This is a genomic window from Actinomadura verrucosospora (genome assembly GCF_039540335.1).
Classification (GTDB): domain Bacteria; phylum Actinomycetota; class Actinomycetes; order Streptosporangiales; family Streptosporangiaceae; genus Spirillospora; species Spirillospora verrucosospora.
Genome location: NZ_BAABEV010000028.1, coordinates 1 through 57,329 on the forward strand (window position 1 = coordinate 1; position 57,329 = coordinate 57,329).

Sequence of the window (57,329 nt, forward strand, 5' to 3'; positions counted from 1 at the left end):
CGCGGTGCTGGCGGCGGGGGCCGCGATCGCCGCGGCCGCCGCCGTCCCGGCACCCGCGCGAGCCGAGCCGGCGCCGGCCGGCTGCGCCGACCGCGCGGCGACCCCGCGGGCACTGGAGCGGCTGACCGGAACGCACGGGCTCACGGGCGCCGCCGTGCGCGTCGACGATCCCGCGTGCGGGACGTGGAAGGCCGGCAGCGGGGTGGCCGACCGCCGCACGGGGAGGCCGATGAGCGCGGACCTGCGCGTACGGGTCGCCAGCATCACCAAGACGTTCACGGCCGTCACCGTGCTCCAGCTGGCGCGGGAGGGCCGGATCTCGCTGGACGCCCCGGTCGAGCGCTACCTGCCCGGTCTGCTCGACCGGGGCGGCTACGACGGCCGGAAGATCACCGTGCGGAGCCTGCTGCGGCACACCAGCGGCCTGCCCGACCACATGGACACCTTCCCGGACTCGGACGGGTACCGCTTCCGGCACTTCGAGCCCGGAGAACTGGTCGACCGGGCGCTGACGCTCCCGCCGCCGGGGTCCGGCTGGCACTACTCGACCACCAACTACGTCATCGCGGGCCTCATCGCGGAGAAGGCGAGCGGGCACAGCCTGGAGGACGAGGTCCGCCGCCGGATCATCCGGCCGCTGCGGCTCCGCGACACCTACTGGCCGGGCGACCAGACCCGGATCAGGGGGGCGCACGCGCGCGGCTACCTGCGCGAGGAGCGCGACGGGACCGTCCGGTGGAGCGACTACACCGAGATGAACACGACGGTGGCCTGGGCCGGGGGCGCGCTGATCTCCAGCCCCCGCGACCTGAACGCCTTCTTCGGCGCGCTGATGGGCGGCCGCCTGCTGCCCTCCGAGATGCTCGCCCAGATGCGGCAGACGGTCCCCGCCGACCCCGACCGCGTCTGGGACGGCGCGGCCTACGGTCTCGGCCTGATCGGGACACCGCTGCGCTGCGGCGGCGCCTGGTGGGGGCACGCCGGCGGCCTCGAAAGCTACGTCACCGTCTCGGGCGTCGCGCCGTCCGGGCGCCGCGTGACGGTCGCCCTCAACGAGAACCCGTCCACCCAGGAGGCGTTCGACGACCAGATGCGGCTCGTCGAGACGGCCTTCTGCGACGGGGCAGCCGCACCGGCCGCCGCACCGACCGGTGCGCCGGTCGCCGCTCCAGCAGCGGCCACGACCGGGAAGGGCGGTCTCGCCCGCTTCTACGACCAGCGGCTGGACTGGAAGAAGTGCACCCTCGACGCTGGTGACGAGGTCGGCAAGGAGCTCGACAAGGCGGGCGCCCGGTGCGCGGACGTCACCGTCCCGCTCGACTACCGCCGTCCCGAGGGCCGCACCATCACCGTGGCGATCTCCCGCCTGAAGGCGTCCGACCGCGCCCACCGCATCGGCACGATGATCCTCAACGGGGGAGGCCCGGGGCCCGCCCTCGACATGCCGCCCTACATGCGCTCCCTCATGGGGAAGGCCGGTCCTCGGTACGACCTGGTGGGGATGGACCCGCGCTCGCTCGGCCGCAGCGCCGCGGTGGACTGCCACTGGCCCGCCGGGACGTGGATCCGGTCGGCGGGGGAGAGCCGCCGCTCCTTCGACCGGTCCGCGGCGTTCGCCAAGGACCTCGCCGACCGCTGCGCGCGGACCGACGCCGGCGTCCTGCCGCACACCAGCACGCGCAACATCGCCCGCGACATGGACATCGTCCGGGGGGCGCTCGGCGAGCGGAAGGTCTCCTACAACGGCGCGTCCTACGGCACCTACCTCGGGTCGGTGTACGCGACGATGTTCCCCGGCCGCCTCGACCGCGTCGTCCTCGACAGCTCGGTCGACCCGGCCGGCTTCGGCCCGCGCCTGCTGGCCGGCACCGAGGGCGCCAACGACCACGCGCTCGCCGCGTGGGCCGCATGGGCGGCGAAGCGCGACGCGGCCTACGGCCTCGGCGGCACCCGCGACGAAGTCCTCGGCACCGTGCGCGGGCTCGTCAGGGCGGCCGGCGGGAAGCCCCTCGCCGTCGGCCCGTACCGCGTGGACGACACCGTGCTGCCGGCCGTGCTGTTCAACGACCTCGGCACCGACGAGGACCAGGCCAGGGCCACGCTGGCGGAGTCGCTGCGCGTCTTCGTCAAGGCCGCGGCGGGGGAGAGCGTCCAGCCGACCAAGGAACTGGACGAGGAACTCAAGTTCCTGCTCACCGGTGCCGAATCGGTGTACGGGAGCGGGCAGACCGCCATCATCTGCGGGGACGCGACGGCGTCGCGCGATCCGGAGTCCTACCGGCGCGACATCGAGCGGAACCGGGCGGCCAGCCCGCTGTTCGCGCCCCTGACCCGCGACGTCAACCCGTGCGCGTTCTGGCCCGCGCGGCCCGCGGAGCGGCCGACCGAGGTCGGCGGGCGGCTGCCCGCGCTGATGGTGGCCGCGACCGGCGACACCCGCACGATCTACGCGAGCAACCAGGCTCTGCACGGGCTGCTGCGCGGATCGCGGATGGTCACGCTGGACGCCGACGTCCACGCGCCCTACCAGCGCGGCTACCCGAACGCCTGCGTCATGGACACGGTCAACGGCTACCTGCTGACCGGCCGCCTTCCCGCGCGGGACTTCACCTGCGACTGAGGCGCGGCGCCCCTCCCGGAGGCGCCGGGCCGGGCCGCCCGACATCGGGCGGCCCGGCCCGGCGCCTCACCGCCCGGTCAGCCGGGCTTGGCCACGGTGAGCAGCACCGCGGCGTCCTCCAGCGCCTCCAGGCTGTGCCGCGCGTCCGGGATGATCAGCAGGTCCCCGGCGATGCCGTCCCAGGAGTCCTGGCCGGCCACCAGCCGCACGCGGCCCTGCATGACCAGGACCGTCGCCTCGCCGGGGCTCTCGTGCTCCGCCAGCGCCGTGCCCGCCGTCATGGCGATCAGCGTCTGGCGCAGGACGTGCTCGTGCCCGCCGTACACGGTCTCGGCGCCGCGCCCGGTCGAGGCCGCGGCGGCGCGCTTCATCAGGCCCCGGACCTGTGCGTCCAACGAGAGCTTCTGCATGGCACCAAGTGTGCCAGTGGGGTCGCGGACGGCACCGGTGGCCTCAGGCGAGGGGCGTGCCCATGACCGGCTCGCCCACCGCGCTGCCCTTCAGCCATGCGTCCCAGGACTTCGCCCACGGCGTCGGCCCGTTCCCGAACTGGAGCTGCCGCGACGTGCCGGTCACCTTCACCACGTCGCCCCGGTTGGTGAAGTCGTAGAACCACTTGGCGTCGCCCGGGGAGGCGTTCACGCACCCGTGGCTGACGTTGTCGTTGCCCTGCGCGTCGGTCGACCACGGCGCCGAGTGGACGAACGTCCCGCTGTAGGTGAGCCGGACGTTCCACTTCGTCGGGATCCGGTACTCGCCGGGGTCGCCGGTGGTGGCCGAGTCCATGACGATGTGCGCCGCCTTCTCCTGCGCGATCATGGTGCCGCTGTAGCTGTCGTGGCCCGGCTTGCCGAGGCTCACCTTCATCGTCCGCACCGTCCTGCCGCCGTCGGTGACCGTCGCCCGGTGCTTCTTGGCGTCGACGGTGGTGATGTGACGCGGCCCGACGGTGAAGCCGACGGTGCGGTCCTTCATCCCGTACATGCCCCCGCCGGCGTTCAGCCCCGCCAGGTGCGCGACGACCTCCACCTTCTGCCCGGACGGCCAGTAGTCGCGGGGCCGGAAGTCGACCTCCTTGTCGCCGATCCAGGACCAGGCGCCCTCGACCGGCTTGGACATGCGGACCTCGAGGGCCTTCTCCACCGCCGCCTTGCCGGCCTTGGTGCTCACCGGCTTGGACAGCAGCAGCTGGACGGGCATGCCGACGCCGACGGTCTCGCCGTCCAGCGGCGACATGCCGCTCTCCAGCTTCCTGCGCGGCGTCAGCGTCGTGAACGTCGACGTCGTCGTGGCCTGCTTGCCGCCGTCCCCGGTGGCCTTGGCCGTGACCGTGTACGTCGTGGACGGCCGCAGCGTCCACGACGACGTCCACGACTTCCTGTCGGCGGCGAGCTTCCCCGCGGCCTTCGCGCCCTTCTTGCCGTAGGTGACGGTCACGCTCGTGAGCGTGCCGTTGTCCGCCGTGACGGTGACCGGTTTGTCCGGGGCCGCCTGCCGCGTCCCGGTGGCGGGCGTGACGGCGAGCTTCACCGCGTCCCCGGCCTCGCCGCCGTCACCGCCCCCTCCTCCACCGCCACCGGACGAGCAGCCCGCGGCGGCGATCACCGCCGCCCCGGCGACCGCCGCTCCCACCGTCCCGGTCCGACCCTTGAGCACCTGAGAACTCCTCACGCTCGACGCGGGTTTTCCCTTGGTGAAGGTATGCACGCTTTCGGCCGAGGCATGCGGGAGCACCGCTACTGTTCAGTCTTCTCCCAGGTGTACGGGCCTTACTTCACGCGGGGTTCAAGGGGCGATGACGCGCCCCGTACCCGGCGGAAGCTCGGACGCGGCGGCCCGGTCGAGCAGGAACAGGGTCCGGCTCCGCCCGCGGGCCCCCGCGCACGGGACGTGGAAGGGGTCCGCGTCCGGCGCCAGCCCGAGCCCGATGGCCTTCGCCTTGGACTCGCCCGCCGCCAGCAGCCACACCTCGTCCGCGGCGCGCAGGGAGGGGAACGTCAGCGAGATCCGGGTCGGGGGCGGCTTCGGGGCGCCCCGCACCGCCGCCACCGCTCCCTCGTCGCGCAGCGCCGGCAGCTCCGGGAACAGCGACGCCACGTGCGCGTCGGGGCCGACGCCCAGCATCACCACGTCGAAGGCCGGGACCGGTCCGCCCCCCGTTCCGGCGGCGGACCGCAGCTCGGCGGCGTACCGCTCGGCCGCGGCGTCCGGGTCGTCGCCGTCCGGGCCGTCGGCCGCCGGCATCGCGTGGACCCGCGCCGGGTCCAGCGGGACGTGGTCGAGCAGCGCCGCCCGCGCCCCGGTCTCGTTGCGCTCGGGGTCTCCGGCGGGCAGGAAGCGCTCGTCGCCCCACCACAGGTCGAGCCGGCCCCAGTCGACCGCGTCGCGGGCGCCGGAGGCGGCCAGCGCGGCGAGCACCGCCGTGCCGACGCCGCCGCCGGTGAGCACCACCGACGCCGTGCCCCGCGCCGCCTGGGCGTCGGCGATCCGCGTCACGAACCGGGCGGCGGCCGCCTCGGCGAGCAGGGCCTGGTCGCGGTGGACCAGGACGGTCGGGGCGGTCACGCGTCCCCCGTCCTGCCGCGGCCCTTGCGCGCCGGCTGCTTCGAGTCCGCCTGCTTCGAGTCCGCCTGCCCGGCTCCCGCCCGCTTGGCCGTCGCCTGCTTCCTGGGCGGCGCGGCCGCGTCGGACGTCGCCGACACCGGCTCGCTCGCCACGCCCGGCTTCTGCGTCCCGCCCGCCAGGTCCTTGGCGAACCGGGCGGCGGCGTCGCGGTAGACCTCGTCGGGGTCGAGGCGCCGCAGCTCCTCGGCCAGCAGCTCCGCCATCGGCCGCCGCATCAGCGACACCTGCCGGTCGGGCTGGCCGGGGCGGCACAGCGTCGCGACCCGCCCGTCCGGGCGGTCGATGACCAGGTCGCCGCCCGTCGTCACCAGCCGGACGCCGGTGATGCCGGGGCCCTCGGAGACCGTCCGGTCCACCGGGACGCCGAGCCGGACCGACAGCCACGCCGCCAGCAGCTCCGCGCTCGGGGAGTCCGGTTCGGCCATCACCTCGCCCGAGGTGATCTCGTCGTGCTCCTGGTCGAGCGCGGCCGCCAGCAGCGACCGCCAGGAGGTCAGCCGCGTCCAGGTGAAGTCGGTGTCGCCCGGCCGGTAGCCCTCGGCGAGCTGGGCCAGGGTGCCGAGCCGGTCGCGGGCCGCGTAGGCGTCGGTCACCCGGCGCTGCGCCAGCCGGCCCAGCGGGTCCTTGGCGGGCACCTTCGGCACCTTGCCGCCGGGCCACCACGTCACCACCGGGGTGTCGGGCATCAGCAGCGGCACGACGACGGAGTCGGCGTGCTCGGCGAGCGGCCCGTACATGCGCAGCAGCACCGTCTCGCCGGGGCCGGTCTCGCCCATCCGGATCTCCGCGTCGAGCCGCGAGGAGTTGCCCCGCGGGTCGCGGGAGATGACGGTCAGCACCCGGCAGGGGTGCTCGCGCGCCGCCTCGGTCGCGGCGCGCACCGCGTCGTACTGCGCCGACTCGTCCGTCACGATGATCAGTGTGAGCACCATGCCGACGGCCGGGCCGCCCATCAGATGCCGGGACTGCGTCAGCGCGTCCTGGATCTTGCGGGTCGTCGTGCCGGTCAGATCGATGTTCATCTAGAGCCGCCTCCAGGTTCGGCCGTCCCGCGCCATCAGCTCGTCGGCGCTGTCGGGCCCGTAGCCGCCGGCCTTGTACTGGTCGAGGCCGCCCCGGCTGGCCCAGTACTCCTCGATGGGGTCGAGGATCTTCCAGGACAGCTCGACCTCCTCCTGCCGGGGGAACAGCGGCGGGTCGCCGATCAGCACGTCGAGCAGCAGCCGCTCGTAGGCCTCGGGCGAGGCCTCGGTGAAGGACTCGCCGTAGGCGAAGTCCATGTTGACGTCGCGGATCTCCATCGAGGTGCCGGGCACCTTCGAGCCGAACCGGACCGTGATGCCCTCGTCCGGCTGCACCCGCATCACCAGGGCGTTCTGCCCGAGCTCCTCGGTGTCGGTGTGCGAGAACGGCAGGTGCGGAGCCTGCTGGAACACCATCGCCACCTCCGTGACCCGGCGGCTCAGCCGCTTGCCGGTGCGCAGGTAGAACGGGACGCCCGCCCAGCGGCGGTTGTCGATCTCCAGCTTGACCGCCGCGTAGGTTTCGGTGCGCGAGTCGGCGGGGATGCCCTCCTCCTCCAGGTACCCCCGGACGCTCACACCGCCCTGCCAGCCCGCCGCGTACTGCCCGCGCGCCGTCGACTGGGCCAGGTCGCCCCGCACCCGCACCGCGGAAAGGATCTTGGCCTTCTCGGCGCGGACGGCGTCGGCGCTGAACGAGGTCGGCTCCTCCATCGCGGTGAGCGCCAGCAGCTGGAGCAGGTGGTTCTGGATGACGTCGCGGGCGGCGCCGATGCCGTCGTAGTACCCGGCCCGGCCGCCGATCCCGATGTCCTCGGCCATCGTGATCTGCACGTGGTCGACGAAGGAGCGGTTCCAGATCGGCTCGAACATCGTGTTGGCGAACCGCAGGGCCAGGATGTTCTGCACCGTCTCCTTGCCGAGGTAGTGGTCGATCCGGAAGATCGCCTCCTCGGGGAACACGCGGTGCACGGTGTCGTTCAGCTCCACCGCGGTCTTCAGGTCGCGGCCGAAGGGCTTCTCGATGACGACCCGGCGCCAGGAGCCCTCCTTGCGGTCGGCGAGGCCGCTGCGCTGCAGCTGCTCGACGACCTGCGGGAAGAACTTCGGGGGGATCGACAGGTAGAACGCGTAGTTGCCCCCGGTGCCGCGGCTCTCGTCCAGCTCCTTGACCGCCATCGCCAGCGCGTCGAATGCGCCCGGGTCGCTGAACTCACCGGGGACGAAGTGCATGCCCTCCATCAGGTGCGTCCACACGTCCTCGCGGAACGGGGTCCGCGCGTGGGCCTTGACGGACTCGTAGGCGATCTGGCGGAAGTCCTCGTTCTCCCAGTCGCGCCGAGCGAATCCCACCAGGGAGAAGCCCGGCGGCAGCAGCCCCCGGTTCGCCAGATCGTAGATCGCCGGGAGGAGCTTCTTGCGCGACAGGTCCCCGGTGACACCGAACAGCACGAGCACGCACGGCCCGGCCACCCGCGGCAGGCGCTTGTCCCGCGGGTCGCGGAGCGGATTGGCTGTGTTGGTCACGTGGCCCCCTCTGATCGCACTGCGCCTTCTTCGACTACTGCTTCAAGCATCCTGCCCCAACTCGTATCGCGGGCCCCAACTCGGTATCGCCCCCTGTCCGGCCACGGTCTTCGCCGGTTCCCGGTGTGCGCGCTCATATGTCTCCTCTGGCGGCGTCGAGCAGCCGGGCCAGCCCCGCCCAGCGGTTCTGCAGGTGGAGCCGGACCACCGGGCGGCCCGCCGCGCACGCGTCGCGGGCGTCCCCCAGCGCCCGCGCGAGCTGCAGCATGCCGAGCGTGTGGTGCCGGCCGGGGACCGGCACGTCGCGGACGACGTTCCCGGTCACCAGAAGGTAAACGCATCCGTCCGGGTGATCATTTCCGGTCGCGGGCGGCCGCGTGCCCCAGTCCACCCGCACCGGCCGCCCGCAGCGCGCGGCGAGCAGCGCGGCGAGCCGGCGCACCTGCGCGCCCTGGCCGCGCGCCTCGTCCGGGTCGAGGTGGGCGACCAGCACGAGGTGCTCGCCCCGTCCGACGCGACCGGCCAGCGCGTCCAGCAGCCCGGTGAGCCCGGACGCGCCGGCCAGCGCGGGGACGGCCGTGCGGGCCTCGACCGCCTGGCCGGGGTCGCCGTCGGCGAACAGCGGCTCGCCGGTCCCGTCGTCCAGCGTCATCGGGGCGGGCCGTTCCGCCGCCGCCAGCGGGTCGGCCTCCAGCAGGTAGGACGCCACCGCGGCGGCGTACTCCCATACGACGAGTTGCGCGGCGAGCGGCCCGGCGACCGTGGCGTCGTCCTGGTGCGGGCGGCCGTCGAACGTCAGCAGGAAAAGGTCGTCGTCGGGCTGCAACGGCAGGCCCCCGTCCTGGACGACCGGCACCAGCCGACCGCGCGCCGCCTCCCGCAGCAGCAGCGCCGCCCACCCGGCGATGCCCGGCAGCGCCGCCGGGTAGCCGCCGAGCACGGCCGTCCGCCGCCCGGCCCGGGCCGCTCCGCCGAGGATGGCGCCGAGCACGAGCCCCGGATTGTGCTCCGGCCGCGTGAGCGACGGCAGGACGGCGGTGGCCTCCTCCAGCAGCGCCCCGACGTCGGCGCCCGCGAGCGCCGCGGGCACCAGCGCGTAGGGGGACAGCGCGCCGAACGCGGTGGGCGCCGGAGCCTCCACCAGCGCGTGCCCCGCCTCCGCCGCGTGCCCGGCCGCCGCCGCGCGCGGCTCGGCGACCGTCACGAACCGCCGCGCGATCCCGGCGGGGGACAGGCCCTCCTCCCGCAGCGCCTCCGCGAACACCTCGCGCAGCGCCTCGGTGGCCGGGTCACCGCCGGTCACCACGAACGCCGTCCGGTTCAGCCGCTCCGGGTCCTCCCTGAGGCGCAGCGGCGGCCCGGGGTCGGGGCCGTCCAGCACCGTCAGCGAGCCGCGGCCGTCCGGCGCGGGTGCTCCGCCGGCGCGGACGATCAGCTCTGCGGCGCGGGCCGGGGCGCCGCCGCCGAGCAGCACCACGTCGGTCAGCCCGTCCTCGCGGGCCCGCGCGCGCAGCTGTTCGGCACGTTCCAACACCGCGCGGCCGGGACCGGGCTGCCCCGGCCAGCACAGCGGGCGGCCCTCCACGCCGGCGGTGGCCGCCGACGGCCACAGCGACGCGTCCTCCGAGGCGAGCCGGACCGGCACCTGGTCGATCCACAACCTTCCCAGGACCCGCTCGGCGGCCTCCTTCAGCGGACCGCGAGCGGTGATGGCCGTCTCCCCCGAGACGACGGCGGTGAAGCTCACGGTCTGCGCGCCCCCGCCACCGCGCGGACCGCCTCGATCAGCCGTCCCGCGCCGTCCACCGGGTTGCGCAGGTGCAGCCGGATGACCGGCAGCCGCCGCGCGCGCAGCGCCCGCAGCTCCCCGAGGGCGCGCGCGATCTGCAGCTGCGCCAGGCTGTAGGGGCGCCCGGGGACGGGGTGCGCGGCCAGCGCGTCGCCCGGCGCGGGATCGCCGGTGATGATCAGGAACGCGCCGTTGCCCGGACCGTCCTTGTGCACCGGACCCGTGGCGTGCGGGTAGCCGGGTCCCGGCCCGTAGGCGACGGGGCGCCCGGACGCGCGGGCCAGCGACGGCGCGAGGTAGCGCCCGGAGAAGTCGCCCGACAGGTACGTCATGACCGCGAGGTAGCCGTCGGACGGCACCGAGGCGACCAGGCCGCCGAGGACGGTCTGCAGCTCGGCGCCGGGCGGCCACGGGAAGTCGGCGTGCACCTCGATGTCGTCCTCGACGTACACCGGCCGCTCCGCCGTGAGCGACCCGGTCGCGACCGTGCGCAGCAGCGTGGCGGCGTCGTCCTCGGCTTCCTGGACGACCGCGCTGCCCGCCTCGAACGGGTTCACGCCGAGCAGCCACCCGGCGACCGCCGTCGCGTACTCCCACAGCAGGAACTGCGCGCCGAGCGGCGCCCACACCGAGGTGTCGGACTCGTCCTGCGCCGCCGACCGCGGATTGACCGACACGCCGTGCACGTCGGGGAAGTCGCCCCGGCCGCCGGGCGGCTCGAAGGCCAGCACGCCGCGCCCCCGCTTGCCGGTGCCGACCGCGAGCAGCTGGGCGATCCACGCGCTCAGCGCGCCCGGCCCGCCCGGTTCGCGCAGCAGCACCTTGTCGCGGGCGAGGCCGCCCGGCCCCTGCTGCGCGCAGCCGCCGATGACGGCGCCGAGCAGCAGGCCCGGGTTGTCCTCGTTCCTGGACAGCGACGGCACGAGCGACGCCGCCTCCTCCAGGAGCCGGTCGGCGTCCGCGCCCGCCAGCACGGCGGGGACGAGCCCGTAGGCGGACAGGGCGCCGTAGTGCCCGGGCAGGTAGGGGTCGGTCAGCCCGATCCGGTAGCCGCACTGGCGGGCGAAGTCGTGCAGCGGGCTGCCGTGGTCGGTGATGACGAGGAACCGGCTCGCGATCTCCCGCTCCGACAGGCCCCGCTCCCGGAACGCGGCCGCGAAGATCCGGCGGTAGGCGTCGCCCTCCAGGGACACGCCCGCCTTGCTGGCCAGCACGACCAGCGTGCGGTCGAGCCGCTCCATCGCGAACGCGAGCGCGGCGGTGTCGCCGCCGTCCAGCACGGTCAGCTCGCCGGACGGCCGCTCGGCCGCGCCGCCGGCGCCCGCCATCGCGGGCGCCTGCGCCTCCACGACGGCCTGCGCGGCGAGGCTCTCCGCGCCGACGCCGATCAGCACCACATGGTCGAGGCCCGAGTACCGCGCCTCCGCCACCAGCCCGCCGACCTGGTTCAGCAGCCCGCGGGAGGCGAACGGCAGGTCGAGCCAGCCCAGCCGGCTGTGGTCGACCGCCCGCCGCCCCCACAGCTGGGGGTCCTTGGCGGCCAGCGCACCGGGGACGCCGCAGCTCACGAGGTAGTCCCGCGCCTGCAGCGCCGAGTCCAGCACGTCACCGCGCGTGAGTACGTCGAATCCTGACACCGTTCCCTCCCGGCCCCCATCGTTTCAGGAGAGAAAGGGCATTCGCGACCATCTCCATCGATCTTCTTGGTCGCGTCCCGGATCCGGCCGGTCGCGGTGAGTCGACGCGGCCGGACCCGGTCGGTCAGCCCAGCGCGGCCGCGAGCCGGTCGAGTCCCTCGGCGCGGTCGCGCAGGTGGATCCGGAAGGCGGGACGGCCGAGCGACCGCAGCACCCGCAGGTCGCCGAACGCCTCGGCGAGCTGCAGCTCGCCGAGGCTGTAGGGCCTGCCCGGCACGGGGACGTCGCCGGAGACGGCACCGGTGACCATCAGGAACGCGCCGTTCGCCGGGCCGCCCTTGTGGTACTGCCCGGCCGTGTGCAGGCAGCGGGGCCCCCAGCCGAAGGTGACGGGGGCGGGATTGCGGCGGACCTTGGCGGCCCGCGCCGCCAGCAGCGGCCGCAGCTCCGCCGCCGCGGCGTCCGCGGTCCGGTCGAGGTAGGCCAGGAGGGCGAGGTAGCCGCCGTCCTCGATGTCCTCCAGCAGGACGTCCAGCGCCTCGGTGAGGGTCCGCGCGCCGCGCAGCGCGTCCTCGGGGGCGTGCACCTCGACGGCGCCCTCGACCAGCTCGGGGGGCCGGTGTACCACCGTCGGCGCGGCGCCCTCCTCCGAGCGCAGCAGCGCCGCCGTGCTCTCCCGCGACTCGCCGACGTCGGGCTCGGTGAACGGGTCGACCCCGATCACCCGGCACGCCACCGCGACCGCGTACTCCCACAGCAGGAACTGCCCGCCGAGCGGCCCGGCGACGCTCACCCCCGCCTCGCGCCCGGGGCCCGGCTCGTCCGGGCGGCGGCCCAGGATGACGCGCCGCAGGTCGCCGGTCAGCTCGAAGCCGGGCGCGTCGACGCCCTCCACCACGACCGGGAGCAGACCCTTGCCGTCCTTGCCCATCGCCCCGGCGACCAGCTGCTCCGCCCACGCGGCGAAGCCCTCCAGGCCGGACCCGAGGTCGGCGATCACCAGCTTGTCGCGGGAGCCGAGCGCCGAGGAGGCCAGCGCCGCGCCGAGCGCCAGCGCCGGGTTGTCGTAGGACTGCCGCAGCACCGCCGCGAGCCGGGACGCCTCGTCCAGCAGGGACCCGACGTCCACTCCCGCGAGCGCCGCCGGGACCAGCGCCCGCGCGCCGAGCGCGCCGAACCGGCCGTCGACGTCCTCCTCGGCCGGGACGAAGTGGTGCCCGACGTCGCGGGCCGCCTGCTGGAGGGCGGAGCCCTCTTCGGCGACCACGACGAACCGGCGGGCCAGCTCGGCGCCCTTCAGCCCGGCCTCGGAGAAGGCGCGCCCGAAGACGCGCCGCAGCGATTCGGCCTCGACGCCCTCGTCCGCCACGACGACGAGCGTCCGGTCCAGGCCGGCGGCCAGGACGGCGGACACCTCGTGCGGGTCGGTGGTGTCGAGGACGGTCAGGTCCGCGCCCGCCGTCCGGCAGATCGCCTCCGCCGCCAGCGCCGGACCCCCGGACGCCGCCAGCACGATCCGGTCGAGCCCGGCGGAGCGGACCTCGCCCACCAGCTCCGACAGCCGGTCGCACAGGTAACGCGAGGTCTCCGGCAGGCCCAGCCAGCCGAGCCGGCGGGCGGCGAGCGGGGCCGCGTCCGGACCCCACAGCTTGGCGTTGCGGGACGCGAGCGAGCCGGGCACGCCGTCGGAGACGAGACGGTCCAGGACCGTCTCGCTCTCGTCGACGACGGTGCCGCGGATGGTGACCGAGATCCCCCCGGCGGTCACCACCGACGTCACGCGCCGGCCTTCTTGGACTCCAGCTCGCCGGTGATGGTGTCGAGGAGCTCCGTCCAGGACGCCTCGAACTTCTCGACGCCCTCCTCCTCCAGCACCCGCACGACGTCGTCGTAGTCGACGCCGACGTCCTTCAGCGCCGCCATGTGCGCGCGGGCGTCGTCATAGGCGCCCCGGACGGTGTCGCCGCGGACCTGGCCGTGGTCGGCCTCGGCCACCAGCGTCGCCTCCGGCATCGTGTTGACCGTGCCCGGCGCGACCAGCTCGTCCACGTACAGGGTGTCGCTGAGGTCGGGGTCCTTCACGCCGGTCGAGGCCCACAGCGGCCGCTGCGGGCGCGCCCCGGCGTCCTTGAGCGCCTTCCACCGGTCGGTGGCGGACTTCTCCTCGTACAGCGCGTAGGCGAGCCGGGCGTTGGCGAGGCCCGCCTTGGAGCGCAGCGCCTTGGCCTCGTCCGAGCCGATCTTGTCGAGCCGCTTGTCGATCTCGGTGTCCACCCGGCTGACGAAGAACGAGGCCACCGAGGCGATCTTCGACAGGTCGTGGCCGTTCTCCCGGGCCTTCTCCAGCCCGGCGAAGAACGCGTCGATGACCTTGCCGTAGCGCTCCAGCGAGAAGATCAGCGTCACGTTCACGCTGATGCCCTCGGCCAGCACCGCCGTGATCGCCGGCAGGCCCTCCTCCGTCGCCGGGATCTTGATGAGCAGGTTGGGCCGGTCCACCATCCACCACAGCGCCCGCGCCTCGGCGATCGTGCGGCGGGTGTCGCGGGCCACCCGCGGGTCGACCTCGATCGACACGCGGCCGTCCAGGCCCTCGGTCCGGTCGTAGACCGGGCGCAGCACGTCGCAGCCCCACCGGATGTCGTAGGTGGTGATGGCGCGGGCCGCCTCCTCGACGTCCACGCCGCGCACCGCGAGGTCGCGGACCTGCTCGTCGTAGGCGTCGCCCTTGCTCAGCGCCTTCGCGAAGATCGTCGGGTTGGACGTGACGCCGACGACGTGCTTGTCCTTGACCAGCTCCGCCAGGTTGCCCGTGCGCAGCCGCTCCCGGCTGATGTCGTCCAGCCAGATCGAGACGCCCTCGCCCGAGAGCTTCTTCAGAATGTCGCTCATCGCTCTTCTCCTCGTCGTCGTCTTCATCGCCCCGCCGGGGCGGGCGGGCGGCGTGCGGGGGTGCGCGGACGCCGCCCGCCTCGCGGGCCGTGACTCAGTTGCCGGTCGTCTCGCCCTGCCCCGCGTGGCGCACGCCGGCCCGGATGAGGCTGGCCTTGGCCGCCGCCACCACGCGCTCGGGCGTGATGCCGAACTGCAGGAACAGGGTCTTGTAGTCGGCCGAGGCGCCGAAGTGCTCCAGGCTCACCGACTCGCCGGCGTCGCCGACGTAGCCGCGCCAGCCGAGCGCCACGCCGGCCTCGACCGACACCCGGGCGCGCACGCCCGGCGGCAGCACCTCCTGCCGGTAGGCGTCGCTCTGCTGCTCGAACCACTCCACGCACGGCATCGACACCACGCGGGTCGGGGTGCCCTCGGACTGCAGCGTCGTGCGCGCCTGCAGCGCCAGCTCCACCTCGCTGCCGGTCGCGATGAGGATCACCTCGGGCCGCCCGCCGTCGGCGTCGGCCAGCACGTAGCCGCCCTTGGCGGCGCCCTCGGCGGAGGCGATCTCGCCGCCGCGCTCCAGCGTCGCCAGCTTCTGCCGGGTCAGCGCCAGGCCGGCCGGGCGGTCGGTGTGCTGCAGGACCGTCCGCCACGCCACCGCGGTCTCGTTGGCGTCGGCCGGACGGACGACGTCCAGGCCCGGGATCGCCCGCAGCGCCCACAGGTGCTCGACGGGCTGGTGGGTCGGGCCGTCCTCGCCGAGCCCGATCGAGTCGTGCGTCCAGACGAAGGTGACCGGCAGCTTCATCAGCGCCGCCAGCCGGACCGCCGGGCGCATGTAGTCACTGAAGATCAGGAACGTGCCGCCGTAGGGGCGGGTGCCGCCGTGCAGCGCGATGCCGTTGCAGATCGCGGCCATCGCGTGCTCGCGGACGCCGAAGTGCAGCGTGCGGCCGTAGCGGTGGCCGGGGAACTCCTTGGTCTGGAACTCCTCCGGGATGAAGGACGGCTCGCCCTTCATCGTCGTGTTGTTGCTCTCCGCGAGGTCGGCCGAGCCGCCCCACAGTTCCGGCAGCACCGGCGCCAGCGACGCCAGCACCTCGCCGGACGCCGCGCGGGTCGCGATGGACTTGCCCGCCTCGAACTCCGGCAGCGCGCTCTCCCAGCCGGCCGGCAGCGTCCGCGAGGAGATCCGGTCGAACTCCGCGGCCCGCTCGGGGTTCGCGGAGCGCCACGCCTCGAACGCCTTGCTCCACTCGGCGTGGTCCGCGCGGCCCCGGTCGGACACGGCGCGGGCGTGGGCCAGCACGTCCTCGGGGACCTGGAAGCTCTCGGCCGGGTCCATGCCGAGGATCTGCTTGGTCGCGGCGACCTCGTCGGCGCCGAGCGCCGAACCGTGGATCTTGCCGGTGTTCTTCTTGTTCGGCGCCGGCCAGCCGATGATCGTGCGGAGCGCGATGAAGGACGGGCGGGACGTGTCGGCCTTGGCCGCGGCGAACGCCTTCGCCAGCGCGGCGACGTTCTCCTCGTAGTCGCCGTCCTGCGTCCAGTCGACGTGGTGGACGTCCCAGCCGTAGGCCGCGTAACGGGCGCGCACGTCCTCCGACAGCGCGATCGCGGTGTCGTCCTCGATCGAGATGTGGTTGTCGTCGTAGAGGAGGACCAGGTTGCCGAGGCGCTGGTGCGCCGCCAGCGCGCTCGCCTCGTGGCTGATGCCCTCCTCGATGTCGCCGTCGGACGCGAACGCCCAGACGGTGTGGTCGAAGGGGGACTCGCCCTCGGGCGCGTCCGGGTCGAACAGGCCGCGCTCGCGGCGGGCCGCCATCGCCATGCCCACGGCGTTGGCGATGCCCTGCCCGAGGGGGCCGGTGGTGGTCTCAACGCCCGCGGTGTGCCCGTGCTCGGGGTGGCCGGGCGTGAGGCTGCCCCACTTGCGGAGGGACTTCAGGTCGTCCAGCGTCATCGGGTAGCCCGACAGGTACAGCTGGATGTAGAGGGTCAGGCTGGAATGGCCGCAGGACAACACGAACCTGTCCCGCCCGGCCCAGTGCGGGTCCGTCGGGTCGTGCCGCAGGAACCGCTGGAAGAGAAGGTAGGCGGCCGGCGCGAGGCTCATCGCCGTGCCTGGGTGACCGGAGCCCGCCTCCTCGACCGCGTCCATGGCGAGGGCGCGGATCACGTCCACCGCGCGCCGGTCCTGGTCGGACCACTCAAACGTGCTGTTGTCCCTGCTCACGGAAACGCCAGGCTCCTCTCGAACCGATGTCAAAGAACCACTCTGTAATGTTGTGCGCCGGCGGCCCCGCAGACGACCCCCACACAGGACAACGCCCGGCGGTGCGGCGCCTCTTCCCCCGCCCCGCACGGCCGCACGGGCGCGGTCGCGAAGATCAAGCCCGCGCCCAGCCGCGAGCCTATCGCGCGGGAGGGCGGTCGCAGGCGGGGGCGGAGGACCGCTGCGCCGGGCCCGGGCCGCGACGCTTCATGCACCCTTGCCCGAACGCCCGGCGGCCTAACCCCCCGCGCGGGTGATCCGGCGGGTGATCCGAGGTCGCCCCGGCTCCGGGCGGTTGCGGCGGGCATCCCGCCCGCGGCGCGTCCGGCTCGCGCCCGCGGAGCGTCCGGGCATCGCTCGCGGGGCGTTCGGCCATCGCCCGCGGCGCGTCCGGCGACCCGGTGCGCGGCCCCCGCGGGGGGCGGACTACAGTGATTGCGCGGCTGACGCCAGCGGCCGCGGCAAGACGACCCAGCCGAAGTCGCACCCAGCCGAGGCCGGCCCGATCGCGGGGCACCGCCAGGGTGGTACCGATTTCTCATCCCTAGTCAGACGTGGACCCGATTGTGACGGTGCTCAGTAACAAGCGCGGGATCGACCTGGACGAGCAGGTGCCGGAGGCGCCCGCGTCCCCGCTCGCGCCGCCTCCCGCCGAGCGGACCGCTCGGCGCACGCCGGGCGCCAGCGTGCGCGCCTACGTGGCGCTGACCAAGCCGCGCGTGATCGAGCTGCTCCTGATCACGACCATCCCGGTGATGTTCCTGGCGGACCGGGGCGTGCCGCCGCTGTCCACCGTCCTGCTGACGCTGGCGTTCGGCACCATGTCCGCCGGCGCCGCCAACGCGATCAACTGCTACATCGACCGCGACATCGACGCCAAGATGCGCCGCACCCGGCGCCGCCCGCTGGCCCGCCACCAGGTCACCCCGGCCCGCGCCCTGGTCTTCGGGGTGACGCTCGCCGTGCTGTCCACGGCCGGGTTCCTGCTCGCGGTCAACCCGGTCGCCGCGGCCGGCTCGCTGTTCGCGATCCTGTTCTACGTCTTCGTCTACTCGCTGCTGCTCAAGCGGCGCACCTCGCAGAACGTCGTGTGGGGCGGCATCGCCGGGTGCATGCCCGTCCTCATCGGCTGGGCCGCCGTCACCGGCGGCGTCGCCTGGACGCCGCTCGTCCTGTTCGGCGTGGTGTTCCTGTGGACGCCCCCGCACACCTGGACGCTCGCGATGCGCTACCGCGAGGACTACGCCGTCGCCAAGGTCCCGATGCTGCCGGTCGTGGCGTCCGAGCGCCGCGTCGTGGTCGAGAGCCTCGTGTACACCTACGCGACCGTCGCCTGCTCGCTGCTGCTGTGGCCCGTCGCCGGGATGGGCCCGGTGTACGGCGCCGTCGCCGTGGTGCTCGGCCTGGTCTTCCTGGCGGAGGGGCACCGGCTGCTGAAGGCCGTGCGCGCCGGGGTCACCGGCGTCCACCTGCGCCCGATGCGCTTCTTCCACCTGTCGAACGTCTACCTGGCGCTGCTGTTCACCGCCGTGGCGGTCGACCCGCTCCTGTACTGACCCGGCGCTCTACCCCGGCACCGTACCGATAGGCGCGCTTTCGCGGATCGGTGCGACCTGCCGTTACGCTTCGCGGTATGGCGAGCATGGATCCCAAGGCGGTGCTCGAAGGCCGTGTCCCCGGGCGGCCTCCGGTCGGCCTGATCCTCGGCATGACCGTGTCGGGGCTGTGCGCCCTCGTCGCGCTCGGCACGGACGCCGCGCTCGGCGGGGCCGGGTTCTGGGTCGGGGTGATCCTCGCGATCCTGCCGATCCCGGTGCTGATCGCCCTGGCCCTCACCCTCGACCGGCTGGAGCCCGAGCCGCCGCGCGCCCTCGCCTTCTCGTTCATGTGGGGCGCGGGGGTCGCCGTGCTGGGCGCCCTCGTGCTCAACACCGCCGGGATGCTGTACGTGACCGTGCCCATCTTCGGCGAGACGGAGGGCCACTTCGTCAGCGCCGCCGTCGGCGCGCCGATCATCGAGGAGTCGCTGAAGGGCGCCGTCCTGTTCGGCATGCTGTGGTTCCGCCGCAACGAGATCGACGGGTTCGCCGACGGGATCATGTACGCGGCCATGGTCGGGCTCGGCTTCGCCATGATGGAGAACGTCACCTACTACACGCGGGCGTTCGAGGACGGCGGCGCGCAGCAGCTCCAGGCGGTGTTCGTCCTGCGCGGCCTGATCGCCCCGCTCAGCCACCCGCTGTTCACCTCGATGACCGGTCTCGGCGTCGCCTACGCCGCCACCCACCGGCGCGGTCAGATCGTCGCGCCGCTCGCCGGGCTGCTCGGCGCGATGGTGCTGCACGGGCTGTGGAACGGCGCAGCCGCGTTCGGGCTCGGCGGCCTCGGCATCGTCTACCTGCTGGACTTCTGCGTCCTGGTGGCGCTGATCGTCATCGTGTTCGTCGAGCGGCGCGGCACCGTGCGCCGCATCGAGACCTACCTGCCGATGTACGCGGGGACGGGCCTGGTGACGCCGCAGGACGTGCGGATGCTGCGCTCCATCCCCTCGCGCCGCGCCGCCCGCCGCTGGGCCCGCTCGGTCGGCGGCGCGCCCGCCGGACGCGCCATGGTCGACTACCAGCTCGCCGCGACGGAGCTGGCGCTGCTGCACAAGCGCGCCGACCGGGGCGTCGCCGACCAGCGCTGGTTCGTGGCCCGCCGCGACTCGCTGCTCGCACTGATGTCGCTGGCCAGGCAGGCGTTCCTGCGCACCCCGCCGCGGCCCGGGGCGGGCATCCAGGCCGGGCCGCCGTGGGCGCGGCAGGGCCCGTCGGGATTCCTGCCGCCGCAGCCGCCCGGCCCGTACGGCGCCTGACCCGCGGACGCTGCCGGAGCGGCGCGCGCGTGGGCGGGGGCCGGGTCACGGCCACGGAGACCCGGCCATACGATTGGTGCCGTGGCAGAGCGAGAGTCGTCCAACCTCCTGATCCGGACCTGGAACGCCGTGTGGCGCCCGACGCCCGGGTCCCTGCGGCTGCTCGCGCTGATCGGCGTCATCGGCAACGTGGTGATCGTCGTCAGCGGCGGCGCCGTCCGCGTCACCAAGTCCGGGCTCGGCTGCCCCGACTGGCCGCGCTGCTCCGGCGACAGCCTCGTGCCGACCCACAACCCCGAGCACCACGTGCTCAACATGTCGATCGAGTTCGGCAACCGGCTGATCACCTTCGTGGTGCTGGGCGTCGGCGTGCTGGTGTTCGTCGCCGCGCTGCGGCTGCGGCCGCGCCGCCGGAGCCTGGTGCTGTGGGCGCTGGCCCAGCCGATGAGCGTGGTCGCCCAGGCGGTCATCGGCGGCATCGTCGTGCTGACCAAGCTGCACCCGGCGGCCGTCTCGCTGCACTTCCTGGTCTCGCCGGCCCTGCTGGTGTTCTGCGTCGCGCTCTGGGTCCGCGCGGGGGAGGGCGACGCGCCGCCCCGGCCGCTCGCCGGTCCCTGGACGCGCCGCCTCGCCGCCGCGCTGCTGGTCTCGTGCGCCGCCGTGCTCGTCGCGGGCACGGTCGTCACCGGCACCGGCCCGCACGCGGGCGACGCCGAGTCGCGCCGCTACGGCTTCGACATCACCGACGTCGCCCGGATCCACGGCGAGCTGGCCTGGCTCACGATCGCGCTGACGGCGCTCGCCATCGTGGCCCTGCACCGCACGGGCGCGCCCGCCGCCGCCCGCCGCCGCGCCCACGAGCTGGCCGGGCTGATCGTGCTGCAGGGCGCCGTCGGCTACGTCCAGTACTTCCTCGGCGTCCCCGCCGGTCTGGTGCTGCTGCACATGCTCGGCGCGGTGCTGATGTGGATCGCGGCGTTCCGCCTGTTCTTCGCGCTGCGCGACCGGGGCCCCGTCCCCGCCGCCGAGGCTCCGGCCCCGGCGGCCCCGCGTCCCGCCGAGGCGCCCCAGCCCGCCTGACCCGCGCTCAGGTCTTGCGCAGGAACGCGCGCAGACGCTCCAGCGGCCAGGTGTTGATGACGTCGTCGGGGGTCAGCCAGCCACGCTGGGCGGTGCCGACGCCGTAGCGGATGTTGCGGTGGTGGCCGACCGAGTGGGCGTCGGTGTCGACGGCGAACTTCACGCCGAACCGCTTCGCGCGCCGGACCAGGTCGGCGGGCAGGTCGAGGCGGTCGGGGAAGGAGTCGATCTCCATCGCGGTGCCGGTGCGGGCGGCGGCGCGGAACACCTCGTCCCAGTCGGCGTTCACCGGCGCCCGGCGGCCGATGCTGCGGGCGGTGGGGTGCCCGATCACGTGGACGTGGGGGTTCTCGCACGCGCGGACGAGCCGCCGCGTCATGCTCGCCTCGTCCTGCGTGAAGTGGGAGTGGACGGAGGCGACGCAGACGTCGAAGCCGGACAGGAAGTCGGCGTCCCAGTCGACGCCGCCGTCGGGGTCGATGTTGAGCTCGGTGCCGTGCAGGAGCGTGAGGCCGGGGAACCGATCCCGCAGCTCGGCGATCCGCTCGCGCTGGGCGAGCATCTTCTCGTCGGTCATGCGCTGCATGACCAGGTTCGGCGCGTGGTCGGTGATCGCGTAGTACTCCAGGCCGCGGTCCCGCGCGGCGGCGGCCATGTCCTCCAGTGAGGCGACGCCGTCGGTCAGGTCGGTGTGGCTGTGCAGGTCGCCGCGCAGGTCCTCGACGGTCACCAGGCGGGGCAGCTCGTCCCTCAGCGCCGCCTCGATCTCGCCGGCGTCCTCGCGGAGGGCGGGGTGCACCCAGGGCAGGCCGAGGCGCTCGTAGACCTCCTCCTCGGTGGCGGACACGATCAGCTCGTCGGTGCGGGCGTCGAACAGCCCGTACTCCGAGAGCCTGAGCCCGGCCTTCACGGCGATCTCGCGGGTGCGGATGTTGTGGGCCTGGGAGCCGGTGAAGTACTGGAGCGCGGCGCCCCACGACTCGGGCGGGACGACGCGCAGATCGACCTGCAGGCCCCGGGCGGTGCGGATCGAGGTCTTCTTGTCGCCGCCCGCGATGACCTCCGCGACGAACGGGAGCGCGGTGAACGCCTCCATGACCGGACGCGGGTCGCGGGAGGCGGCCAGCACGTCGACGTCGCCGATCGTCTCGCGCATCCGGCGCAGCGAGCCGGCGTGGGCGCAGCGCTCCACCTGGGGCAGCGCGGACAGGGCGGCGACGATCTCGTCGGCGACGCCCGCCGCCGCGTCGACCAGGACGCGCTCGCCGGAGCCGCGCATCAGCTCGATGCCGTGGAGGATGTTCTCCTCGGTCTTGGCGCCGAAGCCCTTGAGCCCGCGGAGCCGTCCCTCCTCGACGGCGGCGGCCAGCTCGTCGACCGAGGAGACGCCGAGCGCCTCGTAGACGGCGAGGGCCTTCTTCGGGCCGAGCGTGGGGATGGCGGTCAGGGCGCGGACCCCGGCCGGGATCTGCGTGCGCAGCTCCTCGACCTGCCGGATCGTGCCGGTGGTGTTGTAGTCGAGGAGCTTCTTGGCGATCGCGTCGCCCACCCCCGGGATCCGCCGCAGCCCGGCCAGGTCGAGGCCGGCGATGTCGCCCGGGTGGCCCGCGACCGCCCGCGCCGCCTTCTCGTACGCCCTGATCTTGAAGGCGTCGCCGCCCGTGATGGCCAGCAGATCGGCCAGTTCCTGGATGAGGGCCGCAGCCTCGTCGTTCGCCCGTGCCATGGGCCGAGTCTAGAAGCCGGGTACGACGGTTTCGGGCGCTCAGCGCAGGGGCGCGACGGGCCCGCCGGGCCGCTCGGTCCGGCCGCGCACGACCTCGTCGGCGATCGCCGCCACCTGCTCGTCGGGCAGCCGCCGGTAGCCGTCGGCCGTGACGACCGCGATCGTCGGGTAGATGCGCCGGGTCGGGTCGGGGCCGCCGGTGGCGCTGTCGTCGTCGGCCGCGTCGTAGAGCGCCTGGACGCACACGGTGGCGGCGTCCTCCAGGGACAGGTCGTCGCGGTAGAGCTTCTTCAGCGCGCCGGCGGCGTAGGGGGAGCCGGAGCCGTCCGCGTGGAAGCCGCGGGCCTCCTGAGGGGCGCCCGTGATGTCGTAGGTGTAGATCCGCGCCTCGCCGGAGTCGGGGTCGAGGCCCGCGAACAGCGGGACGACCGCGAGCCCCTGCAGGGCCTGCGCGAGGTTGGCCTGGATCACGGCGCCGAGGCGGCGGGCCTTGCCCGGCAGCGACAGCGGGACGGTCTCCATCTTCTCGTAGTGCTCCAGCTCCACCTGGAACAGCCGGACCATCTCCAGCGCCAGCCCGACGGTTCCCGCGAAGGCGACGGCGGAGTACTCGTCGGCGCGCTGCACCTTGTCGAGCTCGCGGTAGGCGATGCGGTGCCCCTGGGTGGCGCGCCGGTCGCCGGCCATCATCACGCCGCCCGGGAACGTCAGCGCCAGGACCGTCGTCCCGTGCGGCAGCTCGGGCGCGTCCCCCTCGGGCACCCGGTTGACGGGCAGCAGCTCAGGGGAGTGCAGGCGCAGGAAGTCGACGAACGACGCCGACCCCGCCTCGAAGAACTCGGGCGGAATCCCCTGGTCCTCGCTCCGGCCGATCACGGCGGCTCCTCTCCTGCTCGATGATCGCGACGTCCCGATCCTTCCACGCTGCCACACGGGGCCGCCACCGCTCAGGCCTCCGGCGCCTCGGGCGGCTCCTTCTGGCTCCGGGTCGCGCCCGCGCACGCGACGATCACGCAGCAGATCGCCACCCACTGGCGCGCCGTGAGGATCTCGCCGAGCAGCGCCACCCCGACGAGCGCCGCCACGGCGGGCTCCAGGCTCATGAGGATCCCGAAGACGCGGGCGGGCATCCGCCGCAGCGCCTCCAGCTCGAGCGAGTACGGGATCACCGACGACAGCAGCCCCACGCCGAGGCCGATCAGCAGCAGGCGCGGGTCCAGCAGGGCGGTGCCCGCGGACGCCACGCCGAGCGGAAGGATCGCCACGGTCCCGACGACGCTGGCGAGCGCGAGGCCGGTGGAGCCGGGGAACCGCTGGCCGGTCGCGGCGGTGAGCACGATGTAGCCCGCCCAGCACGCCCCCGCCAGCAGCGCGAACGCGATGCCGACCGGGTCGAGGGCGCCGCTGCCGCCCCGGGCGAGCAGGACGACGCCGGCCCCCGCCAGCACCACCCACAGCGCGTCGCGGGGGCGCCGGGAGGCGATGATCGAGACCAGGAGCGGCCCGAGGAACTCGATCGTGACGGCGACGCCCAGCGGGATCCGCGAGAACGACTGGTAGATCGAGTAGTTCATCAGCGCCAGCGCCAGCCCGAAGCCCGCGGCGATCGCGAGGCTGGAGCGCGAGTGGTCGCGCAGGACGGTCCGCAGCGCCTTGCGGGTCAGGAACCCCAGCACGACCGCCGAGGTCAGCAGCCGCATCGTCACGATGGCGCTCGGCGGCAGCCGGTCGAACATGTGCTTGGCCAGGCCCGCGCCGACCTGGAGGGAGATGATGCCCATCAGGATCAGCGCGGGCGGCGGCACCGACCCGAGCGACAGCCTCCGCGCCGGCAGCGCCCGTGCCCAGGTGGGCCGGGCGGGCCGGGACGCGCCGCCGAACGAACCGGGAGCTTCGGAGAGGGCCATGGCTACTCCCACCTGAAGAAGCGGGCGGCCAGGACGAGGCCGGCGGCGGCCCACACGGCGAGGACCGCCAGCGGCTTGCCGGGGAAGGCGGCGCCGTGCTGGAGGACCTGGCGCAGCCCCTCGGAGAGCGCCGAGATCGGCAGCAGCTCCAGGGCGGACCGCACCCCACCGGGGAAGCGGTCGAGCGGGAAGACGACGCCGCCGAGGGCCAGCAGCAGGATGTAGACGAGGTTGGCGGCGGCGAGGGTGGCCTCGGCGCGCAGCGTCCCGGCCATGAGCAGCCCGAACCCGCTGAACGCGGCGGTGCCGAGCGCCAGCAGGACGACCACCGAGGCGGGGTCGCCGTGCGGGTGCCAGCCGAGCGCCAGCGCCACCGCGCAGACGACCGCCGCCTGCACGGCCTCGACCGCGACCACGCTGAGCGTCTTGGCGGCGATGAGCCCGCCGCGCGGCAGCGGGGTCGCGCCGAGCCGCTTGAGGACGCCGTAGCGCCGCTCGAAGCCGGTGCCGATGGCCTGGCCGGTGAACGCGGTGGACATCACCGCGAGGGCGAGGACGCCCGGGGCGAGGAAGTCGACGCGGCGGCCCGCGCCGAGATCGACGAGGTCGGTGGCGCTGAACAGCGCGAGCAGCACCACCGGGATGATCAGCGTGAGCAGCAGCTGCTCGCCGTTGCGCAGCACGGCGCGGAACTCGTAGCCCGCCTGGGAGAGGATCATCCGCGGCAGCGGCGCGGCGCCCGGCGCGGGGGCGAGGTCCAGTGGGGCGGTCACGAGCGCAGCTCCCGTCCGGTGAGTTCCAGGAAGACGTCCTCCAGCGTGCGCCGCTCGATCCGCAGGTCCTCGGTCATGACGCCGTGCGAGGCGCACCAGGCGGTGACCGTGGCCAGCAGCTCGGGCCGGACGTCGGCCTCGATCAGGTAGTGCCCGGCCGGTGACTCCTTGGCGGCGCTCCCGGCGGGCAGGGCCGCGAGCAGCTCCTCCAGGCCGAGGCCGGGACGGGCGCGGAAGCGCAGCTGGCGCTCGGCGCCGGTCAGCTCCTCGGGGGCGCCCTGCGCGACGACCCTGCCGCCGTCGACGATCACGACGTGGTCGGAGAGGCGCTCGGCCTCCTCCATGTTGTGCGTGGTGAGCACGACCGACACCCCGGCCGCGCGCAGCTCGCCGATGAGCTCCCAGGTGGCGTGCCTGGCCTGCGGGTCGAGCCCGGTGGTGGGCTCGTCGAGGAAGACCAGCTCGGGCCGCCCGACCACGGCGACGGCGAGGGAGAGCCGCTGCTGCTGCCCGCCCGACATGCGCCGGAACGGGGTGCGGGCGTGCGCGGTGAGGCCGAGCCGCTCCAGCAGGGCGGAGGCGTCGAGCGGCGCGGTGTGGAACGAGGCGACGAGCCGCAGGAACTCGCCGGCCCGGGCGGTGCCCGGCACGCCGCCGGACTGCGGCATCACCCCGACCCGCGGGCGCAGGGCGCGCCCGTCGGCGGCGGGGTCCAGCCCGAGAACGCGGACGGTGCCCGCGTCGGCCCGCCGGAACCCCTCGCAGATCTCGATGGTGGTGGTCTTGCCGGCGCCGTTCGGGCCGAGCAGCGCGGTGACCGCGCCCCGGGCGGCGCTGAGCGACAGGCCGTCCACGGCCGTCACCGCGCCGTAGCGCTTGGCGAGGGAGCGCAGTTCGACCGCGCCGTCTCCGGGGGGTGTCATGGTGATGAGTTTAGGTCCGGGGCGCGACAGCTCCGCGCCCGGTCCCGGCCCTCCCAGCGTGAACTCGCGGTAAAGCCGGCCGGTGGAAGTCGATCTAGTTTCGCCGCCGCGCCCCGGGGAATCCGCGATCTGGGGGAGTCGCGGCGCCGTGGCCGTGCTCCGGGGAGGTGGGGATGGCGTTCCGCGTCGATTCGGAGGTCGGGCGGCTCCGCGAGGTGCTGCTGCACCGGCCCGAGCTGTCGCTCAAGCGGCTCACCCCCTCCAACGCCGCCGGGCTGCTGTTCGACGACGTGCTGTGGGTCAGGCGGGCGGTGGAGGAGCACGAGGAGTTCGAGGACGTCCTGCGCGCCCAGGGCGTGCGCACGCACCTGCTGATCGACCTGCTGGGCGAGACCGTCACGATCCCCGAGGCGCGCCGGCACATCCTCGACCGGGTGGTCGACCCGCACTGGTTCGGCCCGCTGGCCACCGACGCCATCCGCAACTGCTTCGACGCCATGGACGTCGCGGAGCTGGCCGCGTTCCTGATCGGGGGCATCACCAAGCGGGAGATGCTGGAGCGGATGCCCGAGCCGGCGTCGATCGCGTTCCACTCGATCGGCATGGACGGGTTCGTCCTGCCGCCGCTGCCCAACCACCTGTTCACCCGCGACACGTCCTGCTGGATCTACGACGGCGTCTCGATCAACACGATGCGCATGAAGGCCCGGATGCGCGAGACGGTGAACATGGAGGCGATCTACCGCTGGCACCCGCTGTTCGCGGCCGGGTACGACCGGCCCGCCGAGGGCGGCTACCACGTGTGGAACCGCGGCACCGCGATGGCGCCGGCGACGCTGGAGGGCGGCGACGTGCTCGTCCTCGGCAACGGCGGTGTGCTGGTCGGGATGAGCGAGCGCACGCAGCCGCAGGCCGTGGAGATGCTGGCCCAGTCGCTGTTCGCCGCGGGGTCCTGCGACCGGATCGTCGCCCTGCGGATGCCGCGCAAGCGGGCGTTCATGCACCTGGACACGGTCATGACGATGGTCGACCACGGCGTGTTCACCAAGTACGGGGGGATGGGCATGCTGCCGTCCCACACCGTGGAGCCCGGCGACAACGAGAAGGAACTCAAGATCACGGATCATCCGGCGGAGGACATGCACCGGGCCGTCGCCGCCGCGCTCGGGCTGGACGACATCAAGGTGCTCTCCCCGACCCAGGACGTGTTCGCCGCCGAGCGCGAGCAGTGGGACGACGGCGCGAACGTCCTGGCCGTGGCGCCCGGCGTGGTGATCGCCTACGAGCGCAACGCCACGAGCAACAACCACCTCGCCCGCAACGGCGTCGAGGTCGTCACGATCCGGGGAAGCGAGCTCGGCCGGGGCCGCGGGGGGCCGCGCTGCATGAGCTGCCCGCTCGTCCGGGACGCCTGATGGCGCCCGATCTGCGCGGGCGCAGCCTGCTCAGGGAGCTCGACTTCACGCCGGAGGAGTTCGCGTACCTCATCGACCTGGCGGCCGACCTGAAGGCCGCCAAGCGCGGCGGGACGGAGACGCGGGCGCTGGCGGGCAGGAACATCGCGCTCGTCTTCGAGAAGCCCTCCACCCGCACCCGCTGCGCGTTCGAGGTCGCCGCGCACGACCAGGGCGCCCACGTCACCTACCTCGACCCCGGCGGGACGCAGATCGGCCACAAAGAATCGATCAAGGACACGGCGCGCGTCCTCGGGCGGATGTACGACGGCATCGAGTTCCGGGGCTCCGCCCAGCGGCGCGTCGAGGAACTGGCCGAGCACGCGGGCGTCCCGGTGTGGAACGGCCTGACCGACGAGTGGCACCCGACGCAGATGCTCGCCGACATGCTCACCATGCGCGAGCACAGCGGCAGGCCGCTGCACCAGGTCGCCTACGCGTACCTGGGCGACGCGCGCAACAACATGGGGCACTCCTACGTGGCGGCCGGGGCGCTGCTCGGCATGGACGTCCGCATCGTCGCCCCCCGCGCCCTCTGGCCCGACGAGGAGGCGGTCCTCGGGCCGTCCCGCGCGGTCGCGGCCGGGACGGGCGCGCGCATCACCCTCACCGAGGACGTCGCGGACGGCGTGCGCGGCGCCGACTTCGTCATCACCGACGTGTGGGTGTCGATGGGCGAGCCGGCGGAGGTGTGGGACGAGCGGATCGCGCTGCTCACGCCCTACCAGGTCAACGCCGAGGTCATGCGCGCCACCGGCAACCCCGCCGCCAGGTTCATGCACTGCCTGCCGGCCTTCCACGACCGGGGGACCGCCGTGGGCGAGGAGATCTACCGCAGGACCGGCCTGGACGCCCTCGAGGTCACCGACGAGGTGTTCGAGTCCGAGGCGTCCGTCGTCTTCGACGAGGCCGAGAACCGGATGCACACGATCAAGGCGGTCATGGTGGCGACGCTCGGCTGAGCCGGGACCGCCGGGGAGGGGGAGGACGCATGCGCGTGGTCGTCGCGCTCGGAGGGAACGCGCTGGTCAAGCGGGGGGAGACGCCCGACGCCGAGCTCCAGCGCGGCAACGTCGACCGGGCCGTGCGGTCGCTGGCGCCGCTGGCCGAGCGGCACGAGCTGATCATCACGCACGGGAACGGGCCGCAGGTGGGGGTGCTGGCGCTGGAGAGCGTCAACGACCCGAACCTGACCCGGCCCTACCCGCTGGACACGATCGGCGCCGAGACCCAGGGCATGATCGGCTACTGGATGCTCCAGTCGCTGCAGAACGCGCTGCCCGGCCGCCAGGTGATGGCGATGATCAACCAGACGCTGGTGTCGGCGGTGGACCCGGCGTTCGAGAACCCCACCAAGTTCGTCGGCCAGGTCTACGAGCGGGAGGAGGCCGAGAAGCTCGCCGCCGAGTACGGCTGGACCGTCCGGCCCGACGGGGACCGCTGGCGCCGCGTGGTGCCCTCCCCGCGGCCGCAGCGGGTGATCGAGACGCGGCTGATCAGGGAGCTGGTCCGGCTCGGCACGGTGGTGGTGTGCGCGGGCGGCGGCGGCATCCCGGTCTTCCGCAACGACGTGGGGCGCCTGGAGGGCGTCGAGGCGGTGGTCGACAAGGACCTCACCGCGGCCGTCCTCGCCGAGAGCATGGACGCCGACGCGCTGCTCATCCTCACCGACGTGCCCCGCGTGATGCGCGGCTTCGGCACGCCGGACGCGCAGGAGATCGCCCACACGACGCCGTACGAGCTGCGCGGCGAGGACTTCCCCGCCGGGTCGATGGGCCCGAAGGTCGAGGCGGCGGTGAGCTTCGTCGAGCGGACGGGCGACATGGCCGCGATCGGGACGCTCGACCAGTGCGAGCGCATCCTGGAGGGGACCGCGGGGACGATCGTCACCCCCAACGCCACGTGGCCGCTGGCGAGCACGCTGTGAGCGCCGGGACCGCGCCGCAGACCTTCGCGCGGAGCCTGCTGCGGACCAAGCCCGTCGACCTGATCGTCGCCGAGGGCGGGCACGGCGAGGGCGGCGAGCTGAGGCGCACGATGAGCCTGCTGCAGCTCACCCTGTTCAGCGTCGGCGCGACCCTCGGCACCGGCATCTTCGTCGTCCTCGGCGAGGCGGTCCCGCTGGCCGGGCCCGCGGTCGTGCTGTCGTTCGTCCTCGCCGCCGTCACCGCCCTGTTCTCGGCGCTGTCGTACGCCGAGCTGGCCGGGACGATCCCCGTCTCCGGCTCGTCCTACTCCTACGCGTACGCGACGCTGGGCGAGCTCGTCGCCTGGGTCTGCGGCTGGTGCCTGCTGCTGGAGTACGCCGTTTCGGTGTCGGCCGTGGCGGTCGGCTGGGGCTCCTACCTCAACGCCTTCCTCGACGGCGCCGCGGGCTTCACGATCCCGGCGCAGATCAGCAACCCGCCGGGGGAGGGCGGCCTCGTCAACGTCCCCGCGGTGATCGTGGTGCTGTTCGCCACGGCGCTGCTGCTGCGCGGCACCTCCGAGAGCGCCGCCGCGAACACGGTCATGGTCTTCCTCAAGATCGGCGTGCTGCTGTTCTTCTGCGCGATCGCCTTCACGGCGTTCCGGTCGGGCAACATGTCCCCGTTCGCGCCGATGGGATGGGCGGGCATCAGCGCGGCGGGCTCCAAGGTGTTCTTCTCCTACATCGGCTTCGACGCCGCCTCCACCGCCGGGGAGGAGGCCAGGAACCCGCGCCGCGACCTGCCCCTGGCGATCATCCTCTCGCTGGCCGTCGTGACGGCGCTCTACGTGCTGGTCGGGCTCGCGGCGGTCGGCGCCATGCACTGGACGCGGTTCTCGCTCAGCGGCTCGGAGGCCTCCCTGGCGCAGGTCCTGAACTCGGTGAGCGGGCGGACGTGGCCGTCGGTGGTCCTGTCCCTCGGCGCCGTGATCGCCATCGCGAGCGTCGTGCTCACCGTCATGTACGGGCAGACCCGCATCCTGTTCGCGATGTCGCGCGACGGGCTCGTCCCGCACGTCTTCCAGAAGGTGAGCCCGCGGCGGCGCGTCCCGGTCGCCAACACCGTCATCGTGGCGGGGTTCATCGCGGTCCTCGCCGCGGTGATCCCCCTCGGCCGGCTCGTCGACGCCACCAGCATCGGGACGCTGTTCGCGTTCGCCCTGGTCAGCGTCGGCGTGATCGTCCTGCGCCGGACCCGGCCGGAGCTGCCGCGCAGCTTCCGCGCGCCGCTGTACCCGGTGACGCCGCTGGCCGGCGTCGCCCTGTGCGTGTATCTGATGGTCGGCCTCGGCGGCGTCACCTGGACCGTCTTCGCGATCTGGACCGCCGTCGGCCTGGCCGGCTACTTCCTGTACGGCCGGCGCCACTCGCGCCTGGCCGCCGGGAACGGAGGGCCCATCGGAGGGAGCCCGCATGAGTGAACCGAAAGGCATGGAACCGGACGGCGTCGATTCCGGCGGAGGCGACCCGGACGGGCTGCGCGTGGTGGTCGGGTACTCGCCCGACGAGCGCGGCGACGACGCCCTCGTCCTGGCCGCGCTGATCCGGTCGGCGGACCGGTCGAGGCGGCTCGCGCCGCTGACGGTCGCCAACGTCCATCCGCCCGCCTGGCCCGCGCACGGCCCCGCCTCGGTGGACGCCGAATGGGTCGCCTACCTCAGGCACCAGTCGGAGGAGGCGCTGGGCCGGGCCGCCGCGCGGCTCGCCGAGCTCCAGGTGCCGCGGCCGGACCTCGACCTGCGGGTGCGCGCGCACCGGGGCAGCGGGCGAGGCCTCATCGAGGTCGCCCGGGAGGTGGGCGCCGACCTCGTCGTCATCGGCTCGGCGCCGGGCGGCCGCCGCGGCCGGATCGCCATCGGCAGCACCGCCGACCAGCTCCTGCACGACTCGCCCGTCCCGGTCCTGCTGGCGCCGCGCGGGTACGCCGACGAGTCGCTGCGCCACCACCGGGCGCTGGGGCCCGACCGCGCGGCGCGGCGGCTGGAGCGGATGACCGTGGCGTTCTGGCCGCGCCGCGACGTCGAGGGCCCGCTGCTGGCCGCCGCGGCGCTCGCGCGGAAGCTGGGGCTGCCGATGCGGCTGCTGACGCTGGTGCTGCGCCCGGCCGCCGTCGCGGCCAGGTTCGGCGGCGTCGGCGGCGCGCTGGACCGCCAGGTCGCCCAGGCCGACGAGGACCTGCGGGAGGCCGCGGGCCTGCTCGGGGCGCGCCTGGGGGACGGGATGCCGGTGGAGCGGCTCGCGGAGGTCGGGACCGGGGTCGCCGCCACGCTCGGCGCCGTCGATATGCTGCCGGGGGAGATCGTCGCCTGCCTGCCGGGCCGCCACGGACCGCTGCGCAAGGTGTTCCTCGGGGAGGGCTCCGGCAAGATCGTGCGGGCCGCGCCGTGCCCGGTGCTGGTGCTGCCGCGCGGGATCGGCGCTGGCGAGGGCGAGGCGTCCTCCGGCGAGGACGACCAGACTTAGGTAAGGCTTACCTGCGTGAGCTACGACATCGGCGTTCCGGTGTTTCGCGGGAAGTAATTACGGCACACTGATGTTGTGAAAAACGTGGGCGAGGATCAGACGAGCACCGGGGGCGCCGCCGTGCGCCCCGTCGGCGTGCCGTCCGGCCAGCCCGAGCGCGACACCCGCGCCCGGGTGGCCAGGCTGATCCTCGAACACGGCCCGGTCACCGCGTCCACGCTGGGGGAGCGCGTCGGCCTCACGCCGGCCGCGATCCGGCGGCACCTGGACGCGCTGCTGGCCGAGGGCATGATCGAGATCCGCCAGGCGCGGGTGCCGCAGTCCCGGCGCGGCCGGGGCCGTCCCGCCAAGTGGTTCGCCATCACCGACGCCGGGCGCAGCGCCTTCGTGCACGCCTACGACGACCTGGCCACCAGCGCCCTGCGGTTCCTCGCCGAGACGGCCGGCGACCACGCGGTCGCCGAGTTCGCCCGGCGGCAGATCGCCGACCTGGAGCGCCGGTACCGGCCCGTCGTGCAGGACGCGCCGCCCCACCAGCGGGTCCGCACGCTCGCCGAGGCCCTGTCGGGGGACGGCTACGCGGCCGCCGCCGCCAAGGCGCCCCAGCCGGGCGGCGGCGAGCAGTTGTGCCAGCACCACTGCCCGGTCGCGCACGTCGCCGCGGAGTTCCCGCAGCTGTGCGAGGCCGAGACCGAGGCGTTCAGCCGGCTGCTGGGCACTCCCGTGCAGCGGCTCGCCACGATCGCGCACGGCGACGGCATCTGCACCACCCACGTCAGTTCCCGCTCGCTCTGCGGGACCGGCGACACCGGCGAGGGCGGCGCCCGCGCCGCGCACGCCGCCCCTGGCGGGGACACGGCGGACGCGGAGGCGTCCGCCGGCACGCATCTGACCAGTGACGAGGAGTCCGGAGGGACCTCCCTATGACTACGGCAGCCCACCCGGAGCTCGAAGGGCTCGACAGGTACAAGTTCGGCTGGGCCGACTCGGACGCCGCCGGCGCCTCGGCGCGGCGCGGTCTGAACGAGGACGTCGTCCGCGACATCTCGGCCAAGAAGAACGAGCCTGAGTGGATGCTCGACCTGCGCCTCAAGGGGCTGCGGCTGTTCCGCAAGAAGCCGATGCCCACCTGGGGCTCGGACCTGACGGGCATCGACTTCGAGAACATCAAGTACTTCGTGCGCTCGACCGAGCAGCAGGCCACGTCCTGGGAGGAGCTTCCCGAGGACATCAAGAACACCTACGACAAGCTCGGCATCCCCGAGGCGGAGAAGCAGCGCCTCATCGCCGGCGTCGCCGCCCAGTACGAGTCGGAGGTCGTCTACCACAAGATCCGCGAGGACCTTGAGGAGAAGGGCGTCATCTTCGTCGACACCGACACCGGCCTGCGCGAGCACCCGGAGATCTTCCAGGAGTACTTCGGCTCGGTGATCCCGGTCGGCGACAACAAGTTCGCCGCGCTCAACACCGCCGTGTGGTCGGGCGGCTCGTTCATCTACGTCCCGCCGGGCGTGCACGTGGAGATCCCGCTCCAGGCCTACTTCCGGATCAACACCGAGAACATGGGCCAGTTCGAGCGGACGCTGATCATCGCGGACGAGGGCTCCTACGTGCACTACGTGGAGGGCTGCACCGCTCCGATCTACAAGTCCGACTCGCTGCACTCGGCCGTCGTGGAGATCGTCGTGAAGAAGGACGCCCGCGTCCGCTACACGACGATCCAGAACTGGTCCAACAACGTCTACAACCTGGTGACCAAGCGCGCCGTCGCCTACGAGGGCGCCACCATGGAGTGGGTCGACGGCAACATCGGCTCCAAGGTCACCATGAAGTACCCGGCGATCTACCTGCTCGGCGAGCACGCCAAGGGCGAGACCCTGTCGATCGCCTTCGCGGGCGAGGACCAGCACCAGGACGCCGGCGCGAAGATGGTGCACGCCGCGCCGAACACCTCCAGCAGCATCATCTCCAAGTCGGTGGCGCGCGGCGGAGGCCGCACGTCCTACCGCGGGCTGGTGCAGATCCAGGAGGGCGCCGAGCACAGCAAGTCCACGGTCAAGTGCGACGCGCTGCTGGTCGACCAGATCAGCCGGTCCGACACCTACCCCTACGTCGACGTCCGCGAGGACGACGTGGAGATGGGCCACGAGGCGACCGTCTCCAAGGTCTCCGAGCAGCAGCTGTTCTACCTGATGAGCCGCGGCCTCACCGAGGACGAGGCGATGGCGATGATCGTGCGCGGCTTCGTCGAGCCGATCGCGCGCGAGCTGCCGATGGAGTACGCCCTGGAGCTGAACCGGCTCATCGAGCTGCAGATGGAAGGAGCCGTCGGCTGATGGGGCTCGAGCAGAAGCCTCTCTCGACGCTGCACGAGAAGGCGTCCTACGACGTCGCCGACTTCGACGTGCCCACGGGGCGCGAGGAGGAGTGGCGGTTCACCCCGCTGCGCCGCCTGCGCGGCCTGCACAACGGCACGGCCGAGGAGGGCGGCAAGGTCCTGGTGGAGGTCGAGGCGGCGCCGGAGGTGACCGTCGAGACGGTCGGCCGCGACGACGAGCGCCTCGGCAGGGCCTACGTCCCCACCGACCGGGTCAGCGCCCAGGCGTGGACCTCCTTCGCCCAGGCCACGGTCGTGACCGTCCCGAAGGAGACCGCGGCCTCCGTGCCGACCGTGCTGCGGCTGCGCGGCGAGGACGCCTCGGCCGCCGCCTACGGGCACATCACGATCGTCCTGGAGCCGTTCGCCGAGGCCACCGTCGTGCTGGCGCACCGGGGGTCGGCGACCTACGCCGACAACATCGAGTTCGTCGTCGGCGACGGCGCCCGACTGTCGGTGATCAGCCTCCAGGACTGGGCCGACGACGGGGTCCACGTCTCCCACCAGCACGCCCGGCTCGGCCGCGACGCCCGGTTCCTCTCGCACAACGTCTCGCTCGGCGGCGACGTGGTGCGGATCTCCCCGTCCGTCGCCTACGAGGGGCCCGGCGGCGACGCGGAGCTGTACGGGGTGTACTTCGTCGACGGCGGCCAGCACCTGGAGCACCGCCTCCTGGTCGACCACGCCGTCCCGCACTGCCGCAGCCGCGTCGACTACCGCGGCGCCCTGCAGGACCGGGACGCGCACGCCGTCTGGATCGGCGACGTGATCATCCGCGCGGAGGCGGAGGGCACCGACACCTACGAACTGAACCGCAACCTCGTCCTCACCGACGGGACGCGGGTCGACTCCGTGCCGAACCTGGAGATCCTCACCGGCGAGGTCGCCGGCGCGGGACACGCCTCGGCTTCCGGCCGGCTGGACGACGAGCACCTGTTCTACCTCCAGGCGCGGGGCATCTCCTTCGACGATGCGCGCCGCATGGTGGTCCGGGGGTTCCTCGGCCAGCTCGTGGAGCGCATCGAGGTCGCCGAGGTGCGCGAGAAGGTGCGCGAGGCGATCGAGGCGGAACTGGACCGGGGAGCGGCCAGGTGACCTACGTGAAGGTGTGCGCGCTGGACGAGGTCCCCGCCGACGGCGCGCTCGGCGTCGAGGTCGACGGCACGCCCGTCGTCGTCGCGCGGAGCGGTGCCGACGTGTTCGCTCTGAACGACATCTGCTCGCACGCCGAGGTCTCGCTCTCCGAGGGCGAGGTCTACAACGGCACTATCGAGTGCTGGCTGCACGGATCCTGCTTCGACCTGCGCAGCGGCAAGCCCACCAACCCGCCGGCCACGCAGCCGGTCGCCACCTACAAGGTCAGGGTCGAGGACGGCGAGGTCTACGTCTCGCTCGCCGGCGACGACTGACCGCACGACGAAGGACTACACGCACTATGGCCACGCTTGAGATCCGCGACCTCCACGTCTCCGTCGGCGACGGCTCCGACGGCGCGAAGGAGATCCTGCGCGGGGTCGACCTGACCGTGAAGGCCGGCGAGACCCACGCCATCATGGGGCCGAACGGCTCCGGCAAGTCCACCCTGGCCTACGCGGTCGCCGGCCACCCGAAGTACGAGGTGACGTCCGGCTCCGTCACGCTCGACGGCGAGGACGTCCTGGCCATGTCGGTCGACGAGCGCGCCCGCGCCGGGCTGTTCCTGGCGATGCAGTACCCGGTCGAGGTGCCCGGCGTCTCGGTGTCCAACTTCCTGCGCTCGGCCGTCACCGCCGTGCGCGGCGAGGCCCCGAAGCTGCGCGAGTTCTCCAAGGAGATGAAGGCCGCGATGGACGCCCTGTCCATCGACCCGGCGTTCGCGCAGCGCAGCCTGAACGAGGGCTTCTCCGGCGGCGAGAAGAAGCGGCACGAGATCCTCCAGCTGGAGATGCTGAAGCCGAAGGTCGCCGTGCTGGACGAGACCGACTCCGGCCTCGACGTCGACGCGCTGAAGGTCGTCTCCGAGGGCGTCAACCGGTTCGCCTCCGGCGACACCGGCGTCCTGCTCATCACGCACTACACGCGCATCCTGCGCTACGTGAAGCCCGACTTCGTGCACGTGTTCGCCGCCGGCCGCGTCGTCGCCGAGGGCGGGCCCGAGCTGGCCGACGAGCTGGAGAACGAGGGCTACGAGAAGTACGTGAAGGCGGGCGCGTCCCTATGAGCGGAACAGGGAGCCTTCTGCCCGAGGAGCTGAAGAAGGACTTCCCGCTGCTGCAGCGCACGGTCCGCGGCGGGCGCCCGCTGGTGTACCTGGACTCGGGGGCGACGTCGCAGAAGCCCCTCCGGGTGCTGGACGCCGAGCGGGAGTTCTACGAGCGGCACAACGCGGCGCCGCACCGCGGGGCCCACCTGCTCGCCGAGGAGGCGACGGAGGCCTACGAGAACGCCCGCGCCTCGATCGCCAGGTTCGTCGGCGCCGCGCCCTCCGAGATCGTGTTCACGAAGAACGCCACCGAGGGCATCAACCTGGTCGCCTACGCGATGAGCAACGCGGCCACCGCCGGCCCGGAGGCCGAGCGGTTCGCCGTCGGCCCCGGCGACGAGATCGTGGTCTCGGAGATGGAGCACCACGCCAACCTCGTCCCGTGGCAGCAGCTCTGCCGGCGGACGGGCGCGACCCTGCGCTGGTTCGGCATCACCGACGAGGGCCGCCTCGACCTGGACGACCTCGACGGCATCGTCAACGAGCGCACGAAGATCGTCGCGCTGACGCACCAGTCGAACGTCCTCGGGACCGTTCCGCCGATCGAGCGGATCGTGGAGCGTGCCCACGCCGTCGGCGCGCTCGTCCTGCTGGACGCCGCGCAGTCGGTGCCGCACCAGCCCGTGGACGTGGCCCGGCTCGGCGCCGACTTCCTGGTGTTCTCCGGGCACAAGATGCTCGGCCCGACCGGCATCGGCGTGCTGTGGGGGCGCGGCGAGCTGCTCGCGGCCATGCCGCCGTTCATCACTGGCGGCTCCATGATCGAGGTCGTCCACATGGAGGAGACCACGTTCATGCCGCCGCCGCAGCGGTTCGAGGCGGGCGTGCCGATGACCGCGCAGGCGGTCGGGCTGGGCGTGGCCTGCGACTACCTCGCCGATCTCGGCATGGACCGCGTGCACGCCCACGAGGAGGCCCTGGTCGGCTACTCGCTGGAGCGTCTCGGCGAGATCTCCGGCGTCCGCGTCATCGGCCCCGGCACCACCGAGGCCCGCGGCGGCGCCGTCTCGTTCACCGTCGACGGCATCCACCCGCACGACGTCGGGCAGGTCCTGGACGAGCTGGGCGTCGAGGTCCGCGTCGGCCACCACTGCGCGTGGCCGATCTGCCGCCGCTTCGGCATCCCGGCGACCACCCGCGCGACGTTCTACCTCTACAACACCCTCGGCGACGTGGACGCGCTCGCCGACGGGGTAAGGCAGGCGCAGAAGTTCTTCGGCACCGCCTGAGGAACACGCCCTGCCGCACCCGGGTTGTAGCGAGAAAGGCTTGGAAAGGACGCCATGCAGCTGGAGGCGATGTACCAGGAGGTCATCCTGGACCACTACCGCAACCCCCTGCACAAGGGGCTGCGGGAGCCGTTCGAGGGGGAGGCGCACCACGTCAACCCCACGTGCGGCGACGAGGTGACGCTGCGCGTCCACCTGGAGGGCGAGGGCCAGGACGCCACGGTCGCCGACGTGTCCTACGACGCCATGGGCTGCTCGATCAGCCAGGCCAGCGCATCGGTGATGTCCGACCTGCTGATCGGCAAGTCCGTCAAGGAGGGGATGGCGGTCGGCGAGGAGTTCCTGGCGCTGATGCAGTCCCGCGGCCAGGACGTCGCGCCCGACGAGGACGTCCTGGAGGACGCCGTCGCCTTCGCCGGGGTCTCGAAGTACCCCGCCCGGATCAAATGCGCCCTGCTCGCCTGGATGGCGTGGAAGGACGCGACCGCCCGCGCACTCGGAGAGGCATCATGACCGACACGCCCGCGACCGACACGCCCGCCCAGGAGGCGCCCGACGCCGAGGCTCCCGCGACCGCCGCCTCCCCCCAGGAGGAGGAGATCCTGGAGGCCCTCAAGGACGTCGTCGACCCCGAGCTCGGCATCAACGTGGTCGACCTCGGCCTGGTGTACGGCGTCGACCTGACCGACGAGGTCGCGACCCTGGACATGACGCTCACCAGCGCCGCCTGCCCGCTCACCGACGTGATCGAGGACCAGGCCCACAGCGCGCTGGAGGGCCTGGCCAAGGACGTCAAGATCAACTGGGTCTGGCTCCCGCCGTGGGGCCCCGACAAGATCACCGACGAGGGCCGCGACCAGCTCCGCGCCCTCGGCTTCAACGTCTGACCCGCGCCGCGCCCTGAGGCCGCGTCCCACCCGGGACGCGGCCTCACGCGTCCCGGGCGGCGCCGTCCCGCGGCCTGGGCGGCCAGAGGGTGGTCGTGACGGGCCACAGGGCCCAGACCGCCAGGACGAACCCGAGGCGGCCCAGCCAGGCGTCCAGGGCCCGCGTGCGGTCGGCATCGCCGACCAGGGCGATCATCGCCAGGAGCAGGGCGCAGGCGATGGCCGTGGCGAGCGCGGCCTTGCCGAACTCGCGCCACTCGTGGCGGACCCGCGCCGCCCCGTACCTCGGACCGCGGGTGGGCGGCGGGCCGCCGGCGAAGCGGTGGGCGAAGCGCTCGTCCGCCCACCGGACCATGCTGTGGCCGAACGCGACCGAGTAGCCGAGGTAGGCGGCCGACAGCCCGTGGGCGCCGCCGGCGGTCGCGCCGCCGCGCAGGTCGGCCGCCGTGGCGGCCAGCAGGACCAGGTCGACCAGCGGGACGCTCAGCAGGAGCACCGCCCCGGTGCGGCGCAGGCGCAGCGCGTAGCGGGCGAGGAGGCCCGCGGCGAGGAGCACCCAGAAGCCGATCTCGCATCCGGCGATCACCGCTAGCAGCACGTGGAATCCCTTCTCGACGGCCGGGATTCTCATCGTCCGCCCGGGGGCGAGGGCGAATCGTCGTCTGCGATGAGGTTCCGCGGGTCGTCCGAAGGATGTACGCGCGCTCCTCACCCGGACGGACGAGACACCCCGGGCGGGATGCTGAGATGGACCCGTGCACAGGCTCCGACGTCTCACCACCCGCCAGGACGCGCTGCTGGCCGCCGCCGCGCTCGCGGGCGGCCTGGTGGTGCTGGCGGCGCACGGGCACACCGTGTGGTCCGCCGGCTGGGACCCCTCGTTCCGGCTGCGCCTCGTCCCGCTGGTCGGGCTCTGCGCGACGATGCTCCTGCGGCGGACGGCCCCGCTCACGGGCCTGCTCCTGGCGACGCCGTTCAACGTCGCCGACGTCGGGTTCGGGCCGAGCCTCGCCACCGCGATGATCTACGGGGACGCGCTGTACGCGGCGAGCCTGTACGGCCGGCGCCGGACGGCGGAGTGGCTGCTCGGGGCGACGCTCGCGGGGAGCGCGGCGGTGGCGGTCGCCGCGGCGGCGGCGGTGCGCGGCGTCGCGGTCGGCGTGCTCGGCGCGTCGGTCGCCGGGGTGGTGTGGGTGACGCCGGTGCTGACCGCGATGGCGGTGCGCGAGCACCGGTCCCGCGCCGAGGCCGAGCGGGCGCGGGCCGAGGCCGAGCGGGAGCGCGCCGAGCAGGTGGCGCGGCTGGCCGAGCTGGACCGGCGGGCCGCCGTGACCGCCGAGCGCGCCCGGATGGCCCGCGAGCTGCACGACGTGATCGCCAACCATCTGAGCGCGGTGGCGCTGCACTCCTCGGCCGTGCTGAAGGTGCGGGGCCTGGACCGGGAGGGGGTGGACCGGGCGATGGAGGTCATCCGGGAGAACAGCGTCCAGGGGCTCGCCGAGATGCGGCGGATGATCGGGCTGCTGCGCGAGGGCGACGGCGCGGATCCGGCGGCCCGGCCGCGGCTGGCGGAGCTGGACCGGCTCGTCCGGCACACCGCGCGGTCCGACCTGTCGGCGCGGCTGGAGGTCGCCGGGGAGCCGCCGGAGCTGCCGGCGGCGGTCGAGCTGGCCGCCTACCGGATCGTCCAGGAGTCGCTGACGAACGCGCTGAAGCACGCCGGGTCGGGGCGGGCCGACGTGCGGGTGGAGTACACGGGCGGCCACGTGGTGATCGACGTGCTGAGCCCGCTCGGCCGGGACGGCTCCCGGCTGCCCGGCACCGGCAGCGGGCTGGTCGGGATGCGCGAGCGCGCCGTGATGCTGGCCGGGAGGTTCGCCGCCGGGCCGGACGGCGGCCGCTGGCGGGTGCACGCCGAGCTGCCGCTCGACTCGCTGGGCGGGGCGGCGTGAGCGCCGGGCGGGACGGCGTGATCGACGTCCTGGTCGCCGACGACCAGGCGGCGGTGCGGGCGGGGCTGGTGCTGATCCTCGGCGCCGCGCCGGACGTGCGGGTGGTCGGCGAGGCCGCCGACGGGGCGCGGGCCGTGGAGCTGGCCGAAGAGCTGCGGCCCGACGTGGTGCTCATGGACGTCCGCATGCCCCGCCTGGACGGCGTCGCCGCCACCCGGCGGATCGCCGGGTTCACCGCCGTCCTGGTGCTGACGACGTTCGACGTGGACGAGTACGTGTTCGGGGCGCTGCGCGCGGGCGCCGCCGGGTTCCTGCTCAAGGACGTCGACGCCGACCGGCTGGTGGAGGCGGTGCGGACGGTCGCGGCGGGGGAGGGAGTCCTCGCGCCGGGCGTCACCCGGCGGCTGATCGGCGCGTTCGCGGCCCGGCCGGCCGCCCCGGCGGAGGTGCCGGGGCTGGCGGAGCTGACGCCGCGCGAGCGCGAGGTGTTCGCCTGCCTCGGGGAGGGGCTGTCCAACGGACAGATCGCGGCCCGGCTCGCCATGGCCGAGACGACCACCAAGACGCACGTGAGCCGGATCCTCGCCAAGCTCGGGCTCGGCAGCCGGGTCCAGGCGGCCATCCTCGCCCAGGAGACGGCCGTGACGGGATTCTCCGGCCTTGATCCACATAAGGGATCATCCGGGGCGGTCTAGGCCCCCAGCGGCGGTCTCAGCGCGACATGGCCCGGATCAGGTCGGCCACCCGGACGATGCCGAGGCAGCGGCCGACCTCGTCCACCACGACCAGGTCGTCGTAGACGCGCTCGTCCTCGGCGCCCGCGGCCCGCAGCGCGGCGATCGCCGGGACGGTGCGCGGGACCGGCCGCGGCGGGTCGGCGAGCCGCGCGGCGGGCCGGCGCGCGTGGAGGGCGTGCCCGTAAGCGCCCGACAGGCGGAGCAGGAAGCGCGTCCGGTCCACGGTGAAGCTCGGCCGCTGCCGCTCGTCCACCAGGACGACGCTGGTGGCGCCGGTCTCGGCGTTGAGCACGGTGAGCACCTCGCCGGCGGTCGCCGTCAGCGGCAGCGTCACCGCGGGGAGGGTGAACTCCGACACCCGCGGCCCGAGCCCGGCCCCGGGCCGGGCGGGCGGCTCGTGCCCGCCCGTGACCGGGATGCTCACCGGCATCCCCGGGCGCCAGTCCGGCGGCGCGAGGGCCGGGCCCTGGACGAGCCGGACGCCGGCCTCCCGCAGGTGCAGCACCTGGTCGGGCGTCGTCATGCCGGGCGCGAGCACGTGCGTCTCCAGCCGGTGCGCCAGCTCGACGAGGCTAGCCACGAGCGCCGCGCGGCGCGGGTCGGCGGCCGCCGTCCGGGCCAGCCCGGGATCGAGCTTGAGCAGGTAGGAGGCGCCGTCGACGAGCAGGTCGAGCGGGGTGTGCGCGGAGCCGAGGCCGGACAGCCCGACGAGGTATCCGGCGCGGCGCAGCGCCGCCAGCGCGGCGGCGACGGCCGGGCGCCGCGCGGGCGCGAAGCCCCCGCCGACGCACAGGATGATCTCCTGCGGGCGCCGCCCGGTCTCGCCGAGACCGCGGTGCAGCCCGGCCAGCAGGTCGCCGCCGCTCGCGAGGGTCTCGGCCCGCAGCCCGATCTGCAGCGGCAGCGGCGTGCCCAGCTCGGCGGCCGCGCGCGCGGCCTCGACCGCGCGCCGCACGTCCCCGGACGCGGGGTCGGGCCGCACCGGTCCGCCGGTCCGGTCGGACTCGCCGGCCGGGGCGGCGTGCGCCTCGACGGCGACGACGGCGCCCGTGCCGAGGTCGACCACGGGGTGGAACACGGCCCGGGCCGGGACGAGCGCGTCGAGGGTGTCGGAGGCGGACACAGGCGCATCATGCCGCCAGGGGACCGGCGAAACCGCTTTTGTCAGGAGAAGTTAACCGACTATTCCCGCAGCTCACCCGGCCGGACGGCCGCCGGTCACCGCCCGCGGCCTCCGGTCACAGCCCGCGGCCGCCGACGACCGCCGACAGCAGGTACGTCACGCCGGCGACGGCCGCCAGCCACACGTAGGCGGTGATGTCGGCGCCGCGCAGGGCCTGCACGACGAGGCCGCCGACGACCGCGACGGTCAGGACGTCGCCCGTCATGGCGGCGGCCCGCAGGTGGGCGCGGGCCCGGGTGCCCGACCCGAACCCCTCACTGAGCGGCAGCGCCGGCTCGTTGCGCCGGTAGGCGAGGTACGCCGCGTACGCGGCCAGCGCGGCCAGCGCGATGAGGGCCGTGCCGGACCGCCCGTCGGCGGCCAGCACGGCCCCGACCACCACGCCGGCGCCCAGGACGAGCCCTGGGACTGCCCACCGGCTGAGACTGCGGCGTTCGGGAGCGATCCACATGTGCTCATCCTTGCCGATCGGCGCACCGGGCGGACCGGCAACGCGCCGGGCGGTATCTTCTCGCTTCGTGGCGCAATTTCGAATGAACGGCTCGAAGATGCTCGCCGTCGACCTCGGCGGCGAGACGATCCGGGCGCTGAACGGCTCGATGGTGGCCTACGAGGGCCAGATGGCGTTCAAGCGGCAGGGCATGACGGGCGGCGAGGGGCTGCGCGGCGCCCTCAAACGCAAGATCGCCGGCGAGGGCATGACCCTCATGGAGATCACGGGACAGGGGACGGTCTACCTGGCGAGCGAGGCGACGGAGGTGACGCTCGTCCAGCTCACGGGCGACACCCTGTTCGTGGAGTCGGAGAGCCTGCTGGCGCTCGACGGGAGCCTGAACACGGGCGTGCAGTTCGTGGGGCTGCGGGGGATGGGCACCGGCCAGGGCCTCGCCACCACCAAGGTCGACGGGCACGGGACGGTGGCGGTCCTGTCGCAGGGGCCGGCCATCGCGCTGGAGGTGACGCCGCAGACGCCGCTCTGCGTCGACCCGCACGCCTACGTCTGCCACCACGGGCAGCTTCAGCAGGACGTGGTCACCGACGTCAACTGGCGGACGGTGATCGGCCAGGGATCGGGGGAGAGCGTGCAGTTCCGGTACCAGGGGCACGGGCTGGTCTACGTCCAGCCGGCCGAGCGCGGCGGGATTCTGGAGATCTGATGCCCGGCTACGAGTCGATCAACTCCAAGATGCTCCAGGTCCGGATCGGACCGGGGCAGGAGGTCTACAGCAAGCGCGGCGCCATGCTGGCCTACACCGGCGCGGTGTCGTTCGCCCCGACCGCCACGGCGGGGCAGGGCATCGGCGGCACGCTCGGGCGCGCCGTCGCCGGCGAGCACAGCGCGATGATGCACGTCACCGGCCAGGGCAGCGTCATGTTCGGCCACGGCGGGCTGCACGTGTCCGTCGTCGAGCTGAACGGCGCCGACACCCTGTACGCCGAGGCCGACCGGCTGCTGGTGCACGACACCACCCTGCAGGTCGGAACCATGTTCATGGGCGAGCAGGGCGGCGTGCGCGGCATCGTGCGCGGCGCGGTCACCGGGCAGGGCCTGTTCACCACGACGCTCACCGGGCACGGCGCGTGCGCGCTGCTGTCGCACGGCGGCGTGATGGAGCTGCCGATCACCCCGCAGCGCCCGGTCCACGTCGACCCGCAGGCGTACGTGGCCCATCGCGGCCAGGTGCAGAACAAGCTCACCACGGCGGTGGGGCTGCGCGACCTGATCGGGCGCGGCTCCGGCGAGGGCTTCCAGCTGGAGCTGAGCGGCTCCGGCGTCGTCTACGTCCAGGCCAGCGAGAGGAAGATCTGACCGTGAGCACGTTCGGGACGCGGACCTGGAACCCCACGACCCTGCCGTCCAACGACAACGTCAACCCCTACGCCTTCAGCGTCGACCTCAACGGGCAGTGGTTCGCGCAGAAGGGCAAGATGATCGCCTACTACGGGCAGATCAAGTTCGAGGCGCTGTCGGCCGGCCCGCTGGACTCCCTCGTCGCGCACACCTTCAACTCCCCGCTGTACGCGCAGGACTGGATCGTCGCGCAGGGGCAGGGCAAGCTCGTCCTCGCCGACCGCGGGTTCGACGTCAACTCCTTCGACCTGGAGAAGGGCAACCTCACCGTCCGGGCGGGGAACCTGCTCGCCTTCGAACCGGGCCTGGAGCTGAAGCAGTCGATCATCCCCGGGTTCCTGACCCTGATCGGCACGGGGCGTTTCGTCGCCGCCTCCAACGGGCCCGTGCACTTCGTCGAGCCGCCGATCCGCGTTGACCCGCAGGCGCTGCTCGGCTGGGCCGACTGCCCGTCGCCCTGCCACCACTACGACCACTCCTACATGCGCGGCGCGTTCGGCGCGGCCCGGATGGTCTTCGGGATCGGCGGCTCGTCCGGCGAGGAGCACCAGTTCGACTTCACCGGCCAGGGCACCGTGATGATGCAGTCGTCGGAGGTCGTGATGAACGAGGACGTCCTGCTGCGCGACCTCGAAGGCCAGATCGGGCTGGTCGGCACGTCCGGCCTGCAGCGCCTCCAGCACACGATCACGCAGCGGCTCGCCTCCGAACGCCAGGGCTGACCGCCCCGGGGCCGGACGGAGCACGTCCGGCCCCCGGGCCGCCCGGTCAGGACTCCGGCTCCTGCGCGGGCTTGATCACCTGGAACGGGACGCCGAAGGGGTCGCGGACGGAGGCCGCCCGCCCGTACGGGGTGTCCTCGGGCTCGGAGTCGACGGCGCCGCCGCCCGCGCGGACCTTGCGGACCGCCTCGTCGGCGTCGTCGACCGCGAAGTACGTCAGCCAGGACGAGACGGGGCCGTCACCCCCGCCGAGGACGATCTCGGATCCCCCGAGGATGCCGCCGGCGTAGCGCCCGTCGCCCGCCCGCCGCAGGACGGTGTAGTCCATGTCGCCCGGCATCGGCTCCAGTTCGTAGCCGAACACCGCCCGGTAGAACTCCCCGGCCGCGGCGGAGTCGCGCGTGACCAGTTCGTTCCACGCGAACGAGCCCGGCTCGTTGACGATCCGCGAGCCGAAGTGGGAGCGGCCCTGCCACAGGCCGAAGTGCGCGCCCTGCGGGTCGCGCAGGACGGCCATGCGGCCGAGGTCCATCACGTCCATGGGCGCGACCACGACATCCCCGCCCCCGTCGGTGGCGCGCTTGACCAGCGCGTCGCAGTCGTCCGCGGCGAAGTAGACGCTCCACCAGAACACGTCGGGCTCGCCCTCGGGGTTCTGCATCATCCCCGCGACGGGCTCGCCGCGCAGGTTGCACATGTTGTAGTGGCCCGCCTCCGGCCCGGCGTCCTGGAACTGCCAGCCCAGCAGGGTCCCGTAGAACGTCCTGGCCCGGTCGAGATCGGGGACGCCGATGTCCAGCCAGTTGGGCGTCCCTTCCGGCGCGTTGCCCGTGACGTGGGTCATCTGCCTCACACTCCTCCGTGCTGGGGACCGTGGCCCCGGTGTCGTCCCGCCGCACGCGCCGCCACTTCCCATCCTGGCCCCGCCCACCGCGTCTACACATCGGGCCCCCGCGGGCGCAGCGATGGCCGGGACCGGCCCGGCTTCACGTACACTGGGCGAATGGTTCCGCTCCCGAACTGACAGGCCGCCCAGCGCGCCCCGGTCACAGGACCGCGCGGCGCGCTTCTTCGTGCCTGTCCACCGAGCCGTCCGTCAGGGGAGCCCTGTCACTGTGATCATCGCGAAAGACATCGAGCTGCGCGCCGGGGCCCGGCTGCTGATCGAGGCCGCCAGCTTCCGGGTCAACCCCGGCGACCGGGTCGGCTTCGTCGGCCGCAACGGCGCCGGCAAGACCACCCTCACCAAGGTCCTGGCGGGTGAGGCGCTGCCCGCGCAGGGCGCCGTGACCTCCTCCGGGACCATCGGCTACCTGCCGCAGGACCCCCGCGGCGTCGACCTCGACGAGCTGGCCCGCGACCGGATCCTGTCGGCCCGCGGGCTGGACGAGGTGATCCGCGAGCTGCGCGCCGCCGAGGAGGCGATGGCGACCGCGACCGGCGCCGGGCGCGACAAGGCCGTCCGCCGGTACGGGCGGCTGGAGGAGCGGCTGCACGTCCTCGGCGGCTACAGCGCGGAGGCCGAGGCCGCCTCGATCGCCTCCAGCCTCGGGCTGCCGGACCGGGTGCTGACCCAGCCGCTCGGCACGCTGTCGGGCGGCCAGCGGCGGCGCGTCGAGCTGGCCCGCATCCTGTTCTCCGGCGCCGACACCCTGCTGCTGGACGAGCCCACCAACCACCTGGACGCCGACTCGATCGTCTGGCTGCGCGACTTCCTCAAGGGCCACCAGGGCGGCCTGGTCGTCATCAGCCACGACGTGGAGCTGCTCGACGCGGTGGTCAACCGGGTGTTCCACCTGGACGCCAACCGCAGCGTGATCGACATCTACAACGTCGGCTGGAAGAAGTATCTCGACCAGCGCGAGACCGACGAGCGGCGCCGCAAGCGCGAGTCGGCGAACGCGCAGCGGCAGGCGTCCACGCTGCTGTCGCAGGCCGACAAGATGCGGGCCAAGGCCACCAAGGCCAAGGCGGCCCAGCAGATGGACCGGCGGGCCCGGCAGCTGCTGGCGGGCGTCGAGGGCGAGCGGCAGGCCGACAAGGTGGCCAAAATTCGCTTCCCGGACCCGGCTCCCTGCGGCAAAACCCCCCTCACCGCGGAGGGTTTGTCGAAATCGTACGGATCTTTGGAGATATTCACCGACGTCGACCTGGCCATCGACCGCGGCAGCCGGGTCGTCATCCTGGGCCTGAACGGCGCCGGGAAGACCACCCTCCTGCGCCTGCTGGCCGGGGTCGACAAGGCCGACACCGGTACGGTCGTGGCCGGTCACGGGCTGCGGATCGGCTACTACGCGCAGGAGCACGAGACGCTGGAGGTCGAGCGGTCCGTCCTGGAGAACATGCAGTCCGCCGCGCCCGGCATGGCGCCGGTCGAGGTCCGCAAGATCCTCGGGTCGTTCCTGTTCTCCGGCGACGACGTCGACAAGCCCGCCGGGGTGCTGTCCGGCGGCGAGAAGACCCGGCTGGCACTGGCGATGCTCGTGGTCTCCAGCGCCAACGTGCTGCTGCTCGACGAGCCCACCAACAACCTCGACCCGGCGAGCCGCGAGGAGATCCTCGCCGCGCTGCGGACGTTCGCCGGAGCGATCGTCCTGGTGACCCACGACGAGGGCGCGGTGGAGGCGCTCGCACCGGAAAGAGTGATTTTGCTGCCAGATGGTGTGGAAGACATCTGGAGTGACGAGTTTGCCGATCTGGTGGCCCTCGCGTGACCTGCGGAGTGACTTCCGCAGATCTTTTCTGGCCGAGTGGGTAGCCGAACCGGCGGGAATGACTGATCATGGCGGGGGATAACGCAGCGGTCACCACATCACTACGGGAGGTACTCGTGGCCGAGACCCTGAAGAAGGGCACCCGCGTGACCGGTGCCGAGCGCGACAAGCTGGCGGCGGACCTGAAGAAGAGGTACGACTCCGGCGAGAGCATCCGCGCCCTGGCAGCCGCCACCGGCCGCTCGTACGGTTTCATCCACCGGATTCTGACCGAGTCCGGCGTCAACCTGCGCGGTCGCGGTGGCGCGACCCGGGGCAAGAAGTCCTGACCGGACACCGGCCCCCGGATGAGCGCACCGCCTGACCCGGCGCCGCGACCGACCGAGTAAGGTTCGGTCGCGGCGACGGACAGGTGCGGGTCCCGCCCCGTGGACGGCGGGGCGGGACCCGAACGCTCATCGGAAGGAAGACCCATGGGGGACGCGACCACGGCCGGCGGGCCGGAAACGGCCACGGCGCCGGAGACGGCGGAGCACACCCCGCCCGGCCTCGACGAGGCGGGCCTGCGGCTGGACGTGGACGGCGCGATCGCGACCGTCACCCTGGACCGGCCCGAGCGGCGCAACGCCATGACGTTCGCGACCTGGCGCGGGCTCGCCGCGATCGGGCGCTCCCTGCCTCCGGACGTGCGCGTCGTCGTCCTGCGGGGCGAGGGCCCCTCGTTCTCGGCAGGCATCGACCTCGGCATGTTCTCCGGCGGGGGAGGCGGCGAAGGGTTCACCGACGGCGCAGACGCCGAGGGAACCGACCGCTTCATCGCCGAGCTGCAGGAGGGCTACACCTGGCTGCGGCGCCCCGACATCGTCTCCGTCGCGGCGGTGCACGGCCACGCCATCGGCGCCGGCTTCCAGCTCGCGCTGGCCTGCGACATCCGCGTGGTCGCCGAGGACGCGAAGTTCTGCATGAAGGAGCCCGCGCTCGGGCTCGTCCCGGACCTGACCGGCACCAAGCCGCTGGTCGAGATCGTGGGGATCGGGCGGGCCCTGGAGCTGTGCCTCACCGCCAGGACGGTGCTCGCCGACGAGGCGGCCCGGATCGGCCTCGCCGAGACCGTCGTCCCGCGCGACGGCCTGGACGGCGCCGTCCGCGATCTGGCGGACGCCCTGCTCGCGGTGAACCCGGGCGCGGCCGCGGCCACCAAGCGGCTGCTGTGGCAGGCCGCGGAGAACACCCTGGAGGAGCAGTGCGCCGCCGAGCGCCGCGAGCAGATCGGCCGCCTCCGCGAGGTCTTCGGCTCGTGAGCGGGCGGGCCGGGGGAGAGGCGCCCCTCGCCCCCGGCCCGCCGCGCCGCGCTACCGGAGCGGCTCGCGGCGGCCCGGCGCCAGCGGCAGCAGCACCCTGCTGACGCCCGGCCGCACCTCGACCTTCGTCCCCGCCGGGTAGCGGAGCGTGTAGTCGTGGTCGGTGGACAGAAGGATCACGCCGAGCCGGTGGCCGGCCTTGACCGTGTAGTCGGTCGGTTCGAGGTCCCATCGGAAGGAGTAGGTCCGCCCCGCCTCGATCGGCTCGGTCCGGGCGAAGTCGTGCCGGTTCCGGGCGTCCAGCCACCCCCGCGTGATGATCTTGTAGGGGGCGGTCTCGGTGCGCAGCGCCTGCCGGATCGTGCAGCCCGAGTCGCCCGGCACGCTCTGGCCGTAGCAGACCTCCTCGCCGGTGGTGACGCGCGCGCCCGTGGGACGGGTGTCGGTGCCGTAGTCGACCAGCAGCGCCGTCAGGTACGGCGAGCGGCCGTCGAGCGAGGCCCGCAGCGAGACCGAGGGGATGCCGTCCACCCGGACGGGCTCCGTCAGCGGCCCGGTCAGGTAGGCGAGCCGGTTCGCGTCGGCCTGGCCCTCGTTCGCGAGGAGCTCCTCGGCCGTCCGGGTCCTGCCCGCGTCCGTGAACGACTGCGCCGGACCGGGCCGGGGCCTGAGGCCGAGGGCGCCCGGCTGCCCGGACGGGCCCGCGTTGAGGCTGACCGGGACGGTGCGGGTGCCGGGGACGGGCCAGTCCTTCGCCGTCTCCCACGTCCCGTCCGCGTGCTGGACGTCGACGCGCGGCTCGTGCTCGATCCCGTTGCGGACGCCGTACAGGTAGCGGTCGAACCAGTGCAGCGTCTGGCGCAGCCACTCCTCGACCCGCCAGCGGAACGGCGTGGAGTGGTTGCCCTGGTGGAGCCACAGCTTGCGCGGCACGCCCGCTTCCTTCAGCGCGTTCCACCATTGCACGGAGTGCTTGACCTTGACGTTCCAGTCGTTGAGCCCGTGCACGACCATGACGGCGGCCCGCACCCTCCGCGCCTGCCCGACGTAGTCGCGCTCGGCCCACACCGTGGAGTAGTCGCCGGTCTCGCGGTCCTGGGACGCCTCGATGTCCTCGATGACCTTCGCGCAGACCTCGGGGTTCTCGCGGGTCAGCACGGCCTTGGCCAGGACGTCCAGGTCCTCGCCCTGGTAGCCGCCGGGCGCGACCACGCCGCCGCCCGCGCGGTAGTAGTCGTACCAGCTGGAGATGCCCGCGATCGGGACGATGGCCTTCAGGCCCTCGACCCCGGTGGCGGCGGCCATGTTCGGCAGCGTCCCGTCGTAGGACTGGCCGATCATGCCGACGTTCCCGGTGGACCAGGTGGCCTTCACCGGCGCGCCGTCCGGCGTCCAGCCCCGGGCCCGCCCGTTGAGCCAGTCGACGGCGGCCTTCGCGCCCGCCTGCTCGCTGCGGTCCCCGGAGGTCGGGCAGCCGGTCGAGCCGCCCGTCCCGATGCTGTCCAGGTCGGCGACGGCGTAGCCGCGCGGCAGGAAGTAGTTGTCGTAGTAGCCGGGGAAGACCTCGGCCAGGTCGCGCCGCGTGGTGGTGAGCGAGCGGGCCCGGGCGTCGCCGATGTCGACGGGGTGGTTCGGGACGTCGTTGATCCCGGCCCAGTACGGGCTCGGCTCCAGGATCGTCGGGACCTTCAGGCCGGCGGTGTCGGTCTCCCTGGGCCGCATGATCCGCAGTTGCACGCGGTCCCGCACGCCGTCGCGGTCGCTGTCGGCGGTGGTCTCGATGTTCACGGTCTGGGTGACGGCGTCGGCGCGGGAGAACACGGGCTGCGTCTCCCCGTTCCGCACCGTGACCTGGTGGGCGCCCGGTGGCCGGGGCGCGGACCTGGTGGGCCCGGCCGCCGCGGCGGGCAGCGCGGAGGCGGCGGCGAGCGCGGCGGTGAGGGTGATCACGCCGACGCCGCCGGTGAGGCGTCGTCTCATCGGGGCTCCTGGGGGGTGTGAGCCGGGAAGTGGAGATCACGGTTACACCCCGGGAGCGGCTTGTCCAGAGGCGTGTTACGCCGTGAGCGGAGCCGGGAAGACGGGCGGGCGGGGGCGCGTTGTCCACGCCGGATACTGAGATGCTTACTTGATTACGTACTTGATATACGTCGACGTCTACCGGAGGCGCTCGTGGGAATGCCGGGAATGTCGGGCAACGGCTGGCAGGTGATGGCGTCCTTCCGCAAGGACAGCTCCGTCACCCGGCAGAAGCTGGCGCCCGGCACGGTGGGGCGGATCGCGGGCTACGCCCGGCCCTACGTCCGCGAGCTGGTGGTCTTCCTCACGCTGAACTCGCTGGCCGCGGTGATCGTCGTCGCCAACCCGCTGCTGCTCAAGGGGATCATCGACCGCGGCATCGTGCCGGGCCGCTCCGACGTCGTGCTCTGGCTCGCCGCCGCCGTCGCCGGGCTCGCCCTGGTGGAGGCCGTGCTCGGCCTCGCGCAGCGCTGGTACTCGGCGCGCATCGGCGAGGGGCTCATCTACGACCTGCGCAGCCAGGTGTTCGCGCACGTCCAGCGGCAGCCCGTCGCGTTCTTCATGCGGGCGCAGACGGGCTCGCTCGTCAGCCGCCTCAACAACGACGTCATCGGCGCGCAGCGCGCCCTCACCACCACCCTGTCGTCGGTGGTGTCCAACGTGATCAGCCTGGTCCTGGTGCTGGTGACGATGCTCATCCTGTCCTGGCAGGTCACGGTGATCGCGCTGCTGCTGCTCCCGATCTTCATCCTGCCGGCCAAGTGGGTCGGCAGGCGGCTGCAGCGGGTCAGCCGCGAGCAGATGGTGCTGGACGCCGAGATGGGCTCGCTGATGACCGAGCGGTTCAACGTCGCCGGGGCCATGCTCGCCAAGCTCTACGGGCGTCCGGCCGAAGAGGAGGAGAACTTCTCCGGCCGCGCCGCCCGCGTCCGCGACGTCGGCATCGTCGCCGCCATGTACGGGCGGGTCTTCTTCACCGCGCTGACCCTGGTCGCCGCGCTGGCCACCGCCATGGTCTACGGCGTCGGCGGCTACCTGGTGGTGGACGGCAGCTTCCAGCTCGGCACGCTCGTCGCGCTCGCCACCCTGCTGACCCGGATGTACGGGCCGCTGACCGCCCTGTCCAACGTGCACGTGGACGTGATGACCGCGCTCGTCAGCTTCGACCGCGTGTTCGAGGTGCTCGACCTGAAGCCGCTGGTCCGCGACCGCGACGGCGCCCGGGAGCTGGCCGAGGCCCGTGCGCCGTCCGCCAACGGCTCGGGCCCGGCGTTGTCGAAGGCGCCGTCGATCGAGTTCGACCACGTCCGGTTCGCCTACCCGTCGGCGGACGAGGTCTCGCTCGCCTCGCTGGAGTCGATCGCCCGCACCGACACCGCGCCCGGCCGCGAGGTGCTGCACGACGTCGACTTCACCGCCGCGCCGGGGCAGCTGGTCGCGCTCGTCGGGCCGTCCGGCGCGGGCAAGTCGACGATCACGCACCTGGTGTCGCGGCTGTACGACGTGTCCGCCGGCGCGGTCCGGATCGGCGGCGTCGACGTCCGCGACGTCACGCTCGAATCGCTGCGCGCCGAGATCGGCGTCGTCAGCCAGGACGCGCACCTGTTCCACGACTCGATCCGCGAGAACATGCGCTACGCCCGCCCGGACGCCTCCGACGAGGAGATCCTCGCCGCGCTGGAGGCCGCGCACATCGGCGGCCTCGTCGCCGAGATGCCCGAGGGCCTGGACACCGTCGTCGGCGACCGCGGCTACCGGCTGTCGGGCGGGGAGAAGCAGCGGCTCGCGATCGCCCGGCTGCTGCTCAAGGCCCCGGCGGTGGTCGTCCTCGACGAGGCGACCGCGCACCTGGACTCCGAGTCCGAGGCGGCCGTCCAGCGGGCCCTGCGCACCGCCCTCGCGGGCCGGACGTCGCTGGTGATCGCGCACCGGCTGTCCACGATCCGGGAGGCCGACCAGATCCTCGTGGTCGACGGCGGCCGGGTCGCCGAGCGCGGCCGGCACGAGGAGCTGCTGCTGGAGGGCGGCCTGTACGCCGAGCTCTACCGCACGCAGTTCTCGCACCAGCGCGACCAGGGCCCCGAGGAGGAGCGGCGGGCCGAGCCGCTCGGGGCCGAGTAGCGGCCGCTCAGGCCTCGGAGCCGAGCGGGTAGCCGAGCCGCCGCAGCTCGGTTCCCGCGACCTTCTCGACCTGCGCGGCCTGCCGCGGGGTGAGGCGCTCGCGCCACACCCCGACGCCCGGTTCGGCGGCGTCGCGCGCCCCGGCCCGCACCAGCCCCGTCAGCGCCGACTTCGACAGCGGCGCGTCCAGGTACTCCGCCAGTTCGGCGCCGACGCGGCGCGGCCGGGCCACCAGCTCCTCGTAGCGGACCGTGGCCAGCTGCTCCTCGGGGACCTGGAGGCGGAGCCTCGCGCTCAGCCGCACCGACCCCCGCCACCGCATGGCGCACTTCACGGCGGCCGCCGCGCGCGGCCACCGGCTCCGGTCCGTGTGGTCCTCGACGCCGAAGAACGGGTTGGGGAACACCGTGTCGAGGTTGGCCAGGCCCGGCTTGAACCAGGCCAGGCAGCGCTCGTCGGCCAGCATGTCGGCGACCACGTCCCGGCCGTCCCGGATCACCTGGACGAGCTGGGCGTCGGGGAAGGCGTCCAGCAGCACGTCGGCGCTGTAGATCAGGTCGGGGGAGGCGTCGGCGTACCGGGCGAGCCCCTGCGCCTGCACGCACGGGCCGGGCGGCTCCGGGACGGGGCCGGGGGCCGGACCCTCCGGCCCGCCCGGCGGGCGCGGCGGCAGCCCGCCCATCTCGCGGCACTCGTCCGGGCACTCCCCGCAGGCCCGCGCCGACACCTGCCACGCCTGCGCGTAGGCGTCACGCAGGACGCGGGCGGCGCCCTCCCCGCGCTCGGCGATCGAGGGCTGGCGGGCGAAGGCGTAGGTAACGCGCAGGACGTCCGGCCGGCCCGTGGTCAGGTGGAAGCCGGGGGAGCGCTTGACCGCGCGCGCCAGCAGCTCCGCACCCGAGTGCGGCGCGCCCAGGATGAACACCGGGCGGCGGACCTTGGTGCCGTTGATCACCAGGATGTGCGGCGTCGACCTCATAACCGGGCCAAGTTTGTCACCTTTTGAGGGCCGGTCGGTCCGTGACCCTCCGTAAGGACCCGCCCGATACCCATCCGTTAACCGGCGCGGCCCCTCCCTTCACCGGGACGGGCCGCGCGGCGCTGGTCCTACCATGGTGCGGTGGACGCTCCCCGCACGCTGGCCCGCCTCCTGCCGGAGGCCGAGGCGATCACGGTGCTCACCGGCGCCGGCATCTCGACCGACAGCGGGATCCCCGACTTCCGCGGTCCGAACGGCGTCTGGACGCGCGACCCGTCGGCGGAGGCGATGTCCACGATCGGCTCCTACCTCGCCGATCCCGAGGTGCGGCGCCGCGCCTGGCGGGCCCGGCGCGACGCCCCCGTCTGGGAGGCCGAGCCGAACGCCGCGCACGCCGCGCTGGTCGAGCTGGAGCGGGCCGGACGGCTCCGCGCCCTGATCACCCAGAACATCGACGGCCTGCACCAGCGCGCCGGATCCTCCGAGCGCGCCGTCATCGAGATCCACGGGACCGCGCGCGAGGCCGTGTGCCTGTCCTGCGGGCTGCGCACCCCGATGCCGGAGATCATCGCGCGCGTCGAGGCCGGGGAGGCCGACCCGCTCTGCGCCGAGTGCGGCGGCATCCAGAAGTCCGCGACGATCTCCTTCGGCCAGGCCCTGGACCAGGACGTCCTCGACGCGGCGATCACCGCCGCGCGGTCCTGCGACCTGTTCCTGGCGGTCGGCACCTCGCTCACCGTGCAGCCCGCCGCCGGGCTGTGCCTGGAGGCGGTCGACCACGGCGCCCGGCTGGTGATCATCAACGCGGAGGAGACCCCGTACGATGGGCTGGCCGACGCGGTGCTGCGCCGGCCGATCGGCGAGACGCTGCCGCGCCTGGCCGGCCTCGCGCTCGGCACGGGGCGATGATCTGTTGGCGGGTCGTGACCGGTCGCCCCTTCCACTGGGGTCCGGATCCTGACAAGCTCTATCCGTCGCGGTGCGAGGAGGGATCGGGTTGAACAGCGGGGGCGCCCGCGCGGTGGCGGCCCACGGGTCGCCGGACGCGCCCGCCGTCGGCACGCCCGGCGGTGCGGAGCACGCGCGGAAGGCCCGCAGGTACGCGAGGTTGCGGCCCGGCGACCGCGTCGCGGTGGTCGCGCCCAGCGGCCCCGCCGACCCCGCGCGGCTGGAGGCGGGCTGCGCCGTCCTGCGCGACCTCGGCCTTGACGTCGTGGTCGGCAAGCACGCCCTCGACCGTGTCAACCTGGGCCCGGCGGGCCCGGTGCGCGGCGACTGGCACCGGCTGGCCGGAACCGACGCCGACCGCGCCGCCGACCTGCAGGCCGCCTGGTGCGACCCGCGGGTCCGCGCGGTGGTCTGCGCGCGGGGCGGCTACGGCGCCACCCGCGTCCTCGACCGTCTCGACTGGGACGCCCTGCGCGCCGCGACCGAGGCGTCCGCCGCCACCGGCGGCGGGCCGAAGATCCTGCACGGCTCCAGCGACATCACCGCGCTGCACGGCGCTTTTGGAACGCGCCTGCGGATCACGACGTCCTTCGGCCCCATGCCCGCGGGAGTGATCGCCGATCTCGACCCGGCGGCGCAGGACGCCTCCCTGGAGTCCCTGCGCACCGCCCTGTTCGGCGGCGCCGCGACGTCGTCCGCGGCGTCATCGGGCTCGGCGCCCGCCGTGCTGCCCGGCACGCGCACGCTGCGGCCCGGGCGCGCGGAGGGCCCGCTGACCGGCGGCACCCTCTCGCTCCTGGCGGCGGTGCTCGGCACCCCGTACGCGCCGCCGCCCGCCGCGGGCCGCGTCGTCTTCCTGGAGGACGTGACCGAGGCGCCGTACCGGATCGACCGGATGCTCGTCCAGCTCCTCCAGGCCGGCTGGTTCGACGGCGCCGCCGGGTTCGCGCTCGGCTCCTGGAAGGACTGCGGCGACCCCGCCGAGCTCGACGCGGTGTTCGCCGCAAGGCTCGGCCCGCTCGGCGTCCCGATCCTCGCCGGCCTCTCCGCCGGGCACGGGCCGCGCCAGCACACCCTGGAGCTCGGCGCCCCCGCCGTGCTCCACGCCCCGGCCCCGCCGGGCCACGACCCCGCACATCCGCACCCCGCCGTGCCGGACACCGGCGCGCTCACCCTCGAAGCGCCCCCGGGAGGTGCGCGATGAGCGGCCGCCACGCCCGTCCCGATCCGTGGGACGACGGGACCCTCGATTCCCTGCTCGTCCTCGTGGCCGAGAGCCTCGGCTACCGGTGCAGCCGGGTGCCGGGCGAGATCATGCTGCTGGAGGGCGCCAACAGGCTGCACGTCAGCCTGCGCGACCTGCGGCAGCTCGCGCGGCTGGTGCCGCGCGACGACTGGCCCGCGCTGGTCTCCGACCACGTGACCACGATCGTCACGGCGATCGAGGAGCCGCTGGACCTCAGCGACTTCGACCTCGCCCAGCACCTGCTGCGCACCCGCATCTACCCCGCGGAGGCCGACAACGGGGTGCTCGCGGCCCGGCCGTTCGCGCCCGGCCTGATCGAGGTGGTGGTGGTCGACACGCCCACCACCGTCCGGACGGTCACCACCGAGGAGATGGGCGGCTGGCCGGTGTCGGGCGACGCGCTGTTCATGCTCGGCCGCGCCAACGTCCGCGCCGACGGCCCGCTCCAGATGGACGAGCAGGACCTCGGCGGCGTCCGCGTCTCCGTCCTGCACGGCTGGACGTTCTACGCCGTCACGCACCTGGCGTGGCTGGAGGAGTACCTGCCGATCGGCCCGTACGGCGCGCTGGTCATCGCGCCCAACCGCAGCCTCATCGTCGCCCACCCGCTCCGGATCACCGAAGGCCACCCGAGGGCGCGCTACCGCGAGGCCGTGGCGGCGGCGACCGAGCTCCAGGCGCAGGCGCACCGCGCCTACGAGGAGGGTCCCGGCTCGCTCAGCCCCTCCCTGTACTGGTGGCGCGCCGGCGAGCTGACCTGCCTGGAGACCCGTTACGAGGGAGACACGCTGGTCCTGCCCGAGGAGTTCGCCTCCGTGATCGCGACGCTGGCGGCGGAGCGCTGATGAAGGTCGTCATCGCCCCCGACTCGTTCAAGGGAAGCCTGTCCGCCGCCCAGGTGTGCGCCGCCGTCGAGGCGGGCGTCCTGCGCGCCGCGCCCGACGCGCGGGTCGCCGCCGTGCCGATGGCCGACGGCGGCGAGGGCACCCTCGACTGCTTCCTCAGCGCCCGCGGCGGCGACGCGGTCGAGGTCGCCGCCACCGACCCGGTGGGGCGCCCGGTCAAGGCGCGCTACGCGCTGTCGGGCGACGGGCGCTCGGCGGTGGTGGAGCTTGCCGCGGCGTCCGGGCTGCCGCTGGTCGAGGACGTCCCGCCCGACCCGATGAACGCCGGCACCGCCGGCACCGGCGAGCTGATCGCCGACGCGGTGCGGCGCGGCGCCCGCGACGTGCTGGTCTGCATCGGCGGCAGCGCCAGCACCGACGGCGGCGCCGGGCTGCTGCGCGCCCTCGGCGT

The 57,329-nt window shown here is 73.8% G+C and carries 51 protein-coding genes (1 of these 51 running past the window's edge); 30 read left to right on the top strand and 21 right to left on the bottom strand.

Annotation, left to right across the window (positions count from 1 at the left end):
• On the top strand, positions 1-2,620 hold a 2,620-nt coding region (locus ABD944_RS26470; RefSeq protein ID WP_345181004.1), incomplete at its 5' end, for an alpha/beta fold hydrolase.
• A gap of 77 nt (positions 2,621-2,697) precedes the next feature.
• Here ABD944_RS26470 and ABD944_RS26475 read toward each other — a convergent pair.
• The 10 genes from ABD944_RS26475 to tkt all read right to left on the bottom strand — a co-directional run bounded on the left by ABD944_RS26475 (position 2,698) and on the right by tkt (position 16,333).
• Positions 2,698-3,030 (bottom strand): cupin domain-containing protein, encoded by a 333-nt coding sequence (locus ABD944_RS26475; protein WP_345181007.1) that lies wholly within the window; start codon positions 3,028-3,030, stop codon positions 2,698-2,700.
• Between the two features lie 43 nt (positions 3,031-3,073).
• Complete coding sequence (locus ABD944_RS26480) at positions 3,074-4,276, bottom strand: L,D-transpeptidase (RefSeq protein ID WP_345181009.1); 1,203 nt, start codon at positions 4,274-4,276, stop codon at positions 3,074-3,076.
• Between the two features lie 129 nt (positions 4,277-4,405).
• Positions 4,406-5,185 (bottom strand): 6-phosphogluconolactonase, encoded by a 780-nt coding sequence (gene pgl / locus ABD944_RS26485; RefSeq protein ID WP_345181011.1) that lies wholly within the window; start codon positions 5,183-5,185, stop codon positions 4,406-4,408.
• Positions 5,182-6,267: a glucose-6-phosphate dehydrogenase assembly protein OpcA gene (opcA, locus tag ABD944_RS26490; RefSeq protein ID WP_345181013.1), complete on the bottom strand. Its 1,086-nt coding sequence runs from the start codon at positions 6,265-6,267 to the stop codon at positions 5,182-5,184. The genes pgl and opcA overlap by 4 nt, the downstream gene beginning before the upstream one ends.
• Positions 6,268-7,794 carry a glucose-6-phosphate dehydrogenase gene (gene zwf, locus ABD944_RS26495; protein ID WP_345181016.1) on the bottom strand — a complete coding sequence of 509 codons (1,527 nt, stop codon included), beginning with the start codon at positions 7,792-7,794 and terminating at the stop codon, positions 6,268-6,270. It lies immediately after the preceding gene.
• 133 nt (positions 7,795-7,927) lie between these two features.
• Positions 7,928-9,541, bottom strand: coding sequence for a glucose-6-phosphate isomerase (locus ABD944_RS26500; protein ID WP_345181017.1), 1,614 nt, complete (start codon positions 9,539-9,541; stop codon positions 7,928-7,930).
• Positions 9,538-11,220, bottom strand: coding sequence for a phosphoheptose isomerase (locus ABD944_RS26505; RefSeq protein ID WP_345181020.1), 1,683 nt, complete (start codon positions 11,218-11,220; stop codon positions 9,538-9,540). Before ABD944_RS26505 ends, ABD944_RS26500 begins: the two co-directional genes overlap by 4 nt.
• A gap of 124 nt (positions 11,221-11,344) precedes the next feature.
• Positions 11,345-13,000, bottom strand: coding sequence for a glucose-6-phosphate isomerase (locus tag ABD944_RS26510; protein WP_345181023.1), 1,656 nt, complete (start codon positions 12,998-13,000; stop codon positions 11,345-11,347).
• Complete coding sequence (tal, locus tag ABD944_RS26515) at positions 12,997-14,112, bottom strand: transaldolase (RefSeq protein WP_345181025.1); 1,116 nt, start codon at positions 14,110-14,112, stop codon at positions 12,997-12,999. Before tal ends, ABD944_RS26510 begins: the two co-directional genes overlap by 4 nt.
• Before the next feature lie 94 nt (positions 14,113-14,206).
• Positions 14,207-16,333, bottom strand: coding sequence for a transketolase (gene tkt, locus ABD944_RS26520; RefSeq protein WP_345181027.1), 2,127 nt, complete (start codon positions 16,331-16,333; stop codon positions 14,207-14,209).
• Positions 16,334-16,938: 605 nt separating this feature from the next.
• On the opposite strand from tkt, the gene ABD944_RS26525 reads away from it, so the two are divergent.
• From ABD944_RS26525 to ABD944_RS26535, 3 genes are all read left to right on the top strand, one after another.
• A complete protein-coding gene (locus tag ABD944_RS26525) occupies positions 16,939-17,928 on the top strand; it encodes a heme o synthase (RefSeq protein ID WP_378187566.1) in 990 nt (329 codons plus the stop codon).
• Positions 17,929-18,005: 77 nt separating this feature from the next.
• Positions 18,006-19,229: a PrsW family intramembrane metalloprotease gene (locus ABD944_RS26530; protein WP_345181029.1), complete on the top strand. Its 1,224-nt coding sequence runs from the start codon at positions 18,006-18,008 to the stop codon at positions 19,227-19,229.
• 81 nt (positions 19,230-19,310) lie between these two features.
• Complete coding sequence (locus tag ABD944_RS26535; RefSeq protein WP_345181031.1) at positions 19,311-20,309, top strand: COX15/CtaA family protein; 999 nt, start codon at positions 19,311-19,313, stop codon at positions 20,307-20,309.
• 7 nt (positions 20,310-20,316) lie between these two features.
• On the opposite strand, the gene polX is transcribed toward ABD944_RS26535, so the two are convergent.
• The 5 genes from polX to ABD944_RS26560 form a co-directional block, all read right to left on the bottom strand.
• The gene (gene polX, locus ABD944_RS26540; protein ID WP_345181033.1) at positions 20,317-22,035 is read right to left on the bottom strand and encodes a DNA polymerase/3'-5' exonuclease PolX; all 1,719 of its coding nucleotides are present in this window, start codon (positions 22,033-22,035) and stop codon (positions 20,317-20,319) included.
• A gap of 39 nt (positions 22,036-22,074) precedes the next feature.
• Entirely contained in the window at positions 22,075-22,911 is an 837-nt protein-coding gene (gene prcB / locus ABD944_RS26545) for a proteasome subunit beta (protein ID WP_345181036.1), read from the bottom strand.
• A 71-nt stretch (positions 22,912-22,982) separates the two neighbouring features.
• Positions 22,983-23,942 (bottom strand): EamA family transporter, encoded by a 960-nt coding sequence (locus ABD944_RS26550; protein ID WP_345181038.1) that lies wholly within the window; start codon positions 23,940-23,942, stop codon positions 22,983-22,985.
• Between the two features lie 2 nt (positions 23,943-23,944).
• Positions 23,945-24,661 (bottom strand): ABC transporter permease, encoded by a 717-nt coding sequence (locus ABD944_RS26555; RefSeq protein ID WP_345181222.1) that lies wholly within the window; start codon positions 24,659-24,661, stop codon positions 23,945-23,947.
• Between the two features lie 50 nt (positions 24,662-24,711).
• Complete coding sequence (locus tag ABD944_RS26560; protein ID WP_345181040.1) at positions 24,712-25,638, bottom strand: ABC transporter ATP-binding protein; 927 nt, start codon at positions 25,636-25,638, stop codon at positions 24,712-24,714.
• Positions 25,639-25,811: 173 nt separating this feature from the next.
• Here ABD944_RS26560 and ABD944_RS26565 point away from each other — a divergent pair, with 173 nt between their 5' ends.
• The 13 genes from ABD944_RS26565 (at position 25,812) to ABD944_RS26625 (ending at position 38,259) form a co-directional block, all read left to right on the top strand.
• Entirely contained in the window at positions 25,812-27,053 is a 1,242-nt protein-coding gene (locus tag ABD944_RS26565) for an arginine deiminase (protein WP_345181042.1), read from the top strand.
• Positions 27,053-28,054 carry an ornithine carbamoyltransferase gene (argF, locus tag ABD944_RS26570; protein ID WP_345181045.1) on the top strand — a complete coding sequence of 334 codons (1,002 nt, stop codon included), beginning with the start codon at positions 27,053-27,055 and terminating at the stop codon, positions 28,052-28,054. The genes ABD944_RS26565 and argF overlap by 1 nt, the downstream gene beginning before the upstream one ends.
• Positions 28,055-28,083: 29 nt before the next feature.
• Complete coding sequence (gene arcC, locus ABD944_RS26575) at positions 28,084-29,019, top strand: carbamate kinase (RefSeq protein ID WP_345181048.1); 936 nt, start codon at positions 28,084-28,086, stop codon at positions 29,017-29,019.
• Complete coding sequence (locus tag ABD944_RS26580) at positions 29,016-30,482, top strand: amino acid permease (RefSeq protein ID WP_345181050.1); 1,467 nt, start codon at positions 29,016-29,018, stop codon at positions 30,480-30,482. Before arcC ends, ABD944_RS26580 begins: the two co-directional genes overlap by 4 nt.
• Positions 30,475-31,524 (top strand): universal stress protein, encoded by a 1,050-nt coding sequence (locus ABD944_RS26585; RefSeq protein ID WP_345181053.1) that lies wholly within the window; start codon positions 30,475-30,477, stop codon positions 31,522-31,524. Before ABD944_RS26580 ends, ABD944_RS26585 begins: the two co-directional genes overlap by 8 nt.
• An 84-nt stretch (positions 31,525-31,608) precedes the next feature.
• Entirely contained in the window at positions 31,609-32,451 is an 843-nt protein-coding gene (locus ABD944_RS26590; protein WP_378187571.1) for a helix-turn-helix transcriptional regulator, read from the top strand.
• Positions 32,448-33,860, top strand: a complete 1,413-nt coding sequence (sufB, locus tag ABD944_RS26595; RefSeq protein ID WP_345181055.1) for a Fe-S cluster assembly protein SufB — start codon at positions 32,448-32,450, stop codon at positions 33,858-33,860. Before ABD944_RS26590 ends, sufB begins: the two co-directional genes overlap by 4 nt.
• Complete coding sequence (gene sufD / locus ABD944_RS26600) at positions 33,860-34,996, top strand: Fe-S cluster assembly protein SufD (RefSeq protein WP_345181058.1); 1,137 nt, start codon at positions 33,860-33,862, stop codon at positions 34,994-34,996. Before sufB ends, sufD begins: the two co-directional genes overlap by 1 nt.
• The gene (locus ABD944_RS26605) at positions 34,993-35,310 is read left to right on the top strand and encodes a non-heme iron oxygenase ferredoxin subunit (protein WP_345181060.1); all 318 of its coding nucleotides are present in this window, start codon (positions 34,993-34,995) and stop codon (positions 35,308-35,310) included. The genes sufD and ABD944_RS26605 overlap by 4 nt, the downstream gene beginning before the upstream one ends.
• Before the next feature lie 26 nt (positions 35,311-35,336).
• Complete coding sequence (gene sufC, locus ABD944_RS26610) at positions 35,337-36,101, top strand: Fe-S cluster assembly ATPase SufC (RefSeq protein WP_179835235.1); 765 nt, start codon at positions 35,337-35,339, stop codon at positions 36,099-36,101.
• Positions 36,098-37,372, top strand: coding sequence for a cysteine desulfurase (locus ABD944_RS26615; protein ID WP_345181067.1), 1,275 nt, complete (start codon positions 36,098-36,100; stop codon positions 37,370-37,372). The genes sufC and ABD944_RS26615 overlap by 4 nt, the downstream gene beginning before the upstream one ends.
• A 54-nt stretch (positions 37,373-37,426) precedes the next feature.
• Positions 37,427-37,885 (top strand): Fe-S cluster assembly sulfur transfer protein SufU, encoded by a 459-nt coding sequence (gene sufU / locus ABD944_RS26620; protein ID WP_345181070.1) that lies wholly within the window; start codon positions 37,427-37,429, stop codon positions 37,883-37,885.
• Complete coding sequence (locus tag ABD944_RS26625; protein ID WP_345181073.1) at positions 37,882-38,259, top strand: metal-sulfur cluster assembly factor; 378 nt, start codon at positions 37,882-37,884, stop codon at positions 38,257-38,259. The genes sufU and ABD944_RS26625 overlap by 4 nt, the downstream gene beginning before the upstream one ends.
• 43 nt (positions 38,260-38,302) lie before the next feature.
• On the opposite strand, the gene ABD944_RS26630 is transcribed toward ABD944_RS26625, so the two are convergent.
• The gene (locus tag ABD944_RS26630; protein WP_345181074.1) at positions 38,303-38,857 is read right to left on the bottom strand and encodes a hypothetical protein; all 555 of its coding nucleotides are present in this window, start codon (positions 38,855-38,857) and stop codon (positions 38,303-38,305) included.
• A gap of 157 nt (positions 38,858-39,014) precedes the next feature.
• Between ABD944_RS26630 and ABD944_RS26635 the strand changes: the two genes are divergently transcribed.
• On the top strand, positions 39,015-40,211 hold the full coding sequence (locus tag ABD944_RS26635; protein WP_345181077.1) for a sensor histidine kinase: 1,197 nt from the start codon (positions 39,015-39,017) through the stop codon (positions 40,209-40,211).
• A 17-nt stretch (positions 40,212-40,228) separates the two neighbouring features.
• Positions 40,229-40,906 carry a response regulator gene (locus ABD944_RS26640; RefSeq protein ID WP_345181227.1) on the top strand — a complete coding sequence of 226 codons (678 nt, stop codon included), beginning with the start codon at positions 40,229-40,231 and terminating at the stop codon, positions 40,904-40,906.
• 16 nt (positions 40,907-40,922) lie between these two features.
• Here ABD944_RS26640 and ABD944_RS26645 read toward each other — a convergent pair whose 3' ends face one another.
• Positions 40,923-42,071, bottom strand: coding sequence for an EAL domain-containing protein (locus ABD944_RS26645; RefSeq protein WP_345181080.1), 1,149 nt, complete (start codon positions 42,069-42,071; stop codon positions 40,923-40,925).
• A gap of 115 nt (positions 42,072-42,186) precedes the next feature.
• Positions 42,187-42,582 carry an ABC transporter permease gene (locus ABD944_RS26650; protein ID WP_185024767.1) on the bottom strand — a complete coding sequence of 132 codons (396 nt, stop codon included), beginning with the start codon at positions 42,580-42,582 and terminating at the stop codon, positions 42,187-42,189.
• A gap of 67 nt (positions 42,583-42,649) precedes the next feature.
• Here ABD944_RS26650 and ABD944_RS26655 point away from each other — a divergent pair, with 67 nt between their 5' ends.
• The 3 genes from ABD944_RS26655 to ABD944_RS26665 are packed head-to-tail and all read left to right on the top strand — an operon-like array spanning position 42,650 to position 44,705.
• Positions 42,650-43,288 carry an AIM24 family protein gene (locus tag ABD944_RS26655; RefSeq protein ID WP_345181085.1) on the top strand — a complete coding sequence of 213 codons (639 nt, stop codon included), beginning with the start codon at positions 42,650-42,652 and terminating at the stop codon, positions 43,286-43,288.
• Entirely contained in the window at positions 43,288-43,941 is a 654-nt protein-coding gene (locus ABD944_RS26660) for an AIM24 family protein (RefSeq protein WP_345181087.1), read from the top strand. The genes ABD944_RS26655 and ABD944_RS26660 overlap by 1 nt, the downstream gene beginning before the upstream one ends.
• 2 nt (positions 43,942-43,943) lie before the next feature.
• Entirely contained in the window at positions 43,944-44,705 is a 762-nt protein-coding gene (locus ABD944_RS26665; RefSeq protein WP_345181089.1) for an AIM24 family protein, read from the top strand.
• Positions 44,706-44,751: 46 nt separating this feature from the next.
• Here the strand turns inward: ABD944_RS26665 and ABD944_RS26670 are convergent, their stop codons facing one another.
• On the bottom strand, positions 44,752-45,549 hold the full coding sequence (locus ABD944_RS26670; RefSeq protein WP_345181091.1) for a VOC family protein: 798 nt from the start codon (positions 45,547-45,549) through the stop codon (positions 44,752-44,754).
• Positions 45,550-45,820: 271 nt separating this feature from the next.
• Here ABD944_RS26670 and ABD944_RS26675 point away from each other — a divergent pair, with 271 nt between their 5' ends.
• The 3 genes from ABD944_RS26675 to ABD944_RS26685 all read left to right on the top strand — a co-directional run bounded on the left by ABD944_RS26675 (position 45,821) and on the right by ABD944_RS26685 (position 48,720).
• Complete coding sequence (locus tag ABD944_RS26675) at positions 45,821-47,419, top strand: ABC-F family ATP-binding cassette domain-containing protein (RefSeq protein WP_185024763.1); 1,599 nt, start codon at positions 45,821-45,823, stop codon at positions 47,417-47,419.
• A gap of 116 nt (positions 47,420-47,535) precedes the next feature.
• Positions 47,536-47,748 (top strand): helix-turn-helix domain-containing protein, encoded by a 213-nt coding sequence (locus tag ABD944_RS26680; protein ID WP_021596738.1) that lies wholly within the window; start codon positions 47,536-47,538, stop codon positions 47,746-47,748.
• 144 nt (positions 47,749-47,892) lie between these two features.
• Complete coding sequence (locus ABD944_RS26685) at positions 47,893-48,720, top strand: enoyl-CoA hydratase/isomerase family protein (RefSeq protein WP_345181095.1); 828 nt, start codon at positions 47,893-47,895, stop codon at positions 48,718-48,720.
• 51 nt (positions 48,721-48,771) lie between these two features.
• On the opposite strand, the gene ABD944_RS26690 is transcribed toward ABD944_RS26685, so the two are convergent.
• Complete coding sequence (locus ABD944_RS26690) at positions 48,772-50,700, bottom strand: Xaa-Pro dipeptidyl-peptidase (RefSeq protein WP_345181098.1); 1,929 nt, start codon at positions 50,698-50,700, stop codon at positions 48,772-48,774.
• 198 nt (positions 50,701-50,898) lie between these two features.
• Here ABD944_RS26690 and ABD944_RS26695 point away from each other — a divergent pair, with 198 nt between their 5' ends.
• Positions 50,899-52,860: an ABC transporter ATP-binding protein gene (locus tag ABD944_RS26695; RefSeq protein WP_378187739.1), complete on the top strand. Its 1,962-nt coding sequence runs from the start codon at positions 50,899-50,901 to the stop codon at positions 52,858-52,860.
• A gap of 7 nt (positions 52,861-52,867) precedes the next feature.
• On the opposite strand, the gene ABD944_RS26700 is transcribed toward ABD944_RS26695, so the two are convergent.
• Complete coding sequence (locus ABD944_RS26700; RefSeq protein WP_345181100.1) at positions 52,868-53,839, bottom strand: sulfotransferase; 972 nt, start codon at positions 53,837-53,839, stop codon at positions 52,868-52,870.
• A gap of 141 nt (positions 53,840-53,980) precedes the next feature.
• Here ABD944_RS26700 and ABD944_RS26705 point away from each other — a divergent pair, with 141 nt between their 5' ends.
• The 4 genes from ABD944_RS26705 to ABD944_RS26720 all read left to right on the top strand — a co-directional run.
• The gene (locus ABD944_RS26705) at positions 53,981-54,748 is read left to right on the top strand and encodes an SIR2 family NAD-dependent protein deacylase (protein WP_345181102.1); all 768 of its coding nucleotides are present in this window, start codon (positions 53,981-53,983) and stop codon (positions 54,746-54,748) included.
• Between the two features lie 88 nt (positions 54,749-54,836).
• Complete coding sequence (locus tag ABD944_RS26710) at positions 54,837-55,991, top strand: S66 peptidase family protein (RefSeq protein WP_345181104.1); 1,155 nt, start codon at positions 54,837-54,839, stop codon at positions 55,989-55,991.
• On the top strand, positions 55,988-56,878 hold the full coding sequence (locus tag ABD944_RS26715; protein ID WP_345181106.1) for a hypothetical protein: 891 nt from the start codon (positions 55,988-55,990) through the stop codon (positions 56,876-56,878). Before ABD944_RS26710 ends, ABD944_RS26715 begins: the two co-directional genes overlap by 4 nt.
• On the top strand, positions 56,878-57,329 hold the 5' end (the start) of the coding sequence (locus ABD944_RS26720) for a glycerate kinase (protein WP_345181108.1). Its footprint extends 676 nt past the window's final position; the window shows 452 of its 1,128 coding nt (coding positions 1-452); the start codon lies at positions 56,878-56,880; its stop codon lies off the right edge, out of view. The genes ABD944_RS26715 and ABD944_RS26720 overlap by 1 nt, the downstream gene beginning before the upstream one ends.

Excerpts from the sequence above, each read along its gene's own strand:
- ABD944_RS26475 (WP_345181007.1), bottom strand. The coding sequence starts at position 3,030 with ATGCAGAAGCTCTCGTTGGACGCACAGGTCCGGGGCCTGATGAAGCGC.
- opcA (WP_345181013.1), bottom strand. The coding sequence starts at position 6,267 with ATGAACATCGATCTGACCGGCACGACGACCCGCAAGATCCAGGACGCG.
- tal (WP_345181025.1), bottom strand. The coding sequence starts at position 14,112 with ATGAGCGACATTCTGAAGAAGCTCTCGGGCGAGGGCGTCTCGATCTGG.
- ABD944_RS26530 (WP_345181029.1), top strand. The coding sequence starts at position 18,006 with ATGGCGAGCATGGATCCCAAGGCGGTGCTCGAAGGCCGTGTCCCCGGG.
- polX (WP_345181033.1), bottom strand. The coding sequence starts at position 22,035 with ATGGCACGGGCGAACGACGAGGCTGCGGCCCTCATCCAGGAACTGGCC.
- ABD944_RS26550 (WP_345181038.1), bottom strand. The coding sequence starts at position 23,942 with ATGGCCCTCTCCGAAGCTCCCGGTTCGTTCGGCGGCGCGTCCCGGCCC.
- ABD944_RS26555 (WP_345181222.1), bottom strand. The coding sequence starts at position 24,661 with ATGATCCTCTCCCAGGCGGGCTACGAGTTCCGCGCCGTGCTGCGCAAC.
- ABD944_RS26560 (WP_345181040.1), bottom strand. The coding sequence starts at position 25,638 with ATGACACCCCCCGGAGACGGCGCGGTCGAACTGCGCTCCCTCGCCAAG.
- ABD944_RS26565 (WP_345181042.1), top strand. The coding sequence starts at position 25,812 with ATGGCGTTCCGCGTCGATTCGGAGGTCGGGCGGCTCCGCGAGGTGCTG.
- argF (WP_345181045.1), top strand. The coding sequence starts at position 27,053 with ATGGCGCCCGATCTGCGCGGGCGCAGCCTGCTCAGGGAGCTCGACTTC.
- arcC (WP_345181048.1), top strand. The coding sequence starts at position 28,084 with ATGCGCGTGGTCGTCGCGCTCGGAGGGAACGCGCTGGTCAAGCGGGGG.
- ABD944_RS26585 (WP_345181053.1), top strand. The coding sequence starts at position 30,475 with ATGAGTGAACCGAAAGGCATGGAACCGGACGGCGTCGATTCCGGCGGA.
- sufB (WP_345181055.1), top strand. The coding sequence starts at position 32,448 with ATGACTACGGCAGCCCACCCGGAGCTCGAAGGGCTCGACAGGTACAAG.
- sufD (WP_345181058.1), top strand. The coding sequence starts at position 33,860 with ATGGGGCTCGAGCAGAAGCCTCTCTCGACGCTGCACGAGAAGGCGTCC.
- sufC (WP_179835235.1), top strand. The coding sequence starts at position 35,337 with ATGGCCACGCTTGAGATCCGCGACCTCCACGTCTCCGTCGGCGACGGC.
- ABD944_RS26615 (WP_345181067.1), top strand. The coding sequence starts at position 36,098 with ATGAGCGGAACAGGGAGCCTTCTGCCCGAGGAGCTGAAGAAGGACTTC.
- sufU (WP_345181070.1), top strand. The coding sequence starts at position 37,427 with ATGCAGCTGGAGGCGATGTACCAGGAGGTCATCCTGGACCACTACCGC.
- ABD944_RS26625 (WP_345181073.1), top strand. The coding sequence starts at position 37,882 with ATGACCGACACGCCCGCGACCGACACGCCCGCCCAGGAGGCGCCCGAC.
- ABD944_RS26650 (WP_185024767.1), bottom strand. The coding sequence starts at position 42,582 with ATGTGGATCGCTCCCGAACGCCGCAGTCTCAGCCGGTGGGCAGTCCCA.
- ABD944_RS26660 (WP_345181087.1), top strand. The coding sequence starts at position 43,288 with ATGCCCGGCTACGAGTCGATCAACTCCAAGATGCTCCAGGTCCGGATC.
- ABD944_RS26670 (WP_345181091.1), bottom strand. The coding sequence starts at position 45,549 with ATGACCCACGTCACGGGCAACGCGCCGGAAGGGACGCCCAACTGGCTG.
- ABD944_RS26685 (WP_345181095.1), top strand. The coding sequence starts at position 47,893 with ATGGGGGACGCGACCACGGCCGGCGGGCCGGAAACGGCCACGGCGCCG.
- ABD944_RS26690 (WP_345181098.1), bottom strand. The coding sequence starts at position 50,700 with ATGAGACGACGCCTCACCGGCGGCGTCGGCGTGATCACCCTCACCGCC.
- ABD944_RS26695 (WP_378187739.1), top strand. The coding sequence starts at position 50,899 with ATGCCGGGAATGTCGGGCAACGGCTGGCAGGTGATGGCGTCCTTCCGC.
- ABD944_RS26700 (WP_345181100.1), bottom strand. The coding sequence starts at position 53,839 with ATGAGGTCGACGCCGCACATCCTGGTGATCAACGGCACCAAGGTCCGC.
- ABD944_RS26715 (WP_345181106.1), top strand. The coding sequence starts at position 55,988 with ATGAGCGGCCGCCACGCCCGTCCCGATCCGTGGGACGACGGGACCCTC.